Here is a 56900-nt window from a genome sequence, read left to right as displayed (position 1 = left end):
GGCTGGGGGTAGCCACCCTGCTCGTTGCCGGGGATCTGCGGCTGGATCTGACCCGACGACTGCGCGCCCGGCTGCATCTGCGGCGGCGCCTGCTCGCCGGCGACCGAGCCGATGGTGCCGAACGAGACCTGCGGCACCGAACGCACCTGCTCGTCGTTGACCTCGAAGTAGCCGGCCTTCTCGAACTTGAAGCTGTTCGCGATCAGGTTCGACGGGAACGCCTCGATCCGGGTGTTGTAGTCGCCCACGTTCGCGTTGAAGAAGCGGCGGCCGGCGGCGATCCGGTCCTCGGTGTCGGTCAGTTCGCGCTGCAGGTTCAGGAAGTTCTGGTTCGACTGCAACTGCGGGTAGGCCTCGACGGAGATCATCATCTGCCGCAGCGCACCGGACAACTCGCTCTCGGCTGCGGCCCGCTGCTCCGGCGGAGCACCCTGCACGTTGACCGCCTGGGTCCGCAGCCGCGCGACCTCCTCGAAGACGTGCCGCTCATGTGCGGCGAAGGCACGGACGGTCTCCACCAGGTTCGGGATCAGGTCGTAGCGACGGTGCAGTTCGACGTCGATCTGCCGCCAGGACTCCTGGATCAGGTTCCGCTGCTTGACGAATCGGTTGTACGAGACCATCAGCGCGATGGCCAGAATCACGACGATCGCGACGATGATGACGATGACGAGGGTCATTTCCCTGCTCCCGAGTGTTGGTGATGCTCGAAAGCGACTCTAACGCCGAGCCGGGTCGGTGTCCGGGCAGCTACTGCCCGTAGCGTTCCATCCTCAGGACGAGACGGCCCGAGGTACGCCCGGTCGATTGGCGCTGCCAGGCTTCGGCGACCTCCGGCAGCGCGACGGTTTCGTGAGCGACCCGGAGGTGTCCATCGGCAGCATGGTGCAGGACGGCTGTCAAGGCATCCCGGCGCTGATCCGGTGTCAGGGAGTTGTTCGTGTAGCCCAGCACGCCGGCCGACCGGCTTCGCAGTACTGCGGACGAGAAGGTTGCCTCGTCACCGGAAGCGCCGCCGAGGTTCACCAGTCGCCCGCCGTTCGCGAGCAACCTCGAGGCGGCGGTCGCCGCCACCCCGAAGATGGCGTCGATCACCACGTCCACCGAGCCACCGGTCGCCACGGCCAGGCTGGTCGTGGCGTCGTCCACATCGGGGCCTAGGGCAACCACCTCGTCAGCACCCGCGGCCAGTGCCCGCTGCCTGGCATCCTCGGACCGGCACACGGCCGTCACCTTGGCAGCCCCGAGAACCTTCGCCGCCCCGATCGCGACCTGACCGACCGCTCCCCCACCCCCGAGGACGAGCACCTGCTCACCCGGCTGGAGATCGGCCCGCCAGGTCAACGTCATCCAGGCCGCCACCGAGGACAACCCGAGCGCGGCCACGTCGGAGTCCGGAACTGGAGTGTCCAGGGCGACGACGTCGGCATCGGGAACCGCGCAGCGCTCGGCGAAACTGCCGTCACCAGGGGCCATTCCGGCCGACGTCGAGAAGAACACCCTGGTCCCCGCGGCCAGGACGGCCGAGTGTTCGATGACGCCGACGCCTTGCACACCGGGGACATACGGAACCGGCGGCGGACCGAAGTACGACGTACCGGAGGCGCACAGCAGATCGAGCGGTACTACCGGCGCGGCGGTGACCCGGACGATGCTCCGGCCCTCGCCAGGTACGGGATCGGGGTGTTCGGCGGGCGACGGCGGTTCACCGTGAACGCCCAGTACGGCGGCTCGCACGCGGGTCTCCTCGCAGGTCAGGTGGCGACGTCGGGATAGGGCAGGCTGAGGTGCTCCAGCGCTTTGCCGTAGGCCTTCTGGTACTCCAGCGGGCCGTGGTCTCGCTCGAACAGCGCGATGAACAACGTGAGTGTGAGGAACGGGTGAGCGCCCAACTCGAACAACGCGACGTGGTCGTGCTCGCGCAGCGCCCGACGCTCCTCGTCGGTGAACGCCAGCCAGGTCGACTGCTCGGCAGAGGTGCAGTTGAGCAGCTTGTTGGCCATCTCCTGCTCCCACCAGGTCACCGTGCCGACAGGGTCCGCGCGGTAGCGCTCGACCAGTTCGGGGTCGCGGTCGACGGTGAAGAGGAACTTGTTCAGCAGGTACTTGCTCATGCCGGTACTCCGTTCGGGTACCAGGTGAAGTAGGCCTCCATCGTATGGAAGAGGTCCAGCGAGTCGACGTGGTCGGCCTTCGCGCCGGCACCCGCCACGCCCATCATCAGCATGAAGTCCATGAACCCGTGGGTCGCGTTGCCCGGCAGGTGCAGGCTGTCCAGGGTCACCTCGGCCAGGCAGCCCTCGATGTCGCCGCTCGCGATCCAGTCGACGGCCTTCCGGTCGAACGCGGGATCGGGACCGTGCTCGCCGAACTGGCGTGGTCCGCCGAGTTCGAGAGACAGGTGGCCGGTGCCGATGATCGCGACCCGCTTGTCCTCCGGCCACGACTCCACCAGCCGGCGGATCGTCCGGCCGAGCTCGACGAACCGCTGCGGCCGAGGTAGTGGCGGCGCGAAGATGTTGGTGTAGATCGGCACGATCGGCAGGTCCGCCTCCGGCCGCAACGTGATGATCGGGCAGGTGATGCTGTGGTCGATCCGCAGTTCGTTGCTGAAGGCAAGATCGAAGCCGGCGTCCAGGCCGTCGCGGAGGATGTGCGAGGACAGCTGTTCCTCGCCGGGCAGAGTCATCCGGGGCAGGCCGAACTCACGTTCCTCGTTGTAGAAGTTCGCGTCGTAGAAGGGCGCCTTGCCGACCAGGAACTGCGGCATGTTGTCCAGCCACAGCTGGTGGAAGTGATCGCTGCCGACCATCACCAGGATGTCGGGACGGGCCTTGGTCAGCGTCTCGCGGAACGCCTCGATCTTGGCGACCCACTCGTCCGCGAACGGCGGCCGGTCGGCGCCGGTCGCCGTACTCGCCCGGTAGTAGAACGGGTGGTGCGTCGAGGCGATGACCGCGGCGACGGTGGCCATGGGGGAGCTCCTCTGCGTTCAGCTGGTGGGGTCGACGTAGACGGCGTTGCGGTCGACGGTCAGGTAGGCGTCCATACCGATCGGGCGGCGGCGCTCCTCGGCGAGCTGTCCGAGCAGCCCGGCGGCCCTTGCCAGCAAGGCGAAACCGCGGAGCAGTTCGACTGGCAGGCCGAGGTCGGCCAGGGCTGCGCCGCAGACGCCGGCGCCGTTGAGGGGGAGGCGGCGGCCGAGAATTTGCTCGTGCACTCGGCCGATGGCTTCGAACAGACGTAGGTGCGGACCGCGCAGGCCTTCTTCGTCGGCGATCGCGATCAGTACCGGTGTGCGGGGGTCCTGCACTTTGTGGACCGGGTGGCCGAGGCCGGGGATCAACCGCTTGGCTGCTTTGGCCTCGCTGACGACGGTCAGCGCCAGAGCGTCCCAGCCGGCGTCGTCTGTCGGCAGCTCCTGCTCCTTCAACGCCTCGTGCAGGAAGGTTCCGCAGTCCTCGGTCACGCCCAGGAACCGCGATCCTCCACCCAGCAGCCCGGCGGCGAGCGCGCCCTGGAGCGAGTCCGGCGCGGAGAGATAGGTCAGCCGGGCGGCGATCGCGGTCGGCGTGAACCCGTGATCGGCCAGCGCCACCAGCACAGCCTCGAACACCCGGGTCTCCGCCGCCGTCGGCCGCCGCATCGCGACCAGCCAGAACGCGAGCTCCCCGAACCCGACCTTGCCCATCAGATCGGCGGTCAGATCCTGCCCCAGCAGCCGAATCTCGTCCGCGCTGGAGGTGCCCAGGGAGGTCGGGAACCTGAGCCCGTCGTCAGAACCGCTCATGCGAAACGCTCCTCGTCGTCGGGGGCGACGGGAGCGGCGGTGGGGGCGGCGTCGGCCGCCTCGCCTGCGGCGTCAGCTGATGGGGTCGCGAGCCAGCTGCGGAGTTCGGCGCCGTGTTCGTCTAGCGACGGCGGGGGTAGGCGGTAGTCCGCGGGTGTTTCGGAGAACGTGATCGGGTTGCGGACGCTTGGTGTGGCCGTGGTGCCTGAGCCGATCGTGACCACCGGGTCCAGGCCGATGTCTTCGGCGAAGGCCACGCCGGCGTCGATCGTGTTGATCGGGCCGCACGGGACGCCTGCGTCGATGATCGCGCGGAACCACTCCATCCTCGTCCGGGTCCTCAGCCGCTCGACCAGCAGCGGACGTAGCTCGTCGCGGTTGGCGGTCCGCTGTTCGTTGCGGTCGAAGCGCGGGTCGTCGGCGAGCTCGGGTACCCCGAGCACCTCGACCAGCTTGCGGAACTGCCCGTTGTTTCCCGCCGTGATGATCAGGTCCCCGTCCGAGCACGGCAACGGCTCGTACGGGAACAGGCTCGGGTGGCTGTTGCCCATCCGGAACGGCACGACGCCGCCGGCGACATACGCGCTCGACTGGTTGACCAGGCCGGACAGCGCCGACGACAGCAGGTTGACCTCGACGTGCTGTCCACGACCGGTCTGGTGGCGCGAGTTGAGCGCCGACAGGACGCCGATCGTGGCGTGCATCCCCGCCATCACGTCGAAGACCGAGATGCCGGCGCGGAACGGCTCACCGTCCGGATCGCCGGTCAGGCTCATCAGCCCGGAGATCGCCTGGACGATCAGGTCGTACCCGGGCAGCGAGGCACCCTTCGGTCCGCTGCCGAAGCCACTGATCGACGCGTAGATCACGCCCGTGTTGCCGGCCGCGACCGAGTCGTAGTCCAGCCCGAAGCGAGCCAGCCCACCCGGCTTGAAGTTCTCGACCACCACGTCGGCGCGGCGCGCCAGTTCCTGCGCCGCGGCGAGGTCGTCGGGGTCTTTGAGGTCGAGCGCGATCGACCGCTTGTTGCGATTGACCGCGAGGTAGTACGTCGAGATCCCGTCGCGCACCGGCGGCTGCCAGGAACGGGTGTCGTCGCCACTCGGCGCCTCGACCTTGACCACCTCGGCCCCGAGGTCGGCCAGCAGCATGGTCGCGTAGGGACCGGCGAGGATCCGGGAGAAGTCGGCCACCAGCAGCCCGGAGAGCGGTCCACTCACAGCAGGCTCCTATCAGTCGTCGGCGGACAACTGTCCGCGTCCTCGTCGCGATCAGTCTCCGGCCGCTGGACGAAGGCTGTCAAGGGCCGCGAAGCGCCTCGGATCTCACCTCTTGACAGCCTTGAGCCTCGCTTCGATAGTGAGCAGTGACCGTCATCCGGACGATCGTCCGGTCATCTGCTGGAGGAGCTCATGTCCATTGCACCCGGCCGGCCGGTGGTCCTGCGCGGCGGCACCGTCCTGACCATGGACGACAGTCACACCGTGCTGACCGACGCGGACGTCCTGGTCGTCGACGACCGCATCGCCGCTGTCGGCCCGGCTCTGGACGTGCCCGACGGCACCGCCGAGATCGACGCCCGCGGTGGCATCGTGATGCCGGGAATGATCGACACCCATCGGCACATGTGGCAGACCGCCATGCGCGCGTACGGCGCCGACTGGACCCTGACCCAGTACTTCGTCTGGTACTACCTCGAGCACGGCAAGACCTTCCGGCCCGAGGACATCCACGCCGGCAACCTGCTCGCGGCCTGGGAGTCCCTGGAGGCCGGCGTCACCACCACGGTCGACTGGTCCCACGGGCTGCAGACCGTCGACCACGCCGAGGCTGCGGTGGACGCGTTGCAGGCCGTGCCCGGCCGGTTCGTCCTTGCCTACGGCAATATTCAGGCCGGGCCGTGGGAGTGGACCGCGGACGCGGATGTCCGCTCGTTCCTGGAACGCCGCCGATCGGAGGCCGGCGACCTGCTCGGTCTCCAACTGGCCTTCGACGTGACCGGCGACCCGTCCTTCCCGGAGCGCGCCGCCTTCGAGGTGGCGCGCGAACTGGACCTCGCGGTCACCACCCACGCGGGAGTCTGGGGCGCCACCAACGACGACGGCATCCGGCTGATGCACGAGAACGGGTTCATGACGCCGAAGAACATCTACGTTCACTCGGCGACCCTGACCACCGATTCGTACCAGCGGATCGCCGCGAGCGGCGGCTCGGTCTCGGTGTCGACGGAGTCTGAGCAGAGCGCGGGCCAGGGTTACCCGCCCACCTGGCAGGTCCGCCGGTACGGCATCCCGGTGTCGCTGTCGATGGACACCAGCGTCTGGTGGAGCGGCGACCTCTTCTCGGCCATGCGTACCACGCTCGGCGCCGACCGCTCCCGCGAGCACCTCGAAGCGCACGTGAAGGGCGACACCGTCACTCACACCCACCTGCGTGCCGAGCACGTGGTGGACTGGGCCACCCGCGGCGGCGCCCGGGCACTCGGCCGGGATGACCTCGGCAGCCTCGAGCCGGGCAAGAAGGCCGATCTGGTGCTGATCAAGAACGACAACTCCCCAGTGTCCTTCCCGCTGCTCAACCCCTACGGTCAGGTCGCGTTCCAGGCGCAGCGCGGCGACGTCCACACCGTGCTCGTCGACGGCAAGGTGGTGAAGCACGAGCACCGCCTCGTCGGCGTCGACCTGCCCGCCGTACGCCGGTCCGTGGAGGCGACAGTGGACTACCTCCGGTCGACGATGGGCGAGGAGGCGTGGGCCGGCGGGATGAACCCCGATCTCCCGCACGACGAGGTGCTGGACAACCCGTACCAGTACACGGAGTACAAGTCCGAGTCGACGCGGGAGGCGCGGGGCAGCATGTTCGGGGACCGGGGCTCAGACGCGTGACCGGCCGGTCGGCGTCGTAGGCTCAGCGGCGATGGGTGGTCGAAGCAGCGGAGGCAGGCACTGATGGCAGGACGTGGCGCAGGTCCCGATTTCGTCGAGTCCCTGGCTCGCGGACTGGATGTGCTCGCCTGCTTCGACGCCGACCACCGCAGCATGTCGCTGAGCGAGGTGGCGACCGCGGCCGGCCTGGCCCGCCCCACCGCCCGGCGGCTGCTGCTGACGCTGGAGGAGCTCGGCTTCGTCCGGTCGACCGGCGGCTCCTTCCAGCTGACGCCGAAGGTGCTGACCCTGGGGATGGCGTACGTCGGCGCGCTCGGCCTGTGGGACATCGCCCGGCCCCACCTGGAGGAGCTGGTCGCCCGCACCGGCGAATCGTCGTCGATGGCGCAGCTCGACGGGTCGGACATCGTCTACGTCGCCCGGGTGTCGGTGCCGAAGATCATCGCGCTGCGGGTGGACATCGGGACCAGGTTCCCGGCCGCCCAGACCTCACAGGGCAAGGTCTTGCTCGCCGGACTATCCCCCGACGAGCTCGCGAAGACGCTCGCGCAGCCGAGCCGTGCCGGGCTGCCGCCGTACATCGGGCGCTCCGCCGAGCAGCTCAACGCCGAGCTGACCGAGATCCGAGCGCGCGGCTGGGCGCTGGCCGACGAGGAGCTCGCGCCCGGAGTACGGTCCGTTGCGGCGCCGGTACGAGACGGCAGCGGCACGGTCCGGGCGGCTATGAACGTCACGGTGCACGCGGCGGAGACCTCGACCGAGCGGCTTCTCAAGGAGTATCTGCCGCTGCTGCTGCGAACCGCCGGTGACGTGAGCGCCGAGTGGGCTCTTTGGCAGACCCGGCCGCACGTCGAGGTCGACCCGGGTCAGCGCGGGTCCACGCCCGCATAGTCGCGCCAGACGTACGGCGGGACGTGGTCGACGACGTACTGGAGGAGTTGGAGGCGGTTCATCACCTCAACCGGGGTATGAGCGCCGGGGTCCCAGCCGATCAGGGAGTCGCCCTCGATCCGCCAGCCGATCTCGCCGCGGCCGAGCAACATCTCCATCATCTGCGGGTGGATCACCGCGTGCCCGAACCGTGCGTCGTCCGCTTCCACCCGGAAGGCGCGGTTGAACTGCTCGCTCTCGAACTGCAGGTCGGCGAAGCCGAGTGCGTTCGCCACAGCGCCGCCGAAGATCCCCTCGTGCGTGACCTCAAGTCTGGGCAGGGCGCCGGGCAGCCGCATCACCACCACACCGAACTTGTGCGTGGTGGTGCGCCGGCCGCCTTTCCCGTTGCTCGAATGGGTCTGGTACGTGTAGTCGAAGGCAACGATCTGGCGGCCCTGGTACAGACCGCTGAGCACGTTGCGCACCCGCCGGTTGTCACCGGTCCGGAACGGGCTGCCCGGCCACTGGTCGGCCAGCGCGTGGTTCGCGGGCCCGTAGCCGAAGCCCTGCTGGGCGGCGAACGCGGCGAAGGCCTCGCGGCGCTTCTTCGCCTGCACGTAGCTGACGTAGCCGACCAGGACGCCGACCGCGACGATCAGCAGCAGAACCAGGACGACGGTCAAGAGCCGAGGCCAAGCTCCTCGAGGCCGAACACCGAGCGGTACTCCAGGCCTTCCGCCTCGACCTTCTCCTGTGCGCCGGTGGACCGGTCGACGATCACCGCGACGGCGACGACCTCGGCGCCGGCCTCGCGCAACGCCTCGACCGCGGTGAGCACCGAACCACCGGTGGTGGAGGTGTCCTCGACCGCGAGCACCCGGCGGCCCTTCACGTCCGGTCCCTCGATCCGGCGCTGCAGCCCGTGCGTCTTCTCCGCCTTGCGGACGACGAACGCGTCCAGCTTGCGTCCCTGCCGGGCGGCCGCGTGCAGCATCGACATCGCCACCGGGTCCGCGCCGAGGGTCAGCCCGCCGACCGCGTCGTAGTCCAGGTCCGCGGTCAGTTCCAGCAGCGCGGGCCCGATCAGCGGCGCCGCCTCGGCGTCCAGCGTGATCCGGCGCAGGTCGACGTAGTAGTCGGCCTCTTTCCCGGAGGCGAGCGTCACCCGCCCGTGCACGATCGCCTTGCCCTTGACCTGCTCCAGCAACGCATCCCGATCAAAGCTCATGAACCACCACCCTAAACGACCTGGTGGTCAACTCTTCTTGTCGGCCTTCACGAGGTGGCCGAAGGCGATCGAGCGGTCCGGGGAGTGGAACAGGTCCTGGCAGGTGGTCAGGGTGATGATCGACTTCGTCGGAGTCTCTCGGGGCTTGCCCGGGACGGGGTCGAGGACCCAGTTGTCGGTCGGTTTCACGGTCAGGTCGCGCGGGGAACCGTCCAGTTCGTAGGTGTAGACGGCGTCGGCGGTCTCGACGATCACCTGGTCACCCTTGGACAGTTCCAGCAGTTTGCGGAACGGTGAGCCGTGGGTGACCCGGTGGCCCGCGATGGCGAAATTGCCCGGCCGGCCGGGAAGTTGCGTCTGCGGGTAGTGGCCGATGCCGCGGGTCAGGTCGTCCTTGCCGACGCCTTCCACGACAGGCTTCTCCCAGTCCTTGCCGAACTTGGGGATCCGCAGCAGCACGAGCGGAGCACCGGTCGACGGTTTCGCCGTGGCGGGCGCCTTCCACTGCTCGCGCAGCGCGCTCTCCGCCTCGCCCATCTTCTGGTTCGAGGTGATCCCCGTTCCGAAGTACTGCCAGCCGACCCAGCCGAGCAACCCGAGCCCAGCCAGCAACGCGACGATGCCTACACCCCGTACGACGCCCCGTGCCATGCGGACAAGTATGCAGATCATCTGCACAGGCTGTGTACGACGTGTCGATGGACGGGACCGGTTGGCCGGGACGACGATGTGGAGGGCAATCACCTAGGAGGTAGCCGTGAAGGCGCTGGTCAAGGCCGAGAGCAGGCCGGGTCTGTGGCTGCAGGACGTCCCGGAACCGCGGATCGAGGCGGACGAAGTACTGATCAAGGTACTGCGGACCGGCCTGTGCGGGACCGATCTGCACATCCAGAACTGGGATCACTGGGCGCAGAAGAACGTACCCGTCCCGATGGTCACCGGGCACGAGTTCTGCGGCGAGGTGGTCGAGATCGGCGCCGGTGTCCGCGACGTCGCGGTGGGTGACCTGGTCAGCGGCGAGGGTCACCTGGTCTGCGGCCGCTGCCGCAACTGCCGCGCGGGCCGGCGCCATCTGTGCATCAAGACGCGCGGACTCGGCGTGCACGTGCCGGGCGCGTTCGCGGAGTACGTCGCGCTGCCGTCGATGAACGTCTGGGTGCACCGGGACCCGGTCGACCTGGACGTGGCGGCGATCTTCGACCCGTTCGGCAACGCGGTCCACACGGCGCTGTCGTTCCCGGTGGTCGGCGAGGACGTGCTGATCACCGGCGCCGGCCCGATCGGGATCATGGCCGCGGCCGTCGCCCTGCACGCGGGCGCCCGCAACGTGGTGATCACCGACCTGTCCGACTTCCGGCTCGAACTGGCCCGCAAGATCGGCGTCACCCACGCCGTCAACGTCGGCGAGCAGAGCATCGCGGCCGCGCAGCGCGACCTGGGCATGCGCGAGGGCTTCGACGTCGGGATGGAGATGTCCGGGCAGCCGGCCGCGCTGCGCGACATGCTGGCGAACATGAACCACGGCGGCAAGATCGCGATGCTCGGGCTGCCCGCCGACGAGATCGCGATCGACTGGAGCACGGTGGTGCTCAACATGCTGACGATCAAGGGCATCTACGGCCGGGAGATGTTCGAGACCTGGTACTCGATGTCCGTGATGCTGGAGCGCGGCCTCGACCTGGCCCCGGTGATCACCCACCGGCACGGGTACGCCGACTTCGAGCAGGCCTTCGACACCGCCCGGGAAGGGCAGTGCGGCAAGGTCATCCTGGACTGGACCACCTCGACCCACAAGGAGAAGCACTGATGTTCGGCCGGATGCGCGACGACCTGACCAGCACCATCGGCGAGATCCGCGACGCCGGGCTCTACAAGTCCGAGCGGGTGATCACGTCGCCGCAGAACTCCGCCATCTCGGTTGCCAACGGCAAGGAGGTGCTGAACTTCTGCGCCAACAACTACCTCGGCCTGGCCGACCACCCCGAGGTGATCGCGGCGGCGAAGTCGGCGCTGGACGAGTGGGGCTTCGGGATGGCCTCGGTCCGCTTCATCTGCGGCACCCAGGAGATCCACAAGGACCTGGAAGGAGCCCTGAGCAACTTCCTCGGCCAGGAGGACACGATCCTCTACAGCTCCTGCTTCGACGCCAACGGCGGCCTGTTCGAGACGCTGCTCGGCGCCGAGGACGCGGTCATCTCCGACGAGCTCAACCACGCCAGCATCATCGACGGCATCCGGCTGTCCAAGGCGAAGCGGTACCGGTACAAGAACCGCGACATGGCCGACCTGGAGGCGCAGCTGAAGGACGCGGCCGACGCCCGGTACCGGCTGATCGCGACCGACGGCGTGTTCTCGATGGACGGCTACGTCGCGCCGCTGGACGAGATCTGCGACCTGGCCGAGCGCTACGACGCGCTCGTCATGGTCGACGACTCGCACGCGGTCGGCTTCGTCGGCCCGGACGGCGCCGGCACCCCCTCGCTGTTCGGTGTGAAGGACCGGGTGGACGTGCTGACCGGCACGCTCGGCAAGGCCCTCGGCGGCGCCTCCGGCGGTTACGTCTCCGGGCGCCGCGAGATCGTCGAACTGCTTCGCCAGCGCTCCCGGCCGTACCTGTTCTCCAACTCACTGGCTCCCGCGGTCACCGCGGCCTCGCTGAAGGCGCTGGAGCTGATCGGCGGCACGAGCGACCTGCGCGACAAGCTCGCCGCCAACACCAAGCTGTTCCGCACCAAGATGACCGAGGCCGGTTTCGACGTCCTGCCGGGCGACCACCCGATCTCCCCGGTGATGATCGGCGACGCCGCCGAGGCCGGCCGGCTGGCCGACAAACTGCTCGAGCTCGGCGTCTACGTGATCGGCTTCTCCTACCCGGTCGTCCCGCACGGCAAGGCCCGGATCCGCACCCAGCTGTCCGCCGCCCACTCCACCGAGGACGTCGAGCAGGCGGTCGCCGCCTTCATCGAGGCCCGCGCCGCACTGGCCTGACAAGCCCGCCGGCGCAGGACTAGGGTGATCCGGTTCATCCGGGTGAGGGAGCGTCATGCGTGGAGTACTGGCCGTTGTCGGTGTCGTTGGCTTGCTGGGGGTCACCGGGTGCGGTGCTGACGGGGAGCAGCCCGTCGCGGCGACGTCTTCGGTCGCGTCGACGCTGCCGAGCGCCGCTGCGGGAACGTCTCCGTCGGCGTCGGTGAGAACACCTCCGGCGACACCGGTGCAGACGCCGCCTGCCACCAAGAAGCCGGCGCCGGCTCGCCTGACGGTGGCCGAGGCGCGGACGAAGTACCTGGCCGTCACGCGGCCGTACAACGTAGCGCTCGAACGCTTCGAGAAGTCAGCGAACGGCGGCGCCTCGGTGGCGACGCTGCGTACGCGGGCCCGGGCGGTCGCCGCGGCGAACCTGACGGAGTCGCGCCACCTGTCGTCGATTCCCTGGCCGACCACCGTGGCCACTCAGATCCGCGAACTCGCCAAGGCCAACGCGGCGGCCAGGCCGCACTGGCTGAAGGTCGCGGCGGCGGACAGCCTCAGTGAGATGGCCGGACACGTACGCCGCGCGTCGGCGGCCAGTGGCAACTCTCCTGCCGCGGAGATCCGCAAGCTGCTCGGACTGCCCAAGTACGACGAGGCGGACTACAGCTGATCGTCTCCGGCCGGGCGGGATGACTGGAGCCAGGCGGGCGGATCCTCGCCGGTGAGGTTCCTGAGCTCTTCGGAGACTCCTTCGGGATCGTCGGAGTAGGCCCGGCTGAGGAGGTCCAAAGCGGTTTGCTGCAGGTCCGGCTCGTCGTACTCCTCGCCGATGTTGAGAAGAACCAGGACCGGTTCGACGGCCGCACGCGAGTTCTTCGTGTTGACGCGGGAGGTGGCGTCGTCGAGAAGACTCTCGGCGATGGCCGGGACCAGGGGTCCGCAGCTCTGGTCGTAAGGGAACCTCTCCTTGATCGCCAGGTAGGCGTCGACGGCCGGCTCGAACTGTTCGAGGGCGACTGCGAACTGCAGGTAGGTCTGGAGGTAGGGCAGGTAGTTGGACTCGATCTCGACGGCCGCCTCGATCGACTCGAAGGCTTCCTCGCGTCGAGCGCATCGTCCCAGCGCATAGGCGCGGTTGTTCAACGCGACCGTGTGGTCCGGCCGTTCGACCAGGAAAGCGGTCAACAGGTCCGCCGCCTCCTCCCAGCGCTCCTCGCCCAGCAACCGCTCGGCCGCGAGCAACCGCGGACCCGGCTCCTTCTCGAACGGCCCGAAATACTCCTGCAGATGAGCGATGCCGCCGGCGAGCGGAACCTCCATCAGGTTCGGGACCGCCAGACCGCCGAGGACGTCGGCGACCCCTTTCGCCGCCAACTCGTTCGTCAGCTCCTGACGGCTGAGCTCCGGATCGCGGTAGATGGCCAGCACGTGCAGCACCAGGCCCGACCGGCGATTGCGCAGCAAATAGACCATTTTGGACATCCCGCTGCCCACCAGGTCGCCCAGCTCGTACTCGATCCCGTTGATCGACAGGCTCTTCCCGGCATACTCCTCCGGATCGTGCTCCAGGAGGTTCAGCGGCTCCATCGTGGTGGCCGATCAGAGCACGACGTCGCCGGCGGAGGACAGCTGGAGATACAACGGCGAGCCGCTCACCTCACGGCCCTGGACGCCGGAGACGACCAGTACGCCGGACATCCTGACCTTGAGCCCTCGGGTGAAGAACGCGTAGTTCCCGGAGTGGAGACGGATCGGCCCGGTCGGGTCCGGGTTCTCGCTGAAATAGCGCAGCGAGCAGTCCACCAGCAACTTCCGTCTCCCGAGGCTCGACCGCAACGTGACGACCTCGGGCATCGCGGTCTCCGTCACCGCGCCCACAACCCGGAACGCACCTTCGTAGAAGTAGTACACGGATCGCAGCGGCTGCTCCGACAGGTCCGCGTCGCGTAGGTCGGGGATGTCGCCGTGGTCCGTGGCGATCGCCAGCAGGACGTCCCTCAGCTTCTCCACATAAGCCGTCTTGACCTTGCGCTCGACCTGGATCACGTTGCGCCGGCCGTAGCTGGCGCCGCCCTTGAACAGGTTGGCGAGCGGGCCGAGCGGCACGCCTGCCTGCAGCTCACCCGACTTCGACACCTCGTTGGTGAGCTGCTCGGTGATGTCGCTGTACTGCTCCGGCTGCAGCTGGGCGTGGAGACTGTCCACCTTCGACCGGGAGATGTAGCAGATGTAGTCCATGGCAACCTCCCCCTCGCGGCAGGCCGGGCCCGCCGGACGTTACTCAATGTTACTGCCGTGACTGTCGGTCGGAGGCGGCAAGATGTCGGCATGAAACTGAGCGCGAGGGCGATCAACCGGGCCACGTTGGCTCGGCAACTGTTGCTGGAGCGTGCCGAGGTCGGGGTCGTCGAGGCAGTGGCCCGGCTCGCGGGGATGCAGGGACAGGAGCCCAAGCATCCGTACGTCGGGTTGTGGTCGCGGCTGGAGGGGTTCTCCGACGAGCAGCTGACAGCGGCCGTCCGCGAGCACGAGGTGGTCCGGGCGACGTTGTTCCGGGGGACGTTGCACCTGGTGAGTGCCGAGGACTACCTGCGGTTTCGGAGCACGGTGAGTCCGGTGCTCGAGGCGGGGTTGCGGATGCTCGGGGATCGGGCCGAGGGGCTCGAGCCGGAGAAGGTGGTCGCCGCCGCGGAGAAGTTGCTGGCGAAGGAGCCGTTGACCTTCACCGAAGTACGGGATGCGCTGCTGAAGGAGTTCCCGGCGGTGAACGATCGGGCGCTGGGGTTCACCACCCGGATGCTGGTGCCGTTGGTGATGGTGCCGACGCAGACCCGGTGGTCGTGGTCGGCCAACGCCCGGTTCACGCCGGCTGAGGAGTGGCTGGGGGCGAAGATCCGGCGCAGCGCAGTACCGGAGGAGTTGGTCATCCGATATCTGGAGGCTTTCGGGCCGGCCACGCCTGCCGACTTCCAGACCTGGTCGGGGTTGCCGAAGGCGAAGGACTGGTTCGGGAAGGTGGAACTGGCCGAGTTCACCGACGAGAGCGGCAAGCCCCTGTACGACGTACCGGGTGGGCCTCGGCCTGATCCGGACACCGCCGCGCCCATCAGGTTCCTGCCGGAGTTCGACAATCTCCTGCTCGCTCACGCGAAACGCGAGCGGGTCATCGCCGACGAGCACCGCCCGGCCGTCTTCACGAAGAACCTCCGGGTGAAGTCGACGTACCTGGTCGACGGGCTGGTCGCGGGCCTGTGGACGGCCGAGAAGAAGCGTGGTGTGGCCACTCTCACCCTGACCCCGTTCGGGCGGACTCTGAAGAAGACGGCGGCCGAGTTGGAGCGTGAGGGCACCGCGTTGCTGCGGTTCGTGGAGCCGGATGCCAAAACCTATGAGGTGGTTACGGTCAGTCGATGAGGTTGTTGTCACACGTCGGATGACTGGGCTAGAGCGGCCGGTGCCAGTGGAATAGACAGATGAGCACAGTCCCCACGATCACTCTGGACAACGGCGTCGAGATCCCACAGCTGGGCCTGGGGGTCTGGCAGGTCGAGGACGAGATCGTCACCGGTGTCGTCGAAGCCGCCTTCGAGTCGGGCTACCGGCACGTCGACACCGCCGCCATCTACGGCAACGAGGAGGGCGTCGGCCGCGCGATCGCCGGCGCCGGCCTGCCCCGCGACGAGCTCTTCATCACCACCAAGGTGTGGAACAGCGACCAGGGCTACGACTCCACCCTGAAGGCGTTCGACGCCAGCCTCGGCCGGCTCGGCCTCGACCACGTCGACCTGTACCTGATCCACTGGCAGGCGCCGAAGAAGGACAAGTACGTCGACACCTGGAAGGCGCTCGAGCAGCTGTACGCCGACAAGCGGGTCCGCTCGATCGGCGTCTCGAACTTCCACATCCCGGCGCTGCAGCGGTTGTTCCAGGAGACCGACCTGCGCCCGGCGGTGAACCAGATCGAGCTGCACCCCGCGCTGCCGCAGGACGAACTTCGCGCGTTCAACGCCGAGAACGACATCGTCACGCAGGCCTGGAGCCCGCTGGCCTCGGGCGAACTGCTCGGCGCCGAGACGCTGAAGCGGCTCGGCGACAAGCACGGCAAGTCGCCCGCCCAGGTGGTGATCCGCTGGCACCTGCAGCTCGGCAACGTGGTGATCCCGAAGTCCAAGACCCCGAGCCGGATCGCGGAGAACATCGCCGTCTTCGACTTCACCCTGGACAACGACGACATGGCCGCGATCGCCGACCTGGAGACCGGCGTCCGCACCGGCGGCGACCCGGACACCTTCGGCTAGACCGACTGCGGAGCCCAGGCAGCTGCAGGAACCAGAGCAACCGCAGGAACCAGAGCAGCCGCAGGAACCAGAACAATCGCGGCGATCTAGATGACCTGCAGGAACCGCTCGAGCACGGGCGACGGGTTGTCCGGCGACCACGCCACCGAGAGTTGCCACGGTGGCAGGTCGTCGGACAACTGCCGGTAGACGACGGCCCGCGGGTCGATCGGCGGCGTCAGCGCGATCAGCAGCGAGACGCCCAGCCCCGCGGCGACCAGCGACACGATCGTCTGCACGTCCGCGCCCTCCTGCACGATCCGCGGTACGAAACCGGCCGCCTTGCAGTGGTTCACGATCGCGTCGTGGACCGACGGCCCGGTCGACCTGGTGTAGAGCACGAACGACTCGTCGGCCAGGTCCGCCAGCGCGACCCGGCTCCGTTCGGCCAGCCGATGCCCGGCCGGGAGCGCCACCACCAGCGGATCCTCCGACATCACCCGCGTCGACAGTCCCGGCTCCGGCGCCGACAGCCGCAGCAACCCGACATCGATCCGGCCGTCGCGCAGCGCCTCGACCTGGCGGATCGTCGTCATCGTCTCCAGGTCCAGCACGACCTCCGGACAGGCCACCCGGAACGCGCCGAGCAACTGCGGCAGCACCCGGAAGGTCGCGGACTGGACGAACCTGAGTCGCAGGGTGCCGAGCTCGCCCCGCTGGATCCGCTGGGCGTCGCGGACCGCCACCTCCGCCCTGCGCAGCAACTCCTTCGCGTCGGCCAGGAAGCTTTCCCCCGCGGCGGTGAGTACGAAGCGCTTCTTGACCCGGCCGAACAGTTGGACACCGAGATCCCGTTCGAGCGCGGCGATCTGCCGGCTGAGGGTCGGCTGGGTGAGATGCAGCCGGATCGCCGCCCGGCCCACGTTCAGCTCCTCGGCGACCACCACGAACGACTCCAGTTGGCGCAGCTCCATGCGTTCCATCATGCGTCAAAGGCATGAAGTATGCCTGGATTTTTCATTGGACGTATCAACTGGCCGCTCCTACCGTCGAAGAGACGAAAGGAACCGCCGATGTACCTCTTCCCCATCACCGTCCTCCACCAGGTCGCCGAGGAGGCCCGTTCGGGGATGGCCGACGCCCCGGTGAGGCCGCACGTGCCCGCGCGGGCCCGGCGCTGGTTCGGCTCCCGCCGAGCTGAGCCGCTGTGCGAAGCTGACTCTCGTGATCGAAGTCCGAAGGTTGCGGGTGCTGCGAGCACTTGCTGACCACGGCACCGTGACGGCGGCCGCCGAGGTGCTGCACCTCACCCCGTCGGCCGTCTCCCAGCAACTGGCCGCCCTGGAATCCGAGGTGGGCCAGGAGCTCCTGGAGCGCCGCGGCCGGCGAGTGGCCATCACCTCCGCCGGCCGTCTCCTCCTCACCCACGCGGACGCCATCCTCACCGAGGTCGAACGCGCCGAAGACGCGATGCGCCTGTACGCCGACGGCACCACCGGCGAAGTACGGGTCGCCGCGTTCGCCACTGCTATCAGCCTGCTGGTCGCTCCGGCGCTGGCTCGGCTGCGAGCCACGACGCCGGGTCTGAGCCTCGTAGTACGAGATGTCGAGGGCCACCAGGGCATCACGCAACTCCTCGACGGCGAAGTCGACGTCGCGATAGCCGTGGAGCACCGCGGCTCCCCTGGGCTCGATGACAGCCGCCTGACCCGAATCCCCTTGTACGCCGAGCCTTTCGTCGCCGTACTGCCGTCGGCTCACCCTTGTGCCGGCGTCGAGAATGTCGCCCTGACCGCGCTCTCGGACGACGACTGGGTCAGCACGTCGGCCGGGAACCCGATCCGCGATGTAGTCCTTCTGGCCTGCGAACAGGCCGGATTCCGCCCACGGATCAGGCACAACTCCGACGACTTCCGCGCGGTGGCCGCGCTGGTCGCCGCGGGCGCGGGTGTGTCGCTGGTTCCGCACCTGGCGCTGCGAGCCAGTGATATCGGCACCGCCGTGATCCGTCCGATCACCGCCCCGGCGCCCGTCCGCCGGGTCTTCGTGGCCGTCCGCACCGGCCGGGCCGATCACCCGCTGATCGCGGCGATCCTCAAGACCTTCGAGGAAACCGCCGCCGAGCTACCCCTCGGCCCCTGAGCCGGCCAGCAACTCGCGAACCCGATCGGCACTGGGATCGGCCGCTCGCTCGAAGAGCAGCAGCGACCGCTGCCAGCAGGCGCGCGCGGCCTCTGTCTGTCCCAGGCCGGCATGCAGCTGACCGAGCACCTGCAAGATCGGAGCCTCCCGGTGCTCTGCCGGATACCGCACGGCAATCTCCAAGGCGGTGGTGAGAGCGTCGCTCGCACCGCGATGATCCCCCTTGGCCAGCAGGGCGGAGCCGAGTTCCTGCAGCGCGTCGACCTCGATCACGTCGAGCTTCTGGGCGCGGATCTGTTCCAGGTTGGCGGTCAGCACCGCGACCGCCGCGTCGTACTGTCCGGTCTCCTGCAGGGAGCGGCCGATCAGGTTCCGGTGGACGGCCGCTGGTCCGGGCGCCGAGCGGAGCGGCATCAGCTCGAGCGCGCGATCGAAGGCCTCTTGCTGTCGCGCCAGATCGCCGGTCCAGCCGGCCAGCGAGCCCAGCCCCACGTTGGCACCGACCTCGAAGCGCTCGATCCCGGACTCCTTCACGATGGCGAGCGCCTCCTCGGCATAGGGCATCCCCTCGGCCGCCCGTCCCAGCCACCCCAGGCTGTGGCCCAGGTTGATCAGGCAGGTCGCCAACTCGATCGAAGTCCCCTTCTCCCGAGCCAGTGGCAGCACTCGCTGGTTCCAGTGAACACCGTCCCCGTAGAGACCGAGGCAGCAGCACATGGAGCCGAACTGGTACAGCCTGCCGATCTCGATCTCGCTGTCGAAGGTGTCACAGATCCGGACAGCGATCGCCAGGGCCTGGTGGGCTTCGGCGAACCTCATTCGATCGACCGCGAGTCGCGGCATCCCCAACGCCATCCGGACAGCGAGCAGCCGCTCCTCGGGATCACCCATCGCCGCCTTGCGAACCAGTCGGAGGATCGTGGGCAGCTCGCTCACCAGCCACCGCTTCGCCTGATCTACGTCCACCACGTCCTCAGCGCCCTGCGACCAGGCACGCCCGGTCCTCGCGCCGTACTTCTCCGGATAGCCTCTCAACTCGTCGTAGCGCCAGAGCATCGCGACGTAGCACTCGAGCTCGCGGCGGCGTAGCTCTGCCAGAGCTTCTTCGCCGTCCGTCGCCGCCAACTCCCGGCCGACGTCGCGGACCAGGTCATGCATTCGGTACTCGTGGAGTCCGGGCGTCTCCAAGAGGTGGACATCGACGAGGCGGTCCAGCAGGTCCTCCGTGTCGTCCATGGGCAGGTCGAGAACCTTCGCGGCTACCCGCAGGGAGAAATGGTCCCCGCCGAACAAGGAGACCGTCGGGAACGCCTTCGCGGCCGCGACATCAGCAGGCCGGTCGCTAGTGGCCAGGGCCGCGACAGACAACGAGATGCTGCTCCGCACTCCTTGGCCGGGGTCGGTCAGCACATCCAGCCGGCTGGTGTCGTCAGCGAGCCGTCGAGCCAGCGACGAAAGGTCACCGGCCGCTTGTCCACCGGCGATCCTGACAGCCAGCGGCAACAGCCCACACTCCCGTACTACGGCCAGCGCGGCCTCCGGTGCGGCCTCAACCAGGTGGTGCCCGGCGATCTCCCCGAGCAGGTGGAGCGCCTCGTCCTCAGTCAGTGGTTCCAGGGCCAGCCGCCGAACACCCGGCAGGGTCGCAAGACCCCGTCTGCTCGTGACCACCACCGCGGAACCGGCTACCCCTGGGATCAGCGGGGTCACCTGAGCCACGCTGGTCGCGTCGTCCAGCAGGACGAGCACCCGGCGCCCGGCCAGCGCAGTACGGTAGCGGGCTGCGGCGAACTCCAGGTCCTCCGGATCACCGCTCACCGGGATGCCCAACGCATTCAACAATTGGGTTATCGCCTGCGCCGGTTCGAGTGGATCGCCACCGCCACCTCGAAGGTTGAGGTACAGCTGACCGTCGGGGTACTCCTCCGCGACCTGATGAGCCGCCTCGACCGCCAGAGTGGTCTTGCCGATGCCGCCCATGCCGCCGATCGCGGAGATGAGCACGCCGGGCGCGGCGCCGTACGGCGATCGCAGGATCCGCAGGAGTTCGTCCAACTGTCGATTGCGTCCGGTGAAGTCGGTGATCGGTGGAGGGAGTTGCCCCGGCATCGCCGATTCGTCGTCGGCCGACGAGGCAGTTCGGCGCCCGGCCTGCTCGAAGGTCAGACGGTCCTCGGCGGAGAGATCCAGAGCCTTCGCGAGCAGGTCGACCGTGAGCGGACGGGGGTGCCGGCGGCGGCCGCCTTCCAGCGCACTGATCGCCTGAACACTCAAGCCGGTCGCCTCAGCCAGGCTCTCCTGGGTGAGGCCGGCCCGAGCGCGGAAGCGGCGTAGCAACTGGGCCACGGACATGACGGACGAACTCCAAGGCTCGGAGGGGGCGACGGCCTCTGCGGCACCACGATAACGGCCAAGGCCGCCCGCTCGATCCGCCTGGTTCGCTAGCCGAACGACCAGGAGGGCTGGAGCGCCGATCCCCTGCGCTGAAACCAGTGAGAGCCGTGCCGCCGGACATGCCGCGGCACGGCTCTCACTCCCCCAGGCTTGGTGGCGTCAGCCCAACCGGGCCGCGGCGGATCCGGCGATGCGCTCGAAGTGGGTCGGCTTGATCCCCTGACCCATCTCGCCGAAGGACAAGACGCTGACGACGGAGCCCTCCAGGGTCACGGCATAGGGGAAGCCGCCGGCCTCGCTGCCGGGGTCGGAGGGCAGCGGGTAGTCGAACCACCGGATGATCCGCGTCCCGTCGCCCAGCGCGAGCGTCCGGTTCTCCGTCATCTTCCGCGCGTGCGTCGGCGCCGGCCGCAACGCCTTGCAGGACTTGATCGTCGCGACGATCTGCCCGTACGCCGCCCGCGCGGCCCGGGCGTCGGCGTACCGGGTGAGCCATTGCCCACCGGAGGCGTCCAGTTCGTCGGTGAAGTGCCTGCGCAGGGTTCCCTGGACTCCGGCGCCGCGGGTCGACGAGGGTCCGCAGATCGGCGTGCCGGGAGTCTGGGAGGTCGCGCGCCACTTCCGGCTCGGGTCGCCCTTGGCCATCTCGCTACCGGTGAGCAGCATCGCCGGGGTGATCCGGAACGGCTTCTGTGGCGTGGGTTCGGGCGTCTGGGTCGGCTGCGCGGTCGGCGTGGTCGACGGCTCAGTAGGTGTGTCCGGAGCAGTCGGGGTGGCGATCGGCGACGGCGTCACCGTCGGCGTCGCAGTCGGCGTACTTCCAGCAGTACCCCCACCGCCGGACCCGCCGCCGGCTCTCGCGTCGTTGCCGCAGGCGACCAACACCAGCCCCATCGTCGCCATCCCGGCCGCCACCGCCAGCCGAGCGCCCTTCCATCCCCGTCCGGACATGGTCCCCAACCCCTCTCCCGAAGTTCCTTGGCGCGGGGTAAGACGCCACCGATCGGGAATTGGTTGGATCTCAGTCCGCCATCAAGTCGGCGACCACCGCAGCATGGTCGAACGACCCAACTTGGCGTACTCCCAGGGGTCCACGAGCACCTGCCCGCGCACTGCGGGCGCAGTACGGGCGCCGCTGAACAGGCGCACCTCAGGCGCGGCGGCGGCCGTCCAGGCCGACCGTGGAGAGGCGGGCGATCAGCGTCCGCGGGATGTAGCGGGCGCCGGCCACGACCACCTTGTAGCGCCAGTTCGGAATCGAGATCGCCTTGCCGCGCATCAGGTCGGCCCAGGCCGCGTCCACCAGTTCGGTCGCGTCCAGCCACATGAACGACGGGATGATCGTCTTGTCCATCCCCATCCGTCCGTGGAACTCGGTGCGCACGAACCCGGGGCACAACGCCATCACCGCGACGCCGCGGGAGTGCAGCTCGATCGCCAGCCCGGCGGAGAAGTTCGTCACCCACGACTTGTGCGCGCTGTAGCTGCCGCGCTGGAGGAAGCCCGCCACCGACGACACGTTGATCACGGCGCCGGAGCCCCGCTCGATCATCGGCAGCACGGCCGCGTGGGTGAGTCGCAGCACCACCCGCACCAGCAGGTCGAACTGGTGCTCCTCCTGCTCGATCGTGTTCGCCCAGAAGGGCTTCTTCTGCCCGTAGCCGGCGTTGTTCACCAGTACTTCGATCGGCCCGGTCCTGAACCGCTCCTCGACCAGCGCGAGCTGGGCCGGCTCGGTCAGATCCGCCGCCAGCACCTCGCACGCGACGCCGTGCAGCCGGGTGATCTCGGTCGCGACCTCCTTCAGCCGCGCCTCGTCCCGGGCCACCAGCACCAGGTCGTAGCCCTCGATCGCGAGCTTGTCCGCGAAGGCCCGGCCGATCCCGGCCGTAGGTCCAGTGATGAGCGCCGTCGCCACAGCTTCAGTCCTCCCGTCGGTGACACGGCCAGTCTGTCACTACTCTGGACCGATGCTGTCCGACATCGACACCTGGGTGCTGGATCTCGACAACACCCTCTACCCACCGAGCACCGGCCTCGGGGACCAGATCAACGTCGGCATCCGCGACTACCTGACCGGGTTCTTCGGGCTCGACGAGGCAGGCGCCCGCCGCAAGCAGGCTGAGCTGATCGCGTCGCACGGCACGACGCTGCGCGGGCTGATGACCCTGCACGCCGTCGACCCGGCCGACTACCTCGCCTTCGAGCGGCGCCTCGACTACTCCGTACTACGCGCTGACGCGCTCCTTGCGACCGCGATCGCGGCGCTGCCCGGCCGGAAGTTCATCTACACCAACGCCTCCGCGTACCACGCCGAGCAGGCGCTGGACCGGCTCGGACTGGCCGGCCACTTCGACGGCGTGTTCGACATCCTGGCCGGCGAACTGGAGCCGAAACCGCATCCCGGCAGCTATCGCCGATTCCTCGACCGGCACGACGTCGTTCCCGGCCGCGCGGTGATGTTCGACGACCTCGAGGTCAACCTGACGGTGCCGGAGCAACTGGGGATGGCGACCGTGTGGGTGGGCGGCGAGGCCGCACCCGGCACCGCGCAGTACCAAGTGATGGCACCGCGGCGGTGGCGGGTGTGGGACCTGGCGCCGTTCCTTCACTCCTTGACGGCGCCGGCCGTCAGGCCTTCGACGATGTAGCGGCTGGCGAACGCGAACAGGATCATCGTCGGGATGATCGACAGCACCGCCGCGGCCGACATCGACCCCCAGTCGATGTTGTAGCTGCTGATGAAACCGTTCAGCGCGGCCGGGATGGTCTTGTTGCTGTCGCTGTTCATCAACGTGACCGACAGGAACAACTCGTTCCAGCAGTTCACGAAGTTGAAGATGTACGACGCCGCGAGCCCGGGCGTCATCACCGGCACCAGCACCCGGAACAACGCCGACAGCCGCGAGCAGCCGTCCACCATCGCCGCCTCCTCCAGCGAGGCCGGCACGTTCTCGAAGAACCCGCGCAACATCACCGTGCACAAGGGGATCGAGACCGCGACGTAGACCAGGACGAGTCCCCAGCGGTTGTCGACCAGGTAGAGCCTCGTCATCAGGATGTAGAGCGAGCCGAGCGCGATGAAGCCCGGGATCATCTGGGTGACCAGGAACGCGCCCATCACCGCGCCCTTGGAGACGAACTCGAACCGCGCCAGCACGTACGCCGCGAGCAGCGAGATCACCGTCGCGAAGAACGCCGCCACGGTCGAGACGATCAGGCTGTTGACCAGGAACACGGCGAAGTTCGACTGGTCGAACAGGCCCTGGTAGTTGGCCAGCGACCAGTCCGACGGCCAGTACCGCAGTGGGTAGGCGAAGATCGTGCCCGGCTCCTTGAACGACGTGACCAGGATCCAGTAGAGCGGGAACAGGGTGATGATCAGGCACAGGCCGAGTCCGGCGAACCGGGCGATCTTGCCGCCGGTGCTGTAGTCGCGAATCATCGGATCGCCTTCCTGACCGTCGTACGCTGTCTGGGCCGGATCGCCAGCAGGTAGAAGATCGCGAACAGCATCAGCACGAAGACCACCATCAGGCCCATCGCGGAGGCGCGGCCGTAGTCGCCCTCCTGGGTCACCTGGATCATGTACGACGTGACGATGTGCGTCTCGTTCGCGGGACCACCACCGGTCATCCCGAAGATCAGCTCGGGTGAGTTGAAGATCCAGATCACCCGGAGCAGCACGGTCAGCGCGAGCGTGGTCCGGATCGACGGGATGGTGATGCTGAACAGCGTCCGGACCTTGCCCGCGCCGTCGATCGCGGAGGCCTCGTAGAGCTCCTCCGGCACCGACTGCAGCGCGGCCAGGATCATAATCGCGAAGAACGTCACGCCGTACCAGACGTTCGCGATGATCACCGCGGCCATCGCGTACTTCGCGTCGGCCAGCCACGGCACCGGGGTGTCGATCAGGTGGCTCTTCATCAGCAGGTCGTTCACGACCCCGAACTCGCCGTTGAACATCCAGCGGAACAGGATCCCGATCAGGAAGCCCGACACGGCCCACGGGAAGAACACCAGCGCCTGGTAGGCACCGCGGAAGCGGAACCTGCGGCGCAGCCACAACGCCATCGTGAAGCCGATCAGGAACTGCGGCACCAGCGAGCCGACCACCCAGACCAGCGAGTTCTTCACCGTGCCGCGGAACATCTCGTCACCGAGCAGGGTGCGGAAGTTCTGCAGCCCGACCCAGGACGTGTCGGACAGGTCGTTCAGGTTGTAGTTGCGGAAGGCCATCTGGACGCCGTTCAGCAACGGGTAGTAGGTGAACAGACCGACGAACACCAGCGCGGGCAGCATGAAGGCGAACAGGATCAGCGCGGTCCGGCCGGTGAACTGCCGCCTGCCGGACCCCGCCCGCCGCGAGGCCGGCGGCTTGGCCGCCGGCCTGTTGGTGGTTCCTTGGGTGGTTACAGCCATCAGCTCAGTTCCCGGCCCACTTCTTGGTCCAGTATTCGTCCCAGCTCTTCAGGATTTCGGCCGGCTGGGCCTTGCCGGTGATCAGCTTCTGCACGTCGGCGTCGGACTTGTTGCCCCACTCGGTCGACCACGGCACCCCGCGCGGCTGGGTCACCACGATGTAGGTGTCCGGCGAGGAGTTCATCGCCACGTACGACGCCCACGGGCCGTCCTTGAAGAACGGGTCCTCCGCGGCGCTCTTCAGGATCGGGACCAGGCTGTTCTCCTTGGAGAAGGTCAGCGCGGCGTCGCCCGAGGTGAGGTGCTTGATCAGCTTCACGGCCTCCGGCTTGTGCTCGCTGCCCTGAGCGACACCCCAACCGGCGTTCGCGAGCGGCTGGGCCGCCTTGCCCGTCGGGCCGACCGGGAGCGGCGCAGTACCCCACTGGTCTTCCTTGATCGTCTTGGACTCCTTCACCGTGGCGATCACCTCCGGGTCCTGGAGCAGGAAGCCGGTGGTGCCGGAGGTGAAGCCCTGCACCATCTCGGGATAACCCCAGCTGACCGAGGAAGGCGGCGAGGCGTTCTTGAACAGGTCGACGTACAGGTTGAGCGCGTCGACGGCCTTCGGCGAGGAGAAGATCGTCTTGCCGCTGGTCAGCTTGAACGCGTTGTCCTTGTTGATCTCGTCGATCACATAGCCGCTGATCACCGCGATCGCGTTGCCGCCGGCCCCGAGTCCGCCGCGGAACGAGTAGCCGTACCGGTTCTTCTTCGGGTCGTTGATCTTCTTGGCCTGCTCGACCATGTCGGTCCAGCTCTTCGGCGGCCCGCTGAACCCGGCCTCCTGGACCAGGTCCTTGCGGTAGAACAGCGAGAGCCCGTAGAAGCCGTAGGGCACCATGTACGACTTGCCGCCCGCTTGGGTCACGTTCAGCGCGTTCGGGGTCAGCGCTTCGAGGCCGTCCCAGTCCTTCAGGTCCGGGGCCATGTCGTAGATCCACTTGTTCGTGGAGAACGGGCCGACGGTGGTGTCGCGGACCTCCAGCACGTCCACGCCCTTGCCGGACTGGAGCATCTGCTGGATCTTCTGGTCCGCCTGGTTGGTCGGCGGCGAGATCAACTGCACCTTGATGCCGGAGTTCTTCGACTCGAAGTCGGCGATCAGCTTCTTCAGCAGCGCGGTCCTGGTCGGGTTGGTCAGGCTCTCGACCATCTGCAGCGTGACCGCGCCCTCCGCCTTCTCGGCCGGACCGGGCCCGCAGGCGACCGCCGACGCGGTCAAGGCGATGGCCGCCAGAGGTGCGAACATCTTTCGGTAGTGCATTGGCACTTCTCCTCAGGGGATGTGGGCCAGGGGCAGGGGGACGATGCCGGAGCAGTCAGGTCAGTTTGCCCTGACATCAGATGAGTTACTCGATCAATCCCCGCACATTAGCCAGATTTGCGCTCTGACGACAAGGTCTTAGCGGTGACGTGGCCAGAAGTGGTCTGAGGACTTACGCTGGAGCGGGTCTATCGATGGGGAGGTGCTGATGGCTGCGACGGACAAGGCCCTGGCCGGGCTGCGGCAGATGATCGCGTCCGGCGAGCTCGGCCCGGGCGCGAAGTTCCCGCCCGAGCCCGAACTCTGCGACCACCTCGGCGTGTCCCGCAGTTCGCTGCGGGAAGCGGCCCGTTCGCTGGCCGCGCTGGGCGTGATCGAGTCGCGGCACGGCTCCGGCACCTACGTCTCCGCGCTGGATCCGGCCGAGATCATCAGCCGGTTCTCGCTGTCGGTCGAACTGATCCCGCTCGAAGGCGTGCTGCAGTTGCTGGAGGTCCGCCGGGTGCTCGAAGCGCACGCCACCGCGGCGGCCGCCGCCCGGCAGGATCCTGAGCTCGAGGAGAAGCTCGGCGACATCCTGGACAAACTGGAGGCGACCACCGACGCGGGCGAGATCCAGGCCCTGGACGCCGAATTCCACGGCTCCATCTGCGCGGCCGGCGGGAATCCGACCGTCACCGCGCTGACCGGCGTGATCCGCGGCCGCGGCGGCCACTACCGGATCTTCGAGCCCGGCGCGGACTTCGAGGCGATCAAGCAGACCAGCGACCGCGGCCACCGTGCGATCCTCGCCGCCATCGCCCACCGCGACCCCGCCGCAGCGGCCACCGCCGCCTCCGCCCACATCGCTCAGACCGAACTCTGGCTCCGTGCTCTCCGCCCTCAGCCCCAGGTGGCCCTCGAAGACGATTGATCTCCCCAGCCCACCCCAAGGCCTTTGGTTTGGCAGTTAATTTCTCCCGTTTGTTGAGATCTTGCAGAGACAAGTCAGGATGCGTATCGTCCGGCTCCAAGCGGTGACGCCCGTCGGGGCCTCGATCAGCAGGCCCGGCCGTTCATCCTGAGGGGGATGTCGCCCGTGTCCCAGAACCCATCTGTTCGCCGTCGTCTGACCGCGACCACCGCCACGGTCGGCGCCTTGCTGGCAGCGGCCGGGCTGTCCGCCGCACCGGCGTTCTCGACCACCGAGTCCTCGGAAGCAGCCGCGGGCTCAGGGCCGGTGATCACCCGGGCCGGGCTTGATCCGAAGTTGGTGGAAGGGCGGGGCGCCACCGTGCCGTTCGTCGAGCAGGAGGCGGAGAACGCCTTCACCACCGGCGAGAAGATCGGGCCCAGCCGCGAGGCCTACACCTTGCCCGCCGAGGCGTCGGGACGGACCGCGGTACGGCTGACGTCGCCTGGGCAGTACGTCGAGTTCACCCTCTCGCGACCGGCCAACGCGTTGACGCTGCGCTACAGCATCCCCGACACCGCCGACGGCAAGGGAATGCGGGCGCCGCTCGACGTCACGGTCAACGGCAAGCACAAGCAGACGATGACGCTGACCTCGGAGTACGCCTGGCTCTACGGCATGTACCCGTTCTCCAACGACCCGATGGTCGACCCGAACCCGGGCTGGTGGAAGCCCGAGCCGGACCCCGTCACCAAGCCGTTCCGGCCGAACCACTTCTACGACGAGCAGCGGCTGATGCTCGGCAAGACGTACCAGGCCGGCGACAAGGTCCGGTTCCAACTCCCGGCGAGCACCCCGGCGGCGTGGTACGTGCTCGACGTCGCCGACTTCGAACTCGTCGCACAGCCGCTCAAGCAGCCGAAGAAGTCCTTGTCCATCAGGCTCTTCGGCGCCGATCCGACCGGCCGCCGGGACGCGGCGCCGGCCATCGACCGGACCATCGCGGTCGCCAAGAAGCTCGGCTGGAGCGTGTTCATCCCGCCGGGCACCTACCAGGTCAACCGGCACATCATCGTCGACAAGGTCACCGTCCGGGGCGCCGGCAACTGGTGGAGCATCATCAAGGGCAGGGTGCTGCCGCTGGCCCAGCCCGCGCCGGACAAGTCCGTGCACAGCGCGCCGGGTTTCTACGGCAAGTACGCGGCCGACGGCGGCAGCACCAAGGTGCACCTGTCCGACTTCGCGATCGAGAGCGACGTCCGGGAGCGAATCGACACCGACCAGGTGAACGGCATCGGCGGCGCGATCGGCGGCGGTTCCACCATCCAGAACCTGTACCTGCACCACACCAAGGTGGGGATCTGGCTCGACGGGCCGATGGACGGCCTGCTGATCCGCGACAACGTCATCACCGACGCCATCGCGGACGGGATGAACCTGCACCTGGGCGTCTCGAACGTCCGGGCGACCAACAACTTCATCCGCAACAGCGGTGACGACGGCCTGGCGATGTGGTCGGAGGCGAACCCCGCGGGGCTGGTCAACCACCACAACGTCTACGACCACAACACCGTGCAGACGCCCGTACTGGCGAACAACATCGCGATCTACGGCGGTCGCGACAACGCCGTCACGGACAACCTGGTCGCCGACCCGATCCGCGAGGGCAGCACCCTCCATGCGGGATCGCGGTTCAACTCGACACCCTTCGAGGGGACGCTGACCTTCGCCCGGAACACGACCGTACGAGGGGGTCCGCGCGACCTGAACTGGGATCTCGGGCTCGGCGCGATCTGGCTCTACGCCCTGCAGTCGAACATGTCGGGCAAGATCGAGATCAGGGACAGCTCGTTGCTGGACTCGACGTACAACGCGTTCCTGTTCGTCGTCGACTGGCCGGTCAAGGACGACTACGCGATCACGAACGTTGCCGTCAGCAACATCGAGGTCGACGGCACCGGGACGAACGTGGTGAACGCCCGGGTCGGCGGCTGGGCCACCTTCGAGAACGTCGACGCGCGGAACGTGGGAGCGCCGTTCGTCAACAACTGCGGCACCTTCCACTTCACCGGTACGCCGGAATTCGACGTCCGGCTGCTCGGCGACAGCAACGACGGCGGCTGGACCGCGGACGCGGGCGCACCGGGTCACTGCGAGGATCGCCCGCCGGTCGTTCCGCCGCCGGCACCGAGCCCCTGGAACTGATCGGCAGCGGCTTCAGTCTCGGCGCGGCTCGTGCGGAAGGCCCCGGCCAGCACGACCGCGCCGAGCAAGGCGCACACCGCCGCCACCCCCGCGGCGATGTGCATGGACTGGATGAAGGCGTCGTTCGCCGACTGGACGAGGTCCGGCCGGCCGAGAGCGGCCGCAGTACGGCGGGTCGCCTCGGCCGATCCGGATGCTGCTTCCCGTACTCCGGCCGGCAGGTCGTCGAGCGCGGGCGTGATCTTGTGCTGGTAGGCGTTGGCCAGCACCGTGCCGAGCAGAGCCACGCCAAGCACGCTGCCGACCTGGCGGATCGCGTTGTTCACGGCGGATCCGGCGCCCATCCGGTCCATCGGAAGAGCGCTGAGGACGGCCGCCGTGGTGGGTGCGACGGCGGTACCGATGGCGATGCCCGCGATCCCGCCGACCAGGCAGAACCAGATCAGCGAGGAGTCGACGGCGAAGGTGAGGTTGAGGGCGTGGCAGAGCGCGAACGCGGCGAGCGCAGTACCGGCTACGGCGGCGACACCGAAGCGACGGGCCAGCCGGGCGCCTAGTGGTGCGCCGATGACGACGCCCGCGGCTCCTGGGAGGGAAAGCAACCCGGCGTCGAGGGCGCTCAGGTCGCGGGCGCCCTGGAGATAGAAGGTGATGTAGAAACTCTGGCCGGTCACGGTGAGGAACAGCGCGGCGAGGGCGAAGTTTCCGGCGGCGAACCGGCGGTTGCGGAACAGGCGCGGATCGAAACTCGGCTCGCGCTCCTTCCATTCGGAGTACAGGAAGGCCGCGATCAGCAGTACTCCGGCGGCGATGCTTCCCCAGACCTGCCAGCGACCCCAGCCTGCTTGTTGACCGCCTTCGATCAGGCCGTACGCGACGCCGAGCAGGCCGAAGGTCGACAGGCCGAGGCCGAGTGGGTCCAAGCGTCGGCGCTCTGGGCTGCGCGGGTTGGGGACGACGAGCGCAGTACCGATGAGGCCGGCCGCCACCAGGGGCAGGTTGATGAGGAAGACCGAGCCCCACCAGAAATGGTCGATCAACAGGCCACCGAGAACCGGGCCGGTCGCCACACCGACTCCGGCCGATGCCGACCAGGCGGCGATCGCGCCGGCGCGGCGCTCGGGCGAGAAGGTCGAGCCGATGATCGCCATCGAGGTGGGCATGATCATCGCGCCGCCGACGCCCATCAGCGCGCGGGCGAGGATCAGTGAGACCGGGCCGTCCGACCACGCGGCCCAGGCCGAGGACGCTCCGAAGACGGTCATGCCCAGCATCAGCACGGTGCGATGGCCGTAGCGGTCGCCGAGCGCGCCGGCGGCGAAGAGGGCCGTGGCGAAGAAGAGCGAGTAGATGCCGAGCGCCCACTGCAGTTGGCCCGGGGTGGCGCCGAGACCGGCGACCGGGTCGGCGAGGCGTTCGAGGGCGATGCCCAGGACGGTGGAATCGATCCAGATGAGGATCGCCGACACGATGAGGATCGACAGGATGCGGCGTTGCCGCGGGTGGTCGACAGGCTGCACAGCCCACTCCTATGATTGACAGGTCCCTGACGGACTGAGTGTCACTCGATCGTCAGGAACCTGTCAATCTATTTGTGGGCAGAATGGCCGCATGGATCCTGTCGATGAGTTGGACGGCGGCTGCGTCACCTTCCTGGTGCGGCACGCCTGGCTGAGCATGCGCTCGGCCGTCGCCGTCGCCCTGGCCGAGCACGAGTTGTCCGTCCAGCAGTACGGCACGCTGCTGGTGCTCGCCGAGAAGCCCGGCTGCACGATCGCCGAACTCGGCCGCAAGGTCGGCACCGCCCGGCAGTCCGCGAACGAACTCATCACCGGGATGGAACGCGCCGACCTGCTGGAACGCCGCGCGAACCCGGCGGACCGCCGCTCCCAACAGCTCTACCTGACCCCTGCCGGCCACGAACGCCTGTCCGACGCCACCCCCGCCGTCCGGGCGGTAGAACGCGACCTCGAATCAGCCTTCTCCCCCGCCGAACGCGCGACCGCGAGAGCGTGGCTAGAGCGCATGGTCACCGCAGAAACCCCGGAAGCGACCACGTAAGCCCTCCGGGCTAACTACTTCGCCTTAACCCCCTCCACCTCCTGCGGGCAGCGCGGCAGGGCCGGGAGGGCAGCGGACGGAGCGTACGCAGTACAGATCAGAAGGTGAGAGTTGCAGCGTCGCCCCCGCCACGGACACTTTCCGGCGACCGCCGGTGCGGGAGGTTAGGGTCGGAGGCATGCGCGAACACGCTCAGCGGCTGCAAGGTCTCGGCACCACCATCTTCGCGGAGATGTCCGCCCTGGCGGTCCGGACCGGCTCGGTCAACCTCGGCCAGGGATTCCCCGACACCGACGGCCCGGACTCGCTCCTCGAGGACGCGATCACGGCCATCCGGTCCGGCGCGAACCAGTACCCGCCCGGCCGCGGCATCCCCGCGCTCCGGCAGGCGATCGTGGACCACCAGAAGCGCTTCTACGGACTGTCCTACGACCCCGACACCCAAGTCCTGGTGACCACCGGCGCGACCGAGGCGATCGCCGCGTCCCTGCTCGCGTACGTCGAGCCCGGCGACGAGGTCATCGCCCTCGAGCCGTACTACGACTCGTACGCGGCGTGTATCGCGATGGCCGGCGGCCACCGGGTCCCGGTGACCCTGCGCGCCCCGGACTTCCGCCTCGACCTGGACGAACTCCGGGCCGCGGTGACGCCCCGTACGAAGGTGCTCCTGATCAACTCCCCGCACAACCCGACCGGCACCGTACTCTCCGACGAGGAGCTCCGCGGGATCGCGACCGTCGCCGTCGAGCACGACCTGGTGGTGATCACCGACGAGGTCTACGAGCACCTGATCTTCGACGGCCTCCAGCACCTGCCGCTGACGTCGTACGAGGGGATGGCGGAGCGGACCGTGTCCATCGGCAGTGCGGGCAAGACGTTCTCCGTCACCGGCTGGAAGATCGGCTGGGTCACCGGCACCCCCGAGATCGTCACCGCGGTGAACACCGCCAAGCAGTTCCTCACCTACGTCTCCGGCGCCCCCTTCCAGCCGGCCGTCGCCGGAGCCCTTGCCCTAGGCAACGAGTACTTCGACGACCTCCGCGCCACCATGCAGGCCAAACGCGACCTGCTCTGCGACGGCCTGGAATCCCTGGGCTTCGGGGTGCACCGCCCCCAGGGCACCTACTTCGTCACCACGGACGTTCGCCCCCTCGGCTACACCGACGGCGTCGACTTCTGCCGGATGCTCCCCGAGAAGACGGGCGTCGTAGCCATCCCGCACCAGGTCTTCTACGACAACACGGAAGCCGGCCGCCCCCTGGTCCGCTGGGCCTTCTGCAAAAAGCCCGAACTCCTGGAAGAAGCCCTCCACCGCCTGACAAAACTCTGACCCGAGCGGGGCACCTCGGGGCAGGCTGGGGCAGATGGTCATCGGCGGTGACAGCGCGCCGTGGGCTGTGCAAGACTTCTAGCAGCTCACGGGCGCTGCCCGATCGAGAAGTGAGGCTGGGAACCCCTCCGGACGGTGGGACCCAGCCTTCGCGCTTTCTACCGCACGTTGACGGTGTGCCGACTGACAATTTCAGACACGGCCAGCAGCCAGCGTGGCTCTCCCAGCTCGGCAGCGGTCACGGCGCCCGCGACGGCATCCGGAACCCAGAGCATCGGCTCCTCCTTGGGCCGCCCGAACCCCACCTGCAGCCCAGCCGTCACCATCCCCTTGTTCCGCGCACTGTCGACGAGCCTGATGTCCCTCCGATCTGGTGCCGCCGACCGCGACTCCAGCAGAACGTCGGTGACACCACAGTGGCCAAGCTCGTAGAGGAGCCGCTCGAGGCAGCACCGTCTCGCTCTTTCCTGCTTCGGACCCATCACAGGCTTGCCGATCACGGTGACGACTGCGATGTCGATCGACGCTATGAACGCGGCGATCGCATCTCGCCGCTTCGGTGATTCGTGAGCCCAGTGCAGTCGCTCGGCACGGCCGACGGTGAGCGAGCGGAGGCCGGCCCTGATGTCATCGCACTCAACCGGATCGGCGATGGCGGCCGCCATGGTGTAGGTGCCGGATCTGTCGTCGCGGCCGACGATGATGGATTCGTCGATCCAGGCGGAGAGGGTGAAAGTGGGTGAGGGCGCGCTGGGCATCAACGGATGATGCCGGAGGTCGCCGGCGAGTGTCCGGCGACATTCGCAGGGTCCGGTGGGGCAGCCTGGGGCAGATTCGAGGGGGCCCGAGGGTTCGCTACGGGTGCAGTAGGCGGGCGAGGGTTTCCGGGTCTCGGGCTATTGCGGTGGTGCCGTCGTCGGTGGTGAGGATGGGGCGCTGGATGAGGATGGGGTTGGTGACCATCGCTTCGATCCAGTCGGCGTGGTGGGCCTCGTCGCGGGGGAGGGATTTGAGGGCGGCGGCTGCTGGTTCATTCATGCGGACCAGGTGCCAGGGGGCGAGGTTGAGGCGGGTGAGGACCTCGGTCAGTTCCTCGGCTGTGGGCGGGGTGTCGAGGTAGCGGCGGACGGTGTAGGAGATGCCGGCCTCGTCCAGGGCGGCGGTGGCGGCGCGGCACTTGGAGCAGGCGGGGTTGATCCAGATCTCCATCAGCGGCGCGGTCCCAGGAACCAGAGTTTGGTGGGTTGCTGGAGCATCAGGACCAGCAGGGTGAGGTGCAGAGCCAGGCCCAGGAGGCTGCCGGGGAGGGCTGTGACGCCGCCGGTGATGCCGAAGACGGCGACCACCATCAGCATGATGCGGGCCCAGCGGCGGCGCTTGCGGAGGAAGACGGCCGGGAGGATGTACGCGACCGCGCAGAGCAGGACGACGGCGACCACGAGGGCCTGGGAGTCTTTCGAGCCGGTGAGGGTTTCCGCGATCTGCTCACCTGCCGAGGTCACGGAGAACGCCCCGAGCAGGACGCAGAGGCCGCCCAGGCCGAAGGAGATCGCCGAGGCGATCGTCACCTGCTTCGGCGGAGCCACCGGGTCGGGCCCGTACGAGTACGGGTTGGGCTGCTGGCCGAAGGAACCCCCGTACGGGCCGGGCTGGCCGCCGTACGGCGGTGGTTGTCGGCCGGATGAGCCGAAGGCGCCCTGGTAGGGCCCTGGCCGGTCGTCGGCAGGCCCGGGCCCGCCGCTCTGGTCGCTCATCGCCTAGAAGTCCTTCCACCAGAGACACCCAGCGCGTCCCTCCCCCGATCCTCCCAGATCACTACAAAGTATGGGGGGAGCCTCGGGCCTGGACCCGAGGCTCCCCCACTGTCTGTCTGTCAGTCGGAGGTGACTTCCAGCGCGTCTTTTGCTTCGTTGATGTGGACGTGGACGGTTTCGCCGTCGCGGACGGTGCCGGAGAGGAGGCCGCGGGCCAACTCGTCGCCGATCGCGGACTGAACCAGGCGGCGGAGCGGGCGGGCGCCGTAGACCGGGTCGTAGCCGGTCATGGCCAGCCACTCCATCGCGTCCTCGCCGACGTCCAGGGTGATCCGCCGGTCGCTCAGGCGGCGCTGCAGGGCGGCGATCTGGAGGCCGACGATCTTCGTCAGTTCCTCGCTGCCGAGGGCGTCGAACAGGACGATCTCGTCGAGGCGGTTGATGAACTCCGGCTTGAACGCCTGCCGGACCACGTTCATCACCTGGTCGCGCTTGGCCGAGTCTTCGATCGACATGTCCGCCAGATAGGTCGACCCGAGGTTGCTGGTGAGCACCAGGATCACGTTGCGGAAGTCGACCGTCCGGCCCTGGCCGTCGGTCAGCCGGCCATCGTCGAGCACCTGCAGCAGGATGTCGAAGACCTCGGGGTGCGCCTTCTCCACCTCGTCCAGCAGGATCACCGAGTACGGGCGGCGGCGGACCGCCTCGGTCAGCTGACCGCCTTCCTCGTAGCCGACGTAGCCGGGCGGAGCCCCGACGAGCCGCGAGACGCTGTGCTTCTCCCCGTACTCCGACATGTCGATCCGCACCATCGCGCGTTCGTCGTCGAACAGGAAGTCCGCGAGCGCCTTCGCCAACTCGGTCTTGCCGACACCCGTCGGGCCGAGGAACAGGAACGAACCCGTCGGCCGGTCCGGGTCGGAGATGCCGGCGCGCGCTCGCCGTACGGCGTCGCTGACGGCCTTGACCGCCTCGCGCTGGCCGATCAGCCGGCGGCCGAGCTCGTCCTCCATCCGGAGCAGCTTGCCGGTCTCGCCCTCGAGCAGCCGGCCGGTCGGGATCCCGGTCCACATCGCGATCACCTCGGCGATCTCGGTGGGGCCGACCTCCTCGTTGACCATCGCGTCCGGGCCGTCGGTCACCTCGGGCTCGGCGGCGGCCGCCTCGAGCTCCTTGGTCAGCTCGGGGATCTCGCCGTACAGGATCTCGGAGGCGCGCTGCAGCTCGCCGTCGCGCTGGGCGCGCTCGGCCTGCCCGCGCAACTCGTCGATGCGTTCCTTGATCTCGCCGACCCGGTTCAGGCCGGACTTCTCCTTCTCCCAGCGGGCTTCCAGCGCGCGCAGCTCTTCCTCGCGGTCGGCGAGGTCGGCCCGCAGCCGCTCGAGCCGCTCCCGGCTGGAGGCGTCGTCCTCACGCGACAGCGCCAGCTCTTCCATCTTGAGCCGGTCGACCGTACGCCGTAGCGAGTCGATCTCGACCGGGGAGGAGTCGATCTCCATCCGCAGCCGGGACGCGGCCTCGTCGACCAGGTCGATAGCCTTGTCGGGCAGTTGGCGACCGGTGATGTACCGGTTGGACAGCGACGCGGCGGCGACCAGCGCGCTGTCCGAGATGGCAACCTTGTGGTGCCCCTCGTAGCGCTCCTTCAGGCCGCGCAGGATCGCGATCGAGTCCTCGACCGACGGCTCGCCGACGAACACCTGCTGGAAGCGCCGCTCCAGCGCCGGGTCCTTCTCGATCCGGGTCCGGTACTCGTCCAGCGTGGTCGCGCCGATCATCCGCAGTTCGCCGCGGGCCAGCATCGGCTTCAGCATGTTGCCGGCGTCCATCGCGCCCTCGCCGGACGCGCCCGCGCCGACGACGGTGTGCAGTTCGTCGATGAAGGTGATGACCTGGCCGTCCGACTCCTTGATCTCGGTCAGCACGGCCTTCAGCCGCTCCTCGAACTCACCCCGGTACTTCGCTCCGGCCACCATCGCGCTCAGGTCGAGGCTGATCAGCCGCCGCCCCCGCAGCGACTCCGGTACGTCGCCGGCCACGATCCGCTGCGCCAGTCCTTCGACCACGGCGGTCTTGCCGACGCCGGGCTCACCGATCAGGACCGGGTTGTTCTTGGTCCGGCGCGACAGCACCTGGACCACCCGGCGGATCTCCGAGTCCCGCCCGATCACCGGGTCGAGTTTGCCGTCGCGAGCACGCTCGGTCAGGTCGACGCCGTACTTCTCCAGCGTCTTGGTGGTGCCTTCGGCCTCCGGCGAGGTGATCCGCCGGTTGCCGCGCATCGTGTCGAACGCCTGCAGCAGCGCGTCCGGCGTCACATCCAGCGCGGTCTTGGCGTTGCCCTCGACCGTGGCCAGCGAGATCAGCAGGTGCTCGGTGGAGACGAACTCGTCCCCCAGCCCGAGCGCACGCTGCTCTGCCTGGTTCAGCACATCACTGGTCTTCCCCGACAGGCTCGGCGCCTGCACACTGCCGCCACTCGCCTTGGGCAGGCGGCTCAACTGCTCCGCTGTCCGGCGGCGCACCGCATCGACCTCCCCGCCCGCGGCCTCCAGCAGGCCGATGGTGGCCCCTTCCGGCTGCGCGAGCAGGGCCGACAACAGGTGAATCGGTTCCACGGTCGGGTTGCCCGCCGCGGAGGTCTGACGGATCGCGACCGACAGGGTTTCCCGGGCCAGCGTCGTCAACCGCTGAACATCCATCTGGTTTCCAGCCTCTCAAGCTCAATGACAAGTCCTACTACCTACAACTTATCCAAACTTGAGTGCATTCCACTCAACTCTGAGAAAACCTGGGGACAACTCAGGGTCGCTGCGGTTGGAGCCCGTACCGGTAACGCTGCCGACCCCGCCACGAACTGAGCTCCGGTGGGGCTGCGGTTCGTCGCCCGCCGGCATCACGAGGCGGACCTGCTCAGGGTTTGAACTCCGCGGCGCGGATTCGGTAGACCTGCAGGTTCAGGTCGTAGTACTTCTCGGTTTCGCCGACCCACTCCATGCCGAGGCGGCCGGCGGTGGCGATGGCGCGCCTGTTGTTCGGCCTGGCGACGGCGAAGAGTTCGTCGATCGCGCCTTCCTTGAAGGCCCACTTCATCAGGCCCCGGCTGGCCTCGGTGGCGTAGCCCTGGCCCCAGGCGCTCGGGCGCAACTGCCAGCCGATCTCGAGGTCCTCCTCGTACGGCGGGAGCAGGCGGATCAGCAGGCCGCCGACGACCTCACCGTCCTCCTGGCGGGCGACAGCCCAGCGCCCGGCCGGGACGACGAAGTTCGGCTGGGCCTCGATCCAGGCGCGCAGGATGACCCGCATCGTCGCCGCGTCAGTGACCTGGTCGATCGCCGGCGACAACCACTGAGCCACGTCGGCCGAGCCGTAGATCTCCAGTGCGGCGTCGGCGTCGTCTTCTTCCCAGTCGCGAATCAGCAACCGGTCGGTCTTCAAGGTGAGCGTCACCTTGCCAGCGTAGGCGGCCACCGCCCGGATCCCCACGCGTCCGCGGTCGTCCGGCGGCCGAACGCGAGGAAGCCCCCGGACCACCAGGGATCCGGGGGCTCCACGCCCGGAGGCGCATCGGGGGTGCGCACTCCGGGGTCCGGAGGCGCGTTGGGGGGTCGCGCACTCCGGGGTCCGGAGGCGCGTTGGGGGGTCGCGCACTCCGGTGTCCGGAGGCGCCAAGGGGATGGCGCGCTCCGGTGCCCGGCGGGGAGCTTCGAGGGGTCGAAGCTCGCACCGGGGCCGGGGCTCTCGGGTGATGGAGAGCCCCGGGGGAGCCGGAAGCCTCGCGGGGGTCAAGGCTTCCGGAAGTCTGTAGTCCTGCGATCAACCTGCCGGCCGGTCCCAGCAACAGCAGGAAGAGATGGTTGGCTCGCTGGTCCCGGGAGCCTCGAAGGAGGCTCCCGGGGAGCTCAGCGTTGGCCCAGTTCCAGGGGGTGCGTGCGGACCCACCGGGTGGTGGTCTGCTGGCGACCCATGGCGATCACGTCGCCCGCGGGTCCGGCCGAGAAGACTCGGCTGGCCCGTTGACTGCTCTGCCGGGACACCCCGACACCGCGCTGCACCTCGGCGAGCAACTGGTTCACCCGCCTGCGCAGGTCCTCGACCTCAGACTGCAACTCGAGGACGTGCCGGATGCCCGCCAGGTTGACGCCCTCCTCCTGCGACAGGTGCTGGACATACCGCAGCTTCGCCACGTCGTACGCCGAGTACCGCCGGCCGCGGCCACTCGCCCGGCTGGGAGTGACCAGGCCGAGCCGGTCGTACTGGCGCAGGGTCTGCGGGTGCATGCCGGCCAGTTGGGCCGCCACCGAGATCACGTAGATCGGGGTGCGGTCGTCCCAGGTCGGCACCTGCGAGAACGGGATGCCCATCAGGAACTCCCGAACAACCCAGCGCGCAGGTCAGGTTGCGCCGCCGCCGAGGAGAACTCCTGCAGCTTGGTGCGCTGCTCCTCGCTCAACTCGTGCGGCACCTGCACCTCGATGGTGAGCAGCAGGTCGCCCTTGCTGCCGTCGCGACGGACCGAGCCCTTCCCGCGAACCCGCAGCTTGCTGCCGTTCGCAGTACCGGCGGGGATCCGGACCGTGACGGGCAGGCCGTCCAGGGTCGGAACCTTGATCTCGGCACCCAGCGCGGCCTCGGTGAAGCTGACCGGAACCGCCAGGGTCAGGTGCTCACCCTGCCGGCCGAAGATCCGGTGCGGCTTGACGTGCACGCTGACGTAGAGATCGCCCGAGGGGCCACCTCGTTCGCCGGCGGCACCCTTGCCCTTCAGCCGGATCCGCTGACCGTCCTGCACGCCCGCGGGGATGCGGACCTGCATGGTCTTGCTCGACTGGCCGCGGCCGGAGCCGTGGCAGGTCTCGCAGGGCTGGTCGACGACCAGACCGCGGCCCTTGCACTCGGTGCAGGGCTCGGTCATCGCGAAGACGCCACCCTGGACCGAGGTCTGCATGCCCGTGCCTTCGCACTTCAGGCAGACCTTCGGCACCGTGCCGTACTTCGCGCCGGTCCCGCGGCAGGTCTTGCACGGTTCGTCGCTGGTCATCCGGAGTGCGACGGTGACACCGTTCACGGCCTCGGCGAACTCGATCGTCGCCTCGGTCTCGATGTCGGCACCCCGGCGCGGCCGCGCCGTCGACGAGGTGGTCGTGGTGCGCCCACCACCGCCGCCGCCGAACATGCCGCCCAGGATGTCGCCGAGTCCCCCGCCGCCGGTCGAGCCGGACCGGTTGAACAGGTCGCCGACGTCGAAGCCGAATCCCTGTCCACCCTGCGTCCCGCTGCTGCCCGGCATCCGGAAGCCGCCGCTGCCGAACAGCCGGCGGGCCTCGTCGTACTCCTTGCGCTTCTTGGTGTCCCCGACGACGTCGTACGCCTCGGAGACCTCCTTGAACTTGGCCTCGGCCGACGCGTCCCCGGCGTTGGAGTCCGGGTGGTACTTGCGCGCCAGCTTGCGGTAGGCCTTCTTGATCTCGTCGGCCTCTGCCGTCTTGGAGACGCCGAGAACCTTGTAGAAGTCCTTCTCCAACCAGTCTTTCGTACTCATCGACGTCTCACCTCCTCGGGGAGAATCCCTTACTCCGTGGGCTTGTTGACCTGGTCAGCGTCCTCGGTCGAGTCCGCCGGGAGCTGCTCGGTCGGTTCCGAGACGGCGACTCGCGCCGCCCGCAGGATCCGCTCGCCGAGGCGGTACCCCGGCTGCATCACCATCGTGGCGGTCGGGCCGTCCACCTCGTCGGAATAGTTGTGCAGCAGCGCCTCGTGGATCCGCGGGTCGAAGGGATCGCCGACCTCGCCGAACTTGACCAGGCCGAGCTTCTCGGTGACCCGCTCGACCGACTCGGCGACCGCCTTGAACGCGCCCTCGAGTTCGCCCGCCTCGCGGGCCCGGCCGATGTCGTCCAGCGTCTGCAGCAACTCGGTCAGCACCGAACCGATGACGACCTCGCGGTTCGCCTCCCGGTCCCGATCCACCCGCCGCTTGTAGTTCACGTACTCCGCCTGCAGTCGCTGCAGGTCCGCGGTACGTTCGGCGAGCGCCTCGGTCAACAGGGCCTCCTGGGCCGACGGCCCGATCAGGTCGGACGGGTCCCGCGGCGGCTGGGCGCCCGGCGTACCGGGCATACCAGGCGCGGCGCCACCCGCGGGGGCCGCTGAGGTCTCAGCGGCCTCTCGCAGGTTGCCGGTCTCCGGGTCGATCCGGCGCTTGTCGCGGACGACGGGCTCCCCGTCGCCGAACTCGCTACCAGGGTCGCGGTCGGTCACTTGTCGTCCTCTGCCTGAGAAGATCCACTCTGCTTGTCCTGCGGGCGGTCCTCGTCCACGATCTCGGCGTCGACCACGTCGTCGTTGCTGCTGGAGCCGCTCTCGTCCGCCGACGCGCTCTCGTCCGAGGTGCCGGCCGCCTGGGCGTTCGCGTACATCGCGGCGCCCATCTTCTGGCTGGACTGGGCGAGCTTCTCCGACGCGGTCTTGATCGCGTCGGCGTCCTCACCCTCGAGCGCCTTCTTCAGCTCCGCGACGCCGTCCTTGACCTCGGTCTTGACGTCGTCGGGGACCTTGTCCTCGTTCTCCTGCAGGAACTTCTCGGTCTGGTAGACCAGACCCTCCGCCTGGTTGCGGGACTCGACGGCCTCGCGGCGCACGCGGTCCTCCTCGGCGTACTGCTCGGCGTCGCGGACCATCTGGTCGATGTCGGTCTTCGGCAGCGCGGAGCCACCGGTGACCGTCATCCGCTGCTCCTTGCCGGTGGCCAGGTCCTTGGCGTTGACGTGCACGATGCCGTTCGCGTCGATGTCGAAGGTGACCTCGATCTGCGGCACGTTGCGCGGCGCCGGCGGCAGGCCGGTCAGCTCGAAGTTGCCGAGCGACTTGTTGTCCCGGGCCATCTCGCGCTCGCCCTGGTAGACCTGGATCATCACCGACGGCTGGTTGTCCTCGGCGGTGGTGAAGATCTCCGAGCCCTTGGTCGGGATGGTGGTGTTGCGCTCGATGATCTTGGTGAACACGCCACCCTTGGTCTCGATGCCCAGGCTCAGCGGGGTCACGTCGAGCAGCAGGACGTCCTTGACCTCACCCTTCAGCACACCGGCCTGCAGGGAGGCACCGACGGCGACGACCTCGTCCGGGTTCACACCCTTGTTCGGGTCCTTGCCACCGGTCAGCTCCTTGACCAGTTCGGCCACGGCGGGCATCCGGGTGGAGCCACCGACGAGGATGACGTGGTCGATCTTCGACACGTCGACGCCGGCGTCCTTGATGACGGCCTTGAACGGTGCGCGGGCGCGCTCGAGCAGGTCGTTGGTGAGCTTCTGGAACTCGGCCCGGGAGAGCTTCTCCTCCAGGTGCAGCGGGCCGGAGTCGGTCAGACTCAGGTACGGCAGGTGGATGCTGGTCTCGGCGGCGCTGGAGAGCTCGATCTTGGCCTTCTCCGCGGCCTCCTGCAGACGCTGCATGGCCATCTTGTCGCCGGACAGGTCGGTGCCGTTCTTGTTCTTGAACTGGGTCACCAGCCACTGGACGATCCGCTGGTCCCAGTCGTCACCACCGAGGTGGTTGTCACCGCTGGTCGCCTTCACCTCGAAGACGCCGTCGCCGATCTCCAGCAGCGACACGTCGAAGGTGCCGCCGCCGAGGTCGAAGACCAGGATGGTCTGCTCGGTGCCCTTGTCCAGCCCGTACGCCAGCGCCGCCGCGGTGGGCTCGTTGACGATCCGGTGCACGTTCAGGCCGGCGATCTCGCCGGCCTCCTTGGTCGCCTGCCGCTGCGCGTCGGAGAAGTAGGCCGGCACGGTGATGACCGCGTCCGTGACCTGCTCCCCGAGGTACGCCTCGGCGTCCCGCTTCAGCTTCTGCAGCACGAACGCGCTGATCTGCTGGGCGGTGAACTTCTTGCCGTCGATCGAGACGTTCCAGCTCTCGCCCATGTGGCGCTTGACCGAACGGATCGTCCGGTCGACGTTCGTGGTGGCCTGGCGCTTGGCCACCTCTCCGACCAGGACCTCGCCGTTCTTGGCGAAGGCCACGACCGAGGGGGTCGTGCGTGCTCCCTCGGCGTTGGGGATGACGGTGGGCTCGCCACCTTCCAGTACGGCGATGACGGAGTTCGTCGTACCGAGATCGATACCGACCGCGCGGGCCATGTGCGTTACCTCCACGAAGTTGAGTGATGCAGACTCAATGTTGCCGTTCCGGGGGCCCGGATTCAAATCGGACCGCAGCCTGGTTGCGCAAACTTGAGTTCACCTGGCTCAACATTGCCGCACGCCCGGCTCATTCCCAACCCCGGGGCCGGGTTTTCGGGGCAGACTCCGGTCAAGCCCTGGTCAGACCCCTGCCGCGGAAGGTGCCGCGCGTGGGAAGGTGTGCAGGTGAAACTCCGCCCCATGACGTCCGCCGACGAACCGGCCGTGCTCGCCCTGAACGCCGCCGCCGTCGAGCAGACGGACCCGCTGGGCCCCGACCGGCTGGACTGGCTCCGGCTGATCGCCGCCCATGCCGCCGTGGTGGAGATCGAGGGCGAGATCGCCGCCTTCGTCCTCACCTTCGCACCCGGCTCCGCCCACGACAGCCTCGACTTCCAGTGGTTCGTCTCCACCTATGCCGACCGCTTCCTGCACCTGGACCGGATCGTGGTCGCCGAGGAGTACCGGCGCCAGGGTGTCGCCACCTCGGTCTACCGCGCCGTCGAGCGCGCCGCCAAGCCCTTCGACCGCCTGGTCTGCCGGGTTCAGTCCGATCCTCCCGACGAAGCCTCCCTCGCCTTCCACGCCGCCCGCGGCTTCGTCGAGGTCGGCAAACTCCGCCGCCCCAACGGCACCACCAGCGCCATGCTCTCCAAGGAACTGGCCGACTAGTACTGCGCACGCCCGGCCCGGCGTCGGGGCGGCTCGGCGTACGGGCGGCCCAGCGACGGGCGGCTCGGCGCACGGCGGCTCGGCGTACGGGCGCTCGGTCAGAGCGTGCGGACGTCGAGCAGCGCGCGGACGGGCAGGTCGTGGCGCAGCCGCGGGTCCATCAGTCCGTCGACGATGCAGGCGGCACCGATCCACTGGGCGCCGCAGTCGTCCACCAACGCTCTGACCGCCCGCGCCGTCGCCCCGGTGTCGGCCCAGTCGTCCACCATCAGCACCCGGTCACCGGCGGCCACCAGGTCCCGCGGGAAGCCGAACACGACGTGCCGATCGCGGTAGTCGGGCGCGGTGGTACGCAGTACCCAGCGGTCGCTGTCGGTCGCCGGCCCGTCGTCCTTGCGCACCTCCACGAACCCGACCCCCACAGAGGCGGCCGTGAGCGCTCCGAGGAGAGCGCCACGCGACACCGGCCCCAGCACCACCGTCGGCTGCTCGTCATACAACGCGGCCAGGGCGGGACCAAGCTCGCGGATCAACTCCGAGTCGCGCCACCAGCCCGTGAGATCGGCCGACCCCCGCCAGGAACCGCGGTCCCACTGCCACTGGAAGGCAGCACGCAGCCGCCGACGAAACCCCTCGTCGACCCGCTGCGCCGTTGCCTTGGACATGCCTCAAGGGTGACGTCCAGACCGGCCGAGCGCACCGGATTTACAACTGACGCCCATCCACGAAGGTGTGCGCGACCAGAGGCACGCCCGGTCGATAGGCGAGGTGCAGATAGGAAGGCGCATCCAGGACCGCCAGATCCGCCCGCGCGCCGGGAGCGATCCGCCCCACGTCCGTACGGCGAAGAGAGGCGGCCCCACCAGCTGTAGCGGACCACAGGGCCTCCGCAGGCGACATACGCATCTCACGGACCGCCAGGGCGATGCAGAGCGGCATCGACGACGAGTACCCAGAGCCCGGGTTGCAGTCGGTCGCCAGAGCGACGGTGACGCCCGCGTCGATCAGTCGCCGCGCATCCGGGTACGGCGACCGGGTGGAGAACTCGACCGCCGGCAACAACCCCGCGACCACCCCGGTCGAGGCCAACGCGTCCACATCGGCATCACTCAGATGAGTGCAATGATCCGCCGCGGCAGCACCCAGCTCACAAGCAACCCGTACTCCGGGCCCCTCGCCGAGCTGGTTCGCATGCACCCGCAGCTCGAGCCCCTTCTCCTTGCCTGCCAGGAGAATCGCCCGAGCCTGGTCCTCGTCGAACGCACCCCGCTCGACGAACACGTCGATCCACCGAGCGTGCGGAGCGGCCGCTTCCAGCATCGCCCCGGTCACCAGGTCGACGTACCCCGCCGGATCATCCGCGAACTCAGCCGGTACGACGTGCGCCCCGAGAAACGTGGTCTCGTCGGTGAAGTTCGCCGCGATCGCGAGCGCCCGGGACTCGTCCGCCACGGTCAGCCCGTAGCCGGACTTGATCTCGACGGTGGTGGTCCCCTGTCGCCGCATCTCGGTCACCAGGCGCGCCACGTTCGCCGTCAACTGGTCGTCCGTCGCCCCGCGCGTCGCCACCACCGTGGTCCGGATCCCACCCGCGCTGTAGGGCTGGCCGGTCATCCGCGCGGCGAACTCCTCGGCCCGATCGCCCGCGAAGACCAGGTGCGAGTGCGAGTCCACGAACCCCGGGATCACCGCCCGGCCGCCGAGATCCAGCGCGCTGTCAGCGGCCGGAGCATCCCGCCGGGACCCGACCCACGCGAACCGGGATCCGTCGATCACCACCGCGGCGTCGTGGATCTCCCCGAGCAATCCACCCTGGGCCGGGTCGTTCGTCACCAGCGAACCGATCCCGGTCAGCAACAATGAGGTCATTCCGCAGTCACCGCTCCGATCGACGCGGCCAGCTCCGCCGCCACGTCCAGCTTCAGATGCTCGCCCGAGGCAACCAGGTGATTGCCCGAGACAACGACATCCACGACATCCGCCGCGCTGGCAGCGAAAACGGCCGTCTCCACGGACGCGCCGGTGCCCGCAGTACGGACGCTGTCGAGTCGTACCGCGACCAGATCCGCCCGCGCGCCGGCCTCGATCCGGCCCGCGTCGTCGAAGCCGAGCGACCGGTGGCCGACCACGGTGCCCGCGGCCAGCAACTCCGGCGCCGACCAGTGCCCGCGCTGCTGCGACGCCAGCCGCTCGTCCAACTCGACCGCGCGCATCTCCTCGAACAGATCGATCACCGCGTGGCTGTCCGATCCCAACGTCAGCGGGGATCCCGCGTCGCGCAACGCGACCGACGGCCCGATCCCGTCGGCCAGATCCCTCTCGGTGGTCGGGCAGAAACACGAGTACGTTCCCGAACCCCCGAGCAGTCCGACATCCACCGGGGTCAGATGAGTCGCATGTACTGCGCTCGTCCGTCCGCCGAGGAATCCCACCTCGTCCAGCACTTGCGAGGGCGTTCGGCCATACGCTTCGAGGCAGGCCGCGTTCTCCGCGACCTGCTCGGACAGGTGGATGTGCAGCGGCGCGTTCGGCAGCGCGTCCGTCACCGTGCCCAACTGGTCTTGGGGCACGCCTCGCACCGAGTGCGCGGCCGCGCCGATCACCACGTCGTCCGCGCCGCGCAGGTCGAGCATCCGGGCGGCCCAGCGTGCGGCATCCCCGTCGCTGAATCGCTGCTGCACCTCGTTCAGCGGCTGATCGATGCCACCCGCCACGTAACAGGTGTCGAGCAAGGCGATCCGCAGGCCGACATCCCTGGCGGCCGCGATCAGCGCCTCGCCCATCGCGTTCGGGTCGTCGTACCGGCGGCCGCCGGGGGCGTGGTGGAGATAGTGGAACTCCCCGACCGCGGTGATCCCGCTCAGCAGCATCTCGCCGTACACGGCGCGCGCGAGGTGGTAGTAGCTGTCCGGCGTCAGTCGCGACGCGACGGAGTACATCTGCTCTCGCCAAGTCCAGAACGTGCCGCGCTCGGTCTGCGTGCGGCCGCGAAGGGCGCGGTGGAAGGCGTGGCTGTGACAGTTCGCCAAGCCCGGAAGCACCAGTCCCAGCAACCTCACCGCGTCACCGGCGGGCACCCCGGCCTCGACGGATGCGAATCTGCCGTCCACGACAGTGACCAGCACGTCCGAGGCGATTCCCGAAGGCAGCAAGGCCCGCGAGCACCAGTAGGCGGTCACCGCGCGAGATCCTTGAGCACCGTCGCCAACGCCTCCACCCCGGCCAGGCAGTCGTCCATCTCGGCGTACTCCGCCGGCGAGTGCGAAACCCCGGTCGGGTTCCGCACGAACAGCATCGCCGTCGGGATCCCCGCGTCGGAAAACACCCCCGCGTCGTGCCCGGCCCCGGTCGGCAACACCGGCGCCCCGTCCAGTACTGCGGCCAGCCGGTCCCGCAGGCCCGGCTGGAAGTCCACGATCGGCGAGACGGACTCGGCGACCACGGAGACGCTGGTCCCGTCCCGCTCGGCCCGCTCCGTCGCCAGCCGGGTGATTGCTGCCAGCAACGACTGGAGCACGTCGTCGGTCGCGGCCCGGGCATCCAGCCAGGCGGTCACCTGCGACGGTACGGCGTTCGTCCCGTTCGGCTCGACCGCCAGCCGCCCGAAGGTGGCGCGTGCTCCGGCCAGCCGGGCCTGCTTGTTCGCCGCGAGCGCCGTCATCGCGTAGGTCAGCATCGGGTCGTGCCGGTCCTCCATCAACGTGGTGCCGGCGTGGTTCGCCTCCCCCTGGAAGGTGAACCGGAACCGCCCGTGCGGCCAGATCGAACTGGCCACCCCCACGGGCGCCGCCAACGCCCGCCCCTGCTCCACGTGCAACTCGACAAACGTCCCCATCCGCTCCAGCAGCGGCGACGGCCCGACACCGGCCGGATCCGTCCCCGCCGCGCTCAAGGCCTCGGCGAGCGAGACCCCGCCGCGGTCCCTCAAGGCAAGAGCCTTGTCAGCGGCGAGCACACCGGTAGCGATCCGCGACCCGAGACAAGGCATCCCGAACCGCGAGCCTTCTTCCTCGACGAACGCCCCCACCCCGATCGGCACCGAGGGAGTGAACCCCTCAGCCCGCAACCGATCAACAGCCGCCAGCGCCGAAACGACCCCCAACGGCCCGTCGAAGGCCCCACCATCGATGACGGAGTCGAGATGGCTCCCAGTCACAACCCCGGGAACAGAGCGCACCTCACCGCCGACCGCTCTCCCAGCCGCAAGCCCCCCGCCCCCCGTTCCACCTGGCGCGGCCGGCACTTCACCTTGCGCCGGCGTGCCTCCGGTACGCCTCGCTTCTCCGGCTGCCGACTTCCCGGGGGCGGTTTCACCCGGCGCGGCCGGCTCCCACCACCCGACCAGGTTTCCCAAGCCGTCAGACTCGAGTGCCAGGCCGCGGGCAGCGCACTGGTCGACGAACCAACCGGTGGCCTCCCGTTCGGTCGGGGTCCAGCCGCCGCGGTGATATCCACCGGTCTCGGGGTCTTTCCCCATCGCGGCCAAATCGGCCCACAGCCGCTCGAACGACTCGGTCACTCGCACTCCTCCATCGGAAAACCGCAGGCAAGACAAGGGGCCGCCGGGCGCGGAACCACCGCCCCGGCGACCCCCGTCACTCCTAGGACAGCTGGTTCTTGCTCAGCCAGTCGGCCGCGACCGCCTTGGCGGCCTCCTTGCCCACGTCGATGCGCTTGACCAGGTCGGTCAGCGAGTCGGTGGTGAGCTTGGCCGACACGGCGTTCAGCGCGTCGGTGATGTTGGCCGCCTTGTGGTCGGTCCGGATCAGCGGAACGATGTTGTTCGGCGGCAGGATGTTCTCCGGGTCCTCCAGCATGACCAGGTTGTTGTCCTTGATCAACGACTGGGTGGTGAAGAAGTTCGACACCTGGATCTGGTTGTCCAGCAGCGCCTTGGCGCTCAGCGGACCTCCGGCGTCCAGCGTCTTGTACTCCTTGAACTCGACGCCGTACTTGTCCTTCAGCCCCTTCAGACCCGCCTCGCGGACCTTGAACTCCGAGCTACCGCCGGCCACCATCTCCTTGGAGTGCGCCTTCAGGTCGCCCAGCGACTTCAGGCTGTACTTGTCGGCGGTCGCCTTGGTCACCACGATGGCGTCCTCGTCGGCGGCCGGCGACTTGTCCAGCACCTCCAGACCCGACGGCAGCGCCGCCTTCAGCGCGTTGTAGGCCGCCTCGTCCTCAGTCTCGGTGGCGTCCTTCTTGAAGTAGCTCAGCGCCGCACCGGTGTACTCCGGCAGCAGGTGCACCGAGCCGTCCTTGATCGCGGCCATGTAGGTCTCGCGGTTGCCGATGTTCTGCTGCTGCTTGACCTCGACGCCCTTGGCGGCGAGCGCCTGGCCGAAGATCTCGGCCAGCAACTGGCTCTCGGAGAAGTCCGCGGAGCCGACGGTGATGCTCTTCACCTCGGCGGGCGCGGGGGAACCACCGGCGTCGTCGTCACCCGACAGTGGATCGCCCCCACCCCCACAGGCAGCCAGGCCGAGTACGGCGACCCCGGCAATCGCGGTACGGATGAGTGTGGATCTCAACACGGGAGCCTCCAGGATTTCGATTGACGCCGGCGCTTACCGGCGGTGTTCCAGGTCGAGCGACGGATTCCGGCCATCAGTCGACCCGCAGTCCTTTGGACACGGTGATCCGGCCTGCCAGGGCGAAGAGCAGGTCGAGCGCGATGGCCAGCAGGGCCACCAGCAGGGCACCGCTGAACATCTGCGGGAAGTCGCGCAGCTTCAGCCCGTCCACCACGTACCGGCCGAGCCCGCCCAGCGAGACGAGCGCGGCGATGGTCGCGGTGGACACGATCTGCAGGGTCGCGCTGCGCAGACCGGAGATGATCAGCGGCATCGCGATCGGGACCTCCACCTTGGTCAGGATCTCTCGCCCGGTCATCCCCATCCCCCGGGCCGCGTCGATCGTGGCCGGATCGACACCGGACAGCCCGGCGTACGTCGACGCCAGGATCGGGGGAATACCGAGAGCGACGAGCGCGATCAGTACCGGCAGGAAGCCGATCTGGTCGGTCAGCAGCACCGCCAGCATCAGCAGCCCCAGGCTCGGCAGCGCGCGGGCCGCGTTGCCCAGGTTGATCGCCAGGAACGCGCCCCGGCGGGTGTGCCCGATCCACAGCCCGACGGGCAGCGCGATCACCGCGGCCAGCCCGAGCGCGGCCGCCGTGTACCAGATGTGCTCGATGATCCTGGCCGTGATGCCTTCCGGTCCGGACCAGTTGAACGAGTCGGTCAGGTATTGCCACATGTCAGGCCTCCTTCACCGACGAGACCACGCGAGCCCACGGCGTCAGTACCCGTTGCAGGCCGACGATCAGCAGGTCGGCCAGCAGGGCCAGCAGCAGCGAGAGGATGACCCCGACCACCACAGGCGTCAGGAAGTCCTTCTGGAAGCCCTCGGTGAACAGCTGACCGAGGCCGCCGATGCCGATCACGGCGCCGACGCTGACCATCGAGATGTTGGCGACCGTGACCACCCGCAGCCCGGCGAAGATGACCGGGACCGCGATCGGCAGGTCGATCGTCAGCAGCCGGCGGGCCGGGCCGTAGCCGACCGCGACCGCGGCCTGCCGGACCTCCGGCGGGACCGAGCGCAGGCCGTCGATGACGTTGCGGATCAGCAGCGAGACCGCGTAGATGGTCAGCGCCACCACGATGTTGATCCGGTCCAGCACCTGGGTGCCGAGCAGCACCGGCAGCACGATGAACAGCGCGATCGAGGGCAGTGAATAGAGCACGCCGCCGAGCGCGATCAGCGGGTTGGCCAGCCAGGAGAACCTGGTCGCCACGTAGCCGAGCGGAACCGAGATCAGCAGCCCCAGCACCACCGGCACGATCGCCAGGTAGATGTGCTCGCTCAACTGGTCCCAGATCAGCCCGAGATTGTCGCCGACCCAGGTCATGAGACCTCCCGCCCTGGACTAAAGAGCGGACGCCGCGCCGGAGGCGTGGCAATTTGTACCCTCATGAGCGAAGCGCCTCGGCTGAGCGGACCGCCGCGGCGACGACCGTGTGGTCGACCACACCGACGGCCTTGCCGTTCTCGTCGACGCAGACGCCCTGCCCGGTCGGCGAGGTCAGCAGCGAGTCGAGCGCGGCCCGCATCGAGTCGTTGCGGGTGAACACCGGGCCGATCGGCTGCAACTCCTGGCCGCCGGCCGCGGTGCGCCAGCCGATCGGCCGCCCGGCGTCGTCGAGCGCGAGATCGTCCGGCAGCCCGCCGAGCTCGATCTGGCCGATCTGCAGGAAGGTCAGCGCGCGGTATCCCCGGTCCTGACCGACGAAGCTCTCGACGAACTCGTCGGCGGGGTTCGCGAGCAGTTCCGCCGGTGGGGCGAACTGGGCCAGCTTGCCGCCGACCCGCAGTACGGCGACGTTGTCACCGAGCTTGATCGCCTCGTCGATGTCGTGCGTGACGAACACGATGGTCTTGCCGATGTCGCGCTGCAGCCGGAGCAGTTCCTCCTGCAACTGGTGCCGGACGATCGGGTCGACCGCGCTGAACGGCTCGTCCATCAGCATGATCTTGGGATCGGCCGCGAGTGCCCGGGCCACGCCGACTCGTTGCTGCTGGCCACCAGACAGCTGGGCCGGATACCGCTGGGCCAGCTTGAGGTCCAGGCCGACGCGCTCGAGCAACTCCATCGCCACCGAGCGGGTCTTCTTCTTGTCCCAGCCCAGCAGCTTCGGCACGGTGGCGACGTTGTCCACCACGGTCTTGTGCGGGAACAGCCCGGCATGCTGGATCACATAGCCGATGCCGCGCCGCAGCGCGACCGGGTCGCCGGAGTTGATGTCCTCACCGTCGATCGAGATCCGGCCGCCGCTGCGTTCGATCGTGCGGTTGATCATCCGCAGCGAGGTCGTCTTGCCGCAGCCCGAGGGCCCGACGAAGACGGTGATCTCGTTGCTCGGGATCCGCAGCGACAGCTTGTCGACGGCGACGGTGCCGTCCGGATACTGCTTGGTGACGTCTTCGAACTCGATCATGGCGCCCCTTCGCGCTCGTCGGAGATCGCCCGAACGATCCTAGGCGAACAAGAGCCCGCGCTCACGTGCTGAGCAGGTTTCTCGCCGCTTGAGAAAGTGCACCCTAGCGCTACGGATAGCCTCGGTCGCACTGTGCAGCGGTCAGTTCTCCCGCATCGGAATCATGACGCCTCGCTCGGTTGCTACTTCTTCGGCCCGTTCGTAGCCGGCGTCCACGTGGCGGATCACGCCCATCGCCGGGTCGTTGCTCAGCACCCGTTCCAGCTTGCGCCGGGCCAGGTCGGTGCCGTCGGCAACGGATACCTGGCCGGCGTGGATCGACCGGCCCATCCCGACGCCGCCGCCGTGGTGGATCGACACCCAGGAGGCACCGCTGGACACGTTCACCATCGCGTTCAGCAACGGCCAGTCCGCGATCGCGTCCGAGCCGTCCAGCATCCCCTCGGTCTCCCGGTACGGCGACGCGACGCTGCCGGTGTCGAGGTGGTCGCGCCCGATCACGATCGGCGCCTCCAACTCACCCGAGGCGACCATGTCGTTGAAGCGCACGCCCGCCTTGTCCCGTTCGCCCTGACCGAGCCAGCAGATCCGGGCCGGCAGACCCTGGAACGCGACCCGCTCGCCGGCCATCTTGATCCAGCGGGCCAGGTGCTCGTTGTCCGGGAACAGTTCGAGGATCGCCTGGTCGGTCTTGTGGATGTCGGCCGGGTTACCCGACAACGCCGCCCAACGGAACGGGCCCTTGCCCTCGCAGAACAACGGCCGGATGTACGCCGGTACGAAGCCCGGGAAGTCGAAGGCGCGGTGGTAGCCGGCCTTGCGAGCCTCGTCGCGGATGGAGTTGCCGTAGTCGAACACCTCGGCGCCCGCGTCCTGGAATCCCACCATCGCCTCGACGTGGCGGGCCATCGACTCCTGCGCCCGTTCGGTGAACCCGGCCGGGTCCTTCTCACGCGCCGTACTCCAGTCGGCGAAGTCCACGCCCACCGGCAGGTACATCAGCGGATCGTGCGCGGAGGTCTGGTCGGTCACGATGTCGATCGGAGCGCCGCGCTTCAGCAGATCCGGCACGATCGTCGCCGCGTTGCCCAGTACTCCGATCGACAGCGGCCGGCGGGCCGCCTTCGCCTCCTCGGCCAGCCGCAAGGCCTCGTCCACGGAGGCGGCGCGGACGTCGAGGTACCGGTGCTCGATCCGGCGTTCGATCCGCGACTCGTCCACGTCGATGCAGATCGCCACGCCGTCGTTCATGGTCACGGCCAGCGGCTGCGCACCACCCATGCCGCCGAGTCCGGCGGTCAGCGTGATGGTCCCGGCCAGCGAGCCGTCGAACTTCTTCGTCGCCACCGCGGCGAACGTCTCGTAGGTCCCCTGCAGGATGCCCTGGGTGCCGATGTAGATCCACGACCCGGCCGTCATCTGGCCGTACATGGTCAGCCCCATCGCCTCGAGCCGGCGGAACTCCTCCCAGGTGGCCCAGTCGCCGACCAGGTTGGAGTTCGCGATCAGCACCCGCGGCGCCCACTCGTGCGTCTGCATCACGCCGACCGGCTTGCCGGACTGGACCAGCATCGTCTCGTCGTCCTTCAACGTGGTCAGGGTTCTGACCATCGCGTCGAACGAGTTCCAGTCGCGCGCCGCCTTGCCCGAGCCGCCGTACACGACGAGTTCGTCGGGGTGCTCGGCCACCTCGGGGTCGAGGTTGTTCTGCAGCATCCGCAGCGCGGCTTCCTGCTGCCAGCCACGGGCGGTGAGGGTGGTACCGCGGGGCGCGCGCACGGGACGGGGTCCGGACATAGGTGATCCAGCCTTTCAGAGGAGCGGGCCGGTGACGGCCTCGACTGCGGACAAGTAGGTGCCGTCAGCAACAAGCCGGACGGAGTGTTCGATCTCGGGGGCCAGGTGACGATCGGTCCCCGGCCCTTCGACGTGCTCCCGCAGCCTGCTCCGTACTGCGGCGGTGGCGGGCGACGGCTCGAGCGGCGCGCGCAGATCGAGGCCCCGCGCGGCGGTCAGGATCTCTACCGCGAGCACCTGCTGCAGCCCATCGATCGCCTTGCGCAGCTTGCGGGCGGCGGACCAGCCCATCGAGACGTGGTCTTCCTGCATCGCGCTGCTCGGGATGGAGTCCACGCTGGCCGGCACGGCGAGCCGCTTCAGCTCGGACACGATCGCCGCCTGCGTGTACTGCGCGATCATGTGCCCGCTGTCGACGCCCGGATCGTCGGCCAGGAAGGCGTTCAGCCCGTGGTTGCGCGCGACGTCGAGGAACCGGTCCGTACGCCGCTCGCTCATGCTGGCCACATCCGCCACCGCGATGGCGAGGAAGTCCAGCACATAGCCGACGGGGGCTCCGTGGAAGTTGCCGTTCGACTCGACCCGGCCGTCGGGCATCACCACCGGGTTGTCGATCGCGGCCGCCAACTCACGTCCGGCGACCATCGCGGCGTGAGCAGCCGTGTCGCGGGCGGCGCCATGCACCTGCGGCGAACACCGCAACGAATAGGCATCCTGCACCCGGTTGCAGTCGGGTCCCCGGTGACTCGCGACGATGCCACTGTCAGCCAGTACGGCGCGCAGGTTGGCGGCGGCTGATCCTTGACCAGGGTGCGGGCGGAGCGCCTGCAGGTCCTCGGCGAATACGCGGTCGGTCCCGAGCTGTCCCTCGACGCTCATGGCGGCGGCGATGTCGGCTGTCTTGAACAGGCGATCCAGGTCGGCCAGCGCGAGTACGAGCATGCCGAGCATGCCGTCCGTGCCGTTGATCAGGGCCAGACCTTCCTTCTCCGCAAGGACGACCGGCGCCAGGTTGTGCTTCGCCAGCGCGTCGGCCGCGTCCAGGAGGTTGCCCTCGGCATCGCGGACCTTGCCCTCACCCATCACGGCCAGCGCGACGTGCGACAGCGGCGCGAGATCACCCGAACAACCGAGGCTGCCGTACTCGTGTACGACCGGAGTCAGCTGCGCGTTCAGGAGCCCGGCGTACGCCTGGGCGGTGTCGACCTTCACCCCGGTCCGGCCGGTCGCCAGGGTCGACAGCCGGAGCAGAGCGAGCGCGCGAACCACTTCGGCCTCAACCTCGGGCCCGGAGCCGGCCGCGTGCGACCGGACCAGGCTGCGCTGCAACTGCGCCCGCAACTCCGGCGCGATGTGCCGCGTCGCGAGCGCACCGAAGCCCGTCGACACCCCGTAGTGCGGGGTATCGGCGTGCGCCAGCGCCTCGATCGCGGCCCGAGACTTGGCGATCTCCTCGAGCGCCTGGTCGTCGATCCGCACGGGCGCCCGGTACCGCGCCACGGCCACGACCTCGTCAGCCGCCAACGGCCCGACCCCGACTACAACCTCAGCTATCTCCGTCACCCGCCCATTGCACCGCGCCAACCCCCTCACCTGGCAGTACCCCCACCCATCTCCTGTCTCAAACCCGAGACTCTCACCCTCTCCGGGCGCGACTGGGGTGGATTACACCCCCGTGGAGGGTGGAGATCCTCCACGTTCTCGCTGGAACCTTCCGGGGGCGGCGGAGACCCTGGTGGGAACTAGGGTCAGGGGATGGGGTTCGAGATCCGGTCGGCGACACCGGCCGACGCGACGGGAATCGCCGGAGTGTGGGCGGCCGCGATGCCGCAACTGGTGAAGACGGCCAAGGGCGTCGAGGCCGAACTCCGGGGGAGTACCCGCAGGGTGGTCCTGATCGCCACCGAGCCCGGTGTCGTCGGGTTCGGGAATGTCTATCTACCGGATCCGCAGGAGCGGGAGCCTCGGTTGCGGGTAACCGTGCAGGTTCCGCCGGCGCAGCGCGGACGCGGTATCGGCAGCGCCCTGTACCAGGCGATCGAGCGTGCCGCCCAGGATGCGGGCGCCGCGAAGTTGCTGATTGTGGTCTCGGACGACGACCGCTCGAAGGACTTCGCCATTCGCCACGGGTTCACCATCGGCCGGCGGATGACCCACGCGAAAGCCGACCTGGCTGAAGTACCCGCGCCCGCACCGGTGCCACCGGGACTCCAACTCGTCGACTTCGACGACCTCCAGCCGGCGCCGCTCTGGGTGGCCACCAGCGCGGTGGCCGACGGCGACCCGAGCGGCCTGTCGCACGTGCCGGAGTACGACGATTGGGTGCGGATGGACTGGAACCACCCGGACCTGCGCCGAGACCTGAGTATGGCGCTGGTCGCGGACGGCATCGTCGTGTCTTTCGTGACCACGGCGGCGGACCCGGACCGCAAGGTGATCTGGTCGAACCTGACGGGCACGGTCCCGACGTACCGCGGCCGCGGGCTGGCCAAGGTGGTGAAGTCGGCCGCGCTGAGCCGCAGCCGCGAGGCCGGGTTCCTGACCGCATACACCGGGAACGACGCCGACAACCAGCCGATGCTCGCGGTGAACAAGTGGCTCGGCTACCAGCCCACCGCGGCTGCCTGGACCGCGGAGAAGGTGCTCTGAGCGTGACTCGGTTCCTCCTGTCGATCGCGTTCTTCGCGGTCCTGGCGATCACCGTCGGTTTCCTGCTGTCCGGGCGGGACAGTTTCGACTGGGTTCTCGCACTCGGCCTGTTCGCGGTCGCGCTGGCCGGCGAGGGTCTGCGGCTGTGGCTCCGGCGCGGCCGCGCCAGGAGCCGTCAATCGTCCGCAACCTGAGACGGTGCCAGTAGTCTCGTAGTTGTGAACGGCAACGTTCCCGCCTCGACCCGCACCCTGCGGGTGCTGACCTTCCTGGCGACCCAGCCCGGACCGGTACCGATGGAGCGCATCGCCTCCGCGGTCGGCCTGCCGCGCTCGTCGACCTACCACTTGCTGAAAGCAATGATCAGCGAGGGATTCGTCGTGCACCTGCCGGAGGAGAAGAGGTACGGCCTCGGGGTCGCCGCCTTCGAGATCGGCTCGGCCTATCTGCGTCACGATCCGCTCGAGCGCCTGGCGCGCCCACTGCTGGCCCAGCTGGTCGCCGAAATCGGCCAGACCGCGCATCTCGGGGTTCTCCATGGACGCGAGCTCGTCTATCTCCTGAAGGAACAGCCACCCCGCCCGGTCACGCTGGTCACCGACGTAGGCGTGCGTCTACCCGCCACCCTGACCGCCTCCGGCCGCGCTCTACTCGCCGAGCTCCCACCAGCCCAGGTCCGCGCGCTGTTCCCCACCCCAGAAAGCTTCGTACGCCGTACTGAGCAGGGGCCGCAGACGCTCACGCAACTCCGCCGCATCCTGGCCGATGAGAAACGTCAGGGGTATGCGGTGGAGGACTCACACATCACCCCGGGGGTCGCCTCCGTAGCCAGCGCTGCGGTCGACCACGCCGGCCATCCCGTAGCCGCCATCAGCGTCACCTTCCGAACCGACGCCATCCCCTCCAGCGAACGCTTCCTGCTGGCGCGCCGAACCCGCCAAGCCGCCGACGCCTTGACCCGGCGCCTCCGCGGCTAGTGTCCTGAGTCGGCGCTGAGAAATCATCGGGGAAAATGCTAAGGGCCACCCGGTGTGGGTGGCCCTTAACAGTGTGAATGTCCGGCGACGTCC

Annotated in this window: 55 protein-coding genes (1 of these 55 running past the window's edge); 17 read left to right on the top strand and 38 right to left on the bottom strand. The window is 68.7% G+C overall.

Annotated elements, in window-relative coordinates; translation table 11 throughout:
* The 6 genes from ABD255_RS02260 to ABD255_RS02235 all read right to left on the bottom strand — a co-directional run.
* Positions 1-680: the 5' portion of a LemA family protein gene (locus ABD255_RS02260; RefSeq protein ID WP_344209167.1), read on the bottom strand. It extends 139 nt beyond the left edge of the window; only the first 680 of its 819 coding nucleotides appear in the window; it begins with the start codon at positions 678-680; its stop codon lies beyond the left edge, outside the window.
* 70 nt (positions 681-750) lie between these two features.
* Positions 751-1737 carry a quinone oxidoreductase family protein gene (locus ABD255_RS02255; protein ID WP_344209165.1) on the bottom strand — a complete coding sequence of 329 codons (987 nt, stop codon included), beginning with the start codon at positions 1735-1737 and terminating at the stop codon, positions 751-753.
* A 17-nt stretch (positions 1738-1754) separates the two neighbouring features.
* Positions 1755-2114 (bottom strand): hypothetical protein, encoded by a 360-nt coding sequence (locus ABD255_RS02250; protein ID WP_344209164.1) that lies wholly within the window; start codon positions 2112-2114, stop codon positions 1755-1757.
* Positions 2111-2974, bottom strand: coding sequence for a DODA-type extradiol aromatic ring-opening family dioxygenase (locus ABD255_RS02245; protein ID WP_344209163.1), 864 nt, complete (start codon positions 2972-2974; stop codon positions 2111-2113). Before ABD255_RS02245 ends, ABD255_RS02250 begins: the two co-directional genes overlap by 4 nt.
* 18 nt (positions 2975-2992) lie before the next feature.
* Positions 2993-3790 (bottom strand): citryl-CoA lyase, encoded by a 798-nt coding sequence (locus ABD255_RS02240; protein ID WP_344209161.1) that lies wholly within the window; start codon positions 3788-3790, stop codon positions 2993-2995.
* Positions 3787-5010 (bottom strand): CaiB/BaiF CoA transferase family protein, encoded by a 1224-nt coding sequence (locus tag ABD255_RS02235; protein WP_344209159.1) that lies wholly within the window; start codon positions 5008-5010, stop codon positions 3787-3789. Before ABD255_RS02235 ends, ABD255_RS02240 begins: the two co-directional genes overlap by 4 nt.
* A 192-nt stretch (positions 5011-5202) precedes the next feature.
* On the opposite strand from ABD255_RS02235, the gene ABD255_RS02230 reads away from it, so the two are divergent.
* Positions 5203-6675 carry an amidohydrolase family protein gene (locus ABD255_RS02230; protein WP_344209157.1) on the top strand — a complete coding sequence of 491 codons (1473 nt, stop codon included), beginning with the start codon at positions 5203-5205 and terminating at the stop codon, positions 6673-6675.
* 63 nt (positions 6676-6738) lie between these two features.
* Complete coding sequence (locus ABD255_RS02225; RefSeq protein ID WP_344209155.1) at positions 6739-7566, top strand: IclR family transcriptional regulator domain-containing protein; 828 nt, start codon at positions 6739-6741, stop codon at positions 7564-7566.
* Here ABD255_RS02225 and ABD255_RS02220 read toward each other — a convergent pair.
* The 3 genes from ABD255_RS02220 to ABD255_RS02210 are packed head-to-tail and all read right to left on the bottom strand — an operon-like array spanning position 7542 to position 9427.
* Positions 7542-8231, bottom strand: a complete 690-nt coding sequence (locus ABD255_RS02220) for a type III secretion system chaperone family protein (RefSeq protein WP_344209153.1) — start codon at positions 8229-8231, stop codon at positions 7542-7544. The two genes, ABD255_RS02225 and ABD255_RS02220, sit on opposite strands and share 25 nt — an antisense overlap.
* The gene (gene pyrE / locus ABD255_RS02215; protein WP_344209152.1) at positions 8228-8776 is read right to left on the bottom strand and encodes an orotate phosphoribosyltransferase; all 549 of its coding nucleotides are present in this window, start codon (positions 8774-8776) and stop codon (positions 8228-8230) included. Before pyrE ends, ABD255_RS02220 begins: the two co-directional genes overlap by 4 nt.
* Positions 8777-8803: 27 nt before the next feature.
* Entirely contained in the window at positions 8804-9427 is a 624-nt protein-coding gene (locus ABD255_RS02210; protein WP_344209151.1) for a class E sortase, read from the bottom strand.
* 106 nt (positions 9428-9533) lie between these two features.
* Between ABD255_RS02210 and tdh the strand changes: the two genes are divergently transcribed.
* From tdh to ABD255_RS02195, 3 genes are read left to right on the top strand one after another with little or no spacing between them, the layout of a single operon-like run.
* Positions 9534-10583 (top strand): L-threonine 3-dehydrogenase, encoded by a 1050-nt coding sequence (gene tdh / locus ABD255_RS02205; RefSeq protein ID WP_344209150.1) that lies wholly within the window; start codon positions 9534-9536, stop codon positions 10581-10583.
* Between the two features lie 11 nt (positions 10584-10594).
* Positions 10595-11764, top strand: a complete 1170-nt coding sequence (locus tag ABD255_RS02200; RefSeq protein ID WP_344209494.1) for a glycine C-acetyltransferase — start codon at positions 10595-10597, stop codon at positions 11762-11764.
* Positions 11765-11819: 55 nt separating this feature from the next.
* Positions 11820-12419 carry a hypothetical protein gene (locus tag ABD255_RS02195; RefSeq protein ID WP_344209148.1) on the top strand — a complete coding sequence of 200 codons (600 nt, stop codon included), beginning with the start codon at positions 11820-11822 and terminating at the stop codon, positions 12417-12419.
* Here ABD255_RS02195 and ABD255_RS02190 read toward each other — a convergent pair.
* Positions 12410-13336 (bottom strand): tetratricopeptide repeat protein, encoded by a 927-nt coding sequence (locus ABD255_RS02190; RefSeq protein ID WP_344209146.1) that lies wholly within the window; start codon positions 13334-13336, stop codon positions 12410-12412. The genes ABD255_RS02195 and ABD255_RS02190 overlap by 10 nt on opposite strands.
* A gap of 12 nt (positions 13337-13348) precedes the next feature.
* The gene (locus ABD255_RS02185; protein ID WP_344209145.1) at positions 13349-13987 is read right to left on the bottom strand and encodes a hypothetical protein; all 639 of its coding nucleotides are present in this window, start codon (positions 13985-13987) and stop codon (positions 13349-13351) included.
* A gap of 90 nt (positions 13988-14077) precedes the next feature.
* Here ABD255_RS02185 and ABD255_RS02180 point away from each other — a divergent pair, with 90 nt between their 5' ends.
* Both ABD255_RS02180 and ABD255_RS02175 read left to right on the top strand, forming a co-directional pair.
* Positions 14078-15163 (top strand): winged helix DNA-binding domain-containing protein, encoded by a 1086-nt coding sequence (locus ABD255_RS02180; protein ID WP_344209144.1) that lies wholly within the window; start codon positions 14078-14080, stop codon positions 15161-15163.
* Positions 15164-15222: 59 nt separating this feature from the next.
* On the top strand, positions 15223-16047 hold the full coding sequence (locus tag ABD255_RS02175) for an aldo/keto reductase (protein ID WP_344209143.1): 825 nt from the start codon (positions 15223-15225) through the stop codon (positions 16045-16047).
* 86 nt (positions 16048-16133) lie between these two features.
* Here ABD255_RS02175 and ABD255_RS02170 read toward each other — a convergent pair whose 3' ends face one another.
* Positions 16134-17000 (bottom strand): LysR family transcriptional regulator, encoded by an 867-nt coding sequence (locus tag ABD255_RS02170; protein ID WP_344209142.1) that lies wholly within the window; start codon positions 16998-17000, stop codon positions 16134-16136.
* 250 nt (positions 17001-17250) lie between these two features.
* Between ABD255_RS02170 and ABD255_RS02165 the strand changes: the two genes are divergently transcribed.
* The gene (locus ABD255_RS02165) at positions 17251-18168 is read left to right on the top strand and encodes a LysR family transcriptional regulator (protein WP_344209141.1); all 918 of its coding nucleotides are present in this window, start codon (positions 17251-17253) and stop codon (positions 18166-18168) included.
* On the opposite strand, the gene ABD255_RS02160 is transcribed toward ABD255_RS02165, so the two are convergent.
* The 3 genes from ABD255_RS02160 to ABD255_RS02150 all read right to left on the bottom strand — a co-directional run bounded on the left by ABD255_RS02160 (position 18151) and on the right by ABD255_RS02150 (position 22480).
* Positions 18151-20520 (bottom strand): helix-turn-helix domain-containing protein, encoded by a 2370-nt coding sequence (locus ABD255_RS02160; RefSeq protein ID WP_344209139.1) that lies wholly within the window; start codon positions 20518-20520, stop codon positions 18151-18153. The two genes, ABD255_RS02165 and ABD255_RS02160, sit on opposite strands and share 18 nt — an antisense overlap.
* Before the next feature lie 201 nt (positions 20521-20721).
* Entirely contained in the window at positions 20722-21513 is a 792-nt protein-coding gene (locus ABD255_RS02155) for a hypothetical protein (protein ID WP_344209137.1), read from the bottom strand.
* A gap of 199 nt (positions 21514-21712) precedes the next feature.
* Entirely contained in the window at positions 21713-22480 is a 768-nt protein-coding gene (locus ABD255_RS02150; protein ID WP_344209136.1) for an SDR family NAD(P)-dependent oxidoreductase, read from the bottom strand.
* 52 nt (positions 22481-22532) lie between these two features.
* On the opposite strand from ABD255_RS02150, the gene ABD255_RS02145 reads away from it, so the two are divergent.
* Positions 22533-23213: a pyrimidine 5'-nucleotidase gene (locus ABD255_RS02145; RefSeq protein ID WP_344209134.1), complete on the top strand. Its 681-nt coding sequence runs from the start codon at positions 22533-22535 to the stop codon at positions 23211-23213.
* On the opposite strand, the gene ABD255_RS02140 is transcribed toward ABD255_RS02145, so the two are convergent.
* From ABD255_RS02140 to ABD255_RS02130, 3 genes are read right to left on the bottom strand one after another with little or no spacing between them, the layout of a single operon-like run.
* A complete protein-coding gene (locus ABD255_RS02140) occupies positions 23171-24007 on the bottom strand; it encodes a carbohydrate ABC transporter permease (RefSeq protein WP_344209132.1) in 837 nt (278 codons plus the stop codon). The two genes, ABD255_RS02145 and ABD255_RS02140, sit on opposite strands and share 43 nt — an antisense overlap.
* A complete protein-coding gene (locus ABD255_RS02135; protein ID WP_344209130.1) occupies positions 24004-24984 on the bottom strand; it encodes a carbohydrate ABC transporter permease in 981 nt (326 codons plus the stop codon). Before ABD255_RS02135 ends, ABD255_RS02140 begins: the two co-directional genes overlap by 4 nt.
* Positions 24985-24988: 4 nt before the next feature.
* A complete protein-coding gene (locus tag ABD255_RS02130; protein ID WP_344209129.1) occupies positions 24989-26290 on the bottom strand; it encodes an ABC transporter substrate-binding protein in 1302 nt (433 codons plus the stop codon).
* Positions 26291-26498: 208 nt separating this feature from the next.
* On the opposite strand from ABD255_RS02130, the gene ABD255_RS02125 reads away from it, so the two are divergent.
* Both ABD255_RS02125 and ABD255_RS02120 read left to right on the top strand, forming a co-directional pair.
* Complete coding sequence (locus tag ABD255_RS02125) at positions 26499-27203, top strand: FadR/GntR family transcriptional regulator (RefSeq protein WP_344209127.1); 705 nt, start codon at positions 26499-26501, stop codon at positions 27201-27203.
* A 156-nt stretch (positions 27204-27359) separates the two neighbouring features.
* Positions 27360-29387 carry a glycosyl hydrolase family 28-related protein gene (locus ABD255_RS02120; protein ID WP_344209125.1) on the top strand — a complete coding sequence of 676 codons (2028 nt, stop codon included), beginning with the start codon at positions 27360-27362 and terminating at the stop codon, positions 29385-29387.
* Here ABD255_RS02120 and ABD255_RS02115 read toward each other — a convergent pair.
* On the bottom strand, positions 29330-30907 hold the full coding sequence (locus tag ABD255_RS02115) for an MFS transporter (RefSeq protein ID WP_344209123.1): 1578 nt from the start codon (positions 30905-30907) through the stop codon (positions 29330-29332). The genes ABD255_RS02120 and ABD255_RS02115 overlap by 58 nt on opposite strands.
* 91 nt (positions 30908-30998) lie before the next feature.
* On the opposite strand from ABD255_RS02115, the gene ABD255_RS02110 reads away from it, so the two are divergent.
* Together ABD255_RS02110 and ABD255_RS02105 are read left to right on the top strand one after the other, a co-directional pair.
* On the top strand, positions 30999-31448 hold the full coding sequence (locus ABD255_RS02110) for a MarR family winged helix-turn-helix transcriptional regulator (RefSeq protein WP_344209122.1): 450 nt from the start codon (positions 30999-31001) through the stop codon (positions 31446-31448).
* A gap of 178 nt (positions 31449-31626) precedes the next feature.
* Positions 31627-32778: a pyridoxal phosphate-dependent aminotransferase gene (locus tag ABD255_RS02105; protein ID WP_344209121.1), complete on the top strand. Its 1152-nt coding sequence runs from the start codon at positions 31627-31629 to the stop codon at positions 32776-32778.
* A 158-nt stretch (positions 32779-32936) separates the two neighbouring features.
* Here ABD255_RS02105 and ABD255_RS02100 read toward each other — a convergent pair whose 3' ends face one another.
* From ABD255_RS02100 to dnaK, 9 genes are all read right to left on the bottom strand, one after another.
* Complete coding sequence (locus ABD255_RS02100) at positions 32937-33536, bottom strand: hypothetical protein (protein WP_344209120.1); 600 nt, start codon at positions 33534-33536, stop codon at positions 32937-32939.
* Positions 33537-33633: 97 nt separating this feature from the next.
* Positions 33634-33987: an ArsC/Spx/MgsR family protein gene (locus ABD255_RS02095; protein ID WP_344209119.1), complete on the bottom strand. Its 354-nt coding sequence runs from the start codon at positions 33985-33987 to the stop codon at positions 33634-33636.
* A complete protein-coding gene (locus ABD255_RS02090; RefSeq protein ID WP_344209117.1) occupies positions 33987-34532 on the bottom strand; it encodes a hypothetical protein in 546 nt (181 codons plus the stop codon). The genes ABD255_RS02095 and ABD255_RS02090 overlap by 1 nt, the downstream gene beginning before the upstream one ends.
* A 119-nt stretch (positions 34533-34651) precedes the next feature.
* Complete coding sequence (gene clpB / locus ABD255_RS02085) at positions 34652-37234, bottom strand: ATP-dependent chaperone ClpB (RefSeq protein WP_344209115.1); 2583 nt, start codon at positions 37232-37234, stop codon at positions 34652-34654.
* 211 nt (positions 37235-37445) lie between these two features.
* Positions 37446-38003, bottom strand: a complete 558-nt coding sequence (locus ABD255_RS02080; protein ID WP_344209113.1) for a GNAT family N-acetyltransferase — start codon at positions 38001-38003, stop codon at positions 37446-37448.
* A 431-nt stretch (positions 38004-38434) separates the two neighbouring features.
* Entirely contained in the window at positions 38435-38896 is a 462-nt protein-coding gene (locus tag ABD255_RS02075; protein WP_344209111.1) for a heat shock protein transcriptional repressor HspR, read from the bottom strand.
* Positions 38896-40074, bottom strand: a complete 1179-nt coding sequence (gene dnaJ / locus ABD255_RS02070) for a molecular chaperone DnaJ (protein WP_344209110.1) — start codon at positions 40072-40074, stop codon at positions 38896-38898. Before dnaJ ends, ABD255_RS02075 begins: the two co-directional genes overlap by 1 nt.
* Positions 40075-40103: 29 nt before the next feature.
* A complete protein-coding gene (gene grpE, locus ABD255_RS02065) occupies positions 40104-40793 on the bottom strand; it encodes a nucleotide exchange factor GrpE (RefSeq protein WP_344209108.1) in 690 nt (229 codons plus the stop codon).
* A complete protein-coding gene (gene dnaK, locus ABD255_RS02060; protein ID WP_344209106.1) occupies positions 40790-42670 on the bottom strand; it encodes a molecular chaperone DnaK in 1881 nt (626 codons plus the stop codon). Before dnaK ends, grpE begins: the two co-directional genes overlap by 4 nt.
* 228 nt (positions 42671-42898) lie before the next feature.
* Between dnaK and ABD255_RS02055 the strand changes: the two genes are divergently transcribed.
* The gene (locus ABD255_RS02055; RefSeq protein WP_344209104.1) at positions 42899-43384 is read left to right on the top strand and encodes a GNAT family N-acetyltransferase; all 486 of its coding nucleotides are present in this window, start codon (positions 42899-42901) and stop codon (positions 43382-43384) included.
* A 98-nt stretch (positions 43385-43482) separates the two neighbouring features.
* Here ABD255_RS02055 and ABD255_RS02050 read toward each other — a convergent pair whose 3' ends face one another.
* The 10 genes from ABD255_RS02050 to hutH form a co-directional block, all read right to left on the bottom strand.
* A complete protein-coding gene (locus ABD255_RS02050; protein WP_344209102.1) occupies positions 43483-44049 on the bottom strand; it encodes a phosphoribosyltransferase family protein in 567 nt (188 codons plus the stop codon).
* Between the two features lie 40 nt (positions 44050-44089).
* Positions 44090-45253, bottom strand: a complete 1164-nt coding sequence (gene hutI / locus ABD255_RS02045) for an imidazolonepropionase (protein ID WP_344209100.1) — start codon at positions 45251-45253, stop codon at positions 44090-44092.
* Positions 45250-46563: a formimidoylglutamate deiminase gene (locus ABD255_RS02040; protein WP_344209098.1), complete on the bottom strand. Its 1314-nt coding sequence runs from the start codon at positions 46561-46563 to the stop codon at positions 45250-45252. The genes hutI and ABD255_RS02040 overlap by 4 nt, the downstream gene beginning before the upstream one ends.
* On the bottom strand, positions 46560-47903 hold the full coding sequence (locus ABD255_RS02035) for an allantoate amidohydrolase (protein ID WP_425554361.1): 1344 nt from the start codon (positions 47901-47903) through the stop codon (positions 46560-46562). Before ABD255_RS02035 ends, ABD255_RS02040 begins: the two co-directional genes overlap by 4 nt.
* Positions 47904-47985: 82 nt before the next feature.
* Entirely contained in the window at positions 47986-48918 is a 933-nt protein-coding gene (locus ABD255_RS02030) for an ABC transporter substrate-binding protein (RefSeq protein WP_344209096.1), read from the bottom strand.
* A 73-nt stretch (positions 48919-48991) separates the two neighbouring features.
* Positions 48992-49642, bottom strand: a complete 651-nt coding sequence (locus ABD255_RS02025; protein ID WP_344209094.1) for an ABC transporter permease — start codon at positions 49640-49642, stop codon at positions 48992-48994.
* Between the two features lies 1 nt (position 49643).
* Complete coding sequence (locus ABD255_RS02020; protein ID WP_344209092.1) at positions 49644-50297, bottom strand: ABC transporter permease; 654 nt, start codon at positions 50295-50297, stop codon at positions 49644-49646.
* Positions 50298-50358: 61 nt separating this feature from the next.
* Positions 50359-51384 (bottom strand): ABC transporter ATP-binding protein, encoded by a 1026-nt coding sequence (locus ABD255_RS02015; protein ID WP_344209090.1) that lies wholly within the window; start codon positions 51382-51384, stop codon positions 50359-50361.
* A gap of 141 nt (positions 51385-51525) precedes the next feature.
* Complete coding sequence (hutU, locus tag ABD255_RS02010) at positions 51526-53181, bottom strand: urocanate hydratase (RefSeq protein WP_344209088.1); 1656 nt, start codon at positions 53179-53181, stop codon at positions 51526-51528.
* A 15-nt stretch (positions 53182-53196) separates the two neighbouring features.
* Positions 53197-54744: a histidine ammonia-lyase gene (hutH, locus tag ABD255_RS02005; RefSeq protein WP_425554360.1), complete on the bottom strand. Its 1548-nt coding sequence runs from the start codon at positions 54742-54744 to the stop codon at positions 53197-53199.
* 192 nt (positions 54745-54936) lie between these two features.
* Here hutH and ABD255_RS02000 point away from each other — a divergent pair, with 192 nt between their 5' ends.
* Genes ABD255_RS02000 through ABD255_RS01990 form a run of 3 tightly spaced genes read left to right on the top strand, consistent with a single transcriptional unit; the run spans position 54937 to position 56807 of the window.
* Positions 54937-55830, top strand: a complete 894-nt coding sequence (locus tag ABD255_RS02000) for a GNAT family N-acetyltransferase (RefSeq protein WP_344209086.1) — start codon at positions 54937-54939, stop codon at positions 55828-55830.
* A gap of 2 nt (positions 55831-55832) precedes the next feature.
* Positions 55833-56024 (top strand): hypothetical protein, encoded by a 192-nt coding sequence (locus ABD255_RS01995; RefSeq protein ID WP_344209083.1) that lies wholly within the window; start codon positions 55833-55835, stop codon positions 56022-56024.
* A 24-nt stretch (positions 56025-56048) separates the two neighbouring features.
* Positions 56049-56807, top strand: coding sequence for an IclR family transcriptional regulator (locus tag ABD255_RS01990; protein ID WP_344209081.1), 759 nt, complete (start codon positions 56049-56051; stop codon positions 56805-56807).
* Positions 56808-56900 lie beyond the last annotated feature (93 nt).

Source organism: Kribbella sancticallisti, assembly GCF_039530625.1.
GTDB lineage: Bacteria > Actinomycetota > Actinomycetes > Propionibacteriales > Kribbellaceae > Kribbella > Kribbella sancticallisti.
Note: the sequence above shows the minus strand (reverse complement) of the source record. Positions and strands in the feature narration are given on the sequence as shown.

Bases quoted from the DNA above. Each gene is read 5' to 3' on its own strand.
- ABD255_RS02250 (WP_344209164.1), bottom strand. From the start codon at position 2,114: ATGAGCAAGTACCTGCTGAACAAGTTCCTCTTCACCGTCGACCGCGAC.
- ABD255_RS02245 (WP_344209163.1), bottom strand. From the start codon at position 2,974: ATGGCCACCGTCGCCGCGGTCATCGCCTCGACGCACCACCCGTTCTAC.
- ABD255_RS02240 (WP_344209161.1), bottom strand. From the start codon at position 3,790: ATGAGCGGTTCTGACGACGGGCTCAGGTTCCCGACCTCCCTGGGCACC.
- ABD255_RS02230 (WP_344209157.1), top strand. From the start codon at position 5,203: ATGTCCATTGCACCCGGCCGGCCGGTGGTCCTGCGCGGCGGCACCGTC.
- ABD255_RS02225 (WP_344209155.1), top strand. From the start codon at position 6,739: ATGGCAGGACGTGGCGCAGGTCCCGATTTCGTCGAGTCCCTGGCTCGC.
- pyrE (WP_344209152.1), bottom strand. From the start codon at position 8,776: ATGAGCTTTGATCGGGATGCGTTGCTGGAGCAGGTCAAGGGCAAGGCG.
- ABD255_RS02210 (WP_344209151.1), bottom strand. From the start codon at position 9,427: ATGGCACGGGGCGTCGTACGGGGTGTAGGCATCGTCGCGTTGCTGGCT.
- ABD255_RS02200 (WP_344209494.1), top strand. From the start codon at position 10,595: ATGCGCGACGACCTGACCAGCACCATCGGCGAGATCCGCGACGCCGGG.
- ABD255_RS02195 (WP_344209148.1), top strand. From the start codon at position 11,820: ATGCGTGGAGTACTGGCCGTTGTCGGTGTCGTTGGCTTGCTGGGGGTC.
- ABD255_RS02190 (WP_344209146.1), bottom strand. From the start codon at position 13,336: ATGGAGCCGCTGAACCTCCTGGAGCACGATCCGGAGGAGTATGCCGGG.
- ABD255_RS02185 (WP_344209145.1), bottom strand. From the start codon at position 13,987: ATGGACTACATCTGCTACATCTCCCGGTCGAAGGTGGACAGTCTCCAC.
- ABD255_RS02180 (WP_344209144.1), top strand. From the start codon at position 14,078: ATGAAACTGAGCGCGAGGGCGATCAACCGGGCCACGTTGGCTCGGCAA.
- ABD255_RS02175 (WP_344209143.1), top strand. From the start codon at position 15,223: ATGAGCACAGTCCCCACGATCACTCTGGACAACGGCGTCGAGATCCCA.
- ABD255_RS02170 (WP_344209142.1), bottom strand. From the start codon at position 17,000: ATGGAGCTGCGCCAACTGGAGTCGTTCGTGGTGGTCGCCGAGGAGCTG.
- ABD255_RS02160 (WP_344209139.1), bottom strand. From the start codon at position 20,520: ATGTCCGTGGCCCAGTTGCTACGCCGCTTCCGCGCTCGGGCCGGCCTC.
- ABD255_RS02155 (WP_344209137.1), bottom strand. From the start codon at position 21,513: ATGTCCGGACGGGGATGGAAGGGCGCTCGGCTGGCGGTGGCGGCCGGG.
- ABD255_RS02145 (WP_344209134.1), top strand. From the start codon at position 22,533: ATGCTGTCCGACATCGACACCTGGGTGCTGGATCTCGACAACACCCTC.
- ABD255_RS02140 (WP_344209132.1), bottom strand. From the start codon at position 24,007: ATGATTCGCGACTACAGCACCGGCGGCAAGATCGCCCGGTTCGCCGGA.
- ABD255_RS02135 (WP_344209130.1), bottom strand. From the start codon at position 24,984: ATGGCTGTAACCACCCAAGGAACCACCAACAGGCCGGCGGCCAAGCCG.
- ABD255_RS02130 (WP_344209129.1), bottom strand. From the start codon at position 26,290: ATGCACTACCGAAAGATGTTCGCACCTCTGGCGGCCATCGCCTTGACC.
- ABD255_RS02125 (WP_344209127.1), top strand. From the start codon at position 26,499: ATGGCTGCGACGGACAAGGCCCTGGCCGGGCTGCGGCAGATGATCGCG.
- ABD255_RS02120 (WP_344209125.1), top strand. From the start codon at position 27,360: ATGTCGCCCGTGTCCCAGAACCCATCTGTTCGCCGTCGTCTGACCGCG.
- ABD255_RS02110 (WP_344209122.1), top strand. From the start codon at position 30,999: ATGGATCCTGTCGATGAGTTGGACGGCGGCTGCGTCACCTTCCTGGTG.
- ABD255_RS02105 (WP_344209121.1), top strand. From the start codon at position 31,627: ATGCGCGAACACGCTCAGCGGCTGCAAGGTCTCGGCACCACCATCTTC.
- ABD255_RS02100 (WP_344209120.1), bottom strand. From the start codon at position 33,536: ATGCCCAGCGCGCCCTCACCCACTTTCACCCTCTCCGCCTGGATCGAC.
- ABD255_RS02095 (WP_344209119.1), bottom strand. From the start codon at position 33,987: ATGGAGATCTGGATCAACCCCGCCTGCTCCAAGTGCCGCGCCGCCACC.
- ABD255_RS02090 (WP_344209117.1), bottom strand. From the start codon at position 34,532: ATGAGCGACCAGAGCGGCGGGCCCGGGCCTGCCGACGACCGGCCAGGG.
- clpB (WP_344209115.1), bottom strand. From the start codon at position 37,234: ATGGATGTTCAGCGGTTGACGACGCTGGCCCGGGAAACCCTGTCGGTC.
- ABD255_RS02075 (WP_344209111.1), bottom strand. From the start codon at position 38,896: ATGGGCATCCCGTTCTCGCAGGTGCCGACCTGGGACGACCGCACCCCG.
- dnaJ (WP_344209110.1), bottom strand. From the start codon at position 40,074: ATGAGTACGAAAGACTGGTTGGAGAAGGACTTCTACAAGGTTCTCGGC.
- dnaK (WP_344209106.1), bottom strand. From the start codon at position 42,670: ATGGCCCGCGCGGTCGGTATCGATCTCGGTACGACGAACTCCGTCATC.
- ABD255_RS02050 (WP_344209102.1), bottom strand. From the start codon at position 44,049: ATGTCCAAGGCAACGGCGCAGCGGGTCGACGAGGGGTTTCGTCGGCGG.
- hutI (WP_344209100.1), bottom strand. From the start codon at position 45,253: ATGACCTCATTGTTGCTGACCGGGATCGGTTCGCTGGTGACGAACGAC.
- ABD255_RS02025 (WP_344209094.1), bottom strand. From the start codon at position 49,642: ATGTGGCAATACCTGACCGACTCGTTCAACTGGTCCGGACCGGAAGGC.
- ABD255_RS02020 (WP_344209092.1), bottom strand. From the start codon at position 50,297: ATGACCTGGGTCGGCGACAATCTCGGGCTGATCTGGGACCAGTTGAGC.
- ABD255_RS02015 (WP_344209090.1), bottom strand. From the start codon at position 51,384: ATGATCGAGTTCGAAGACGTCACCAAGCAGTATCCGGACGGCACCGTC.
- hutU (WP_344209088.1), bottom strand. From the start codon at position 53,181: ATGTCCGGACCCCGTCCCGTGCGCGCGCCCCGCGGTACCACCCTCACC.
- ABD255_RS02000 (WP_344209086.1), top strand. From the start codon at position 54,937: ATGGGGTTCGAGATCCGGTCGGCGACACCGGCCGACGCGACGGGAATC.